Annotated in this window: 46 protein-coding genes and 4 tRNA genes (1 of these 50 only partly in view); 19 read left to right on the top strand and 31 right to left on the bottom strand. The window is 45.7% G+C overall.

The features are described from left to right. On the top strand, window positions 1–170 hold the end of the coding sequence (locus L2717_RS10025) for a bifunctional diguanylate cyclase/phosphodiesterase (protein WP_220772191.1). 1,750 nt of this gene lie to the left of the window's left edge; 170 of the gene's 1,920 nt are visible here — the last part of the coding sequence; its start codon lies off the left edge, out of view; the stop codon is at window positions 168–170. A gap of 321 nt (window positions 171–491) precedes the next feature. Here L2717_RS10025 and L2717_RS10020 read toward each other — a convergent pair. The 4 genes from L2717_RS10020 to L2717_RS10005 all read right to left on the bottom strand — a co-directional run bounded on the left by L2717_RS10020 (window position 492) and on the right by L2717_RS10005 (window position 934). Then, window positions 492–568 (bottom strand) — tRNA-Pro (locus L2717_RS10020). Window positions 569–625: 57 nt separating this feature from the next. Further along, window positions 626–702 (bottom strand) — tRNA-Pro (locus tag L2717_RS10015). Window positions 703–727: 25 nt separating this feature from the next. Further along, a tRNA-His gene (locus L2717_RS10010) sits at window positions 728–803 on the bottom strand. A 54-nt stretch (window positions 804–857) separates the two neighbouring features. Beyond that, window positions 858–934 (bottom strand) — tRNA-Arg (locus L2717_RS10005). Window positions 935–1,140: 206 nt separating this feature from the next. Between L2717_RS10005 and L2717_RS10000 the strand changes: the two genes are divergently transcribed. Next, window positions 1,141–3,789 carry a sensor domain-containing phosphodiesterase gene (locus L2717_RS10000; RefSeq protein ID WP_220772190.1) on the top strand — a complete coding sequence of 883 codons (2,649 nt, stop codon included), beginning with the start codon at window positions 1,141–1,143 and terminating at the stop codon, window positions 3,787–3,789. Window positions 3,790–3,832: 43 nt separating this feature from the next. Here the strand turns inward: L2717_RS10000 and rep are convergent, their stop codons facing one another. Beyond that, a complete protein-coding gene (gene rep / locus L2717_RS09995; RefSeq protein ID WP_220772189.1) occupies window positions 3,833–5,845 on the bottom strand; it encodes a DNA helicase Rep in 2,013 nt (670 codons plus the stop codon). Between the two features lie 233 nt (window positions 5,846–6,078). On the opposite strand from rep, the gene ubiK reads away from it, so the two are divergent. From ubiK to L2717_RS09975, 4 genes are all read left to right on the top strand, one after another. Continuing rightward, window positions 6,079–6,333 (top strand): ubiquinone biosynthesis accessory factor UbiK, encoded by a 255-nt coding sequence (gene ubiK / locus L2717_RS09990; RefSeq protein WP_220772188.1) that lies wholly within the window; start codon window positions 6,079–6,081, stop codon window positions 6,331–6,333. A 305-nt stretch (window positions 6,334–6,638) separates the two neighbouring features. Next, window positions 6,639–7,421, top strand: coding sequence for a phosphatase PAP2 family protein (locus tag L2717_RS09985; RefSeq protein WP_220772187.1), 783 nt, complete (start codon window positions 6,639–6,641; stop codon window positions 7,419–7,421). A gap of 191 nt (window positions 7,422–7,612) precedes the next feature. Beyond that, window positions 7,613–8,113, top strand: coding sequence for an Lrp/AsnC family transcriptional regulator (locus L2717_RS09980; RefSeq protein ID WP_220772186.1), 501 nt, complete (start codon window positions 7,613–7,615; stop codon window positions 8,111–8,113). A gap of 300 nt (window positions 8,114–8,413) precedes the next feature. Next, complete coding sequence (locus tag L2717_RS09975) at window positions 8,414–9,778, top strand: sodium-dependent transporter (RefSeq protein ID WP_220772185.1); 1,365 nt, start codon at window positions 8,414–8,416, stop codon at window positions 9,776–9,778. A gap of 112 nt (window positions 9,779–9,890) precedes the next feature. Here the strand turns inward: L2717_RS09975 and L2717_RS09970 are convergent, their stop codons facing one another. From L2717_RS09970 to L2717_RS09940, 7 genes are all read right to left on the bottom strand, one after another. Beyond that, window positions 9,891–10,895: a substrate-binding domain-containing protein gene (locus L2717_RS09970; protein WP_220772184.1), complete on the bottom strand. Its 1,005-nt coding sequence runs from the start codon at window positions 10,893–10,895 to the stop codon at window positions 9,891–9,893. A 101-nt stretch (window positions 10,896–10,996) separates the two neighbouring features. Then, on the bottom strand, window positions 10,997–11,920 hold the full coding sequence (gene rbsK, locus L2717_RS09965) for a ribokinase (RefSeq protein ID WP_220772182.1): 924 nt from the start codon (window positions 11,918–11,920) through the stop codon (window positions 10,997–10,999). A 14-nt stretch (window positions 11,921–11,934) separates the two neighbouring features. After that, on the bottom strand, window positions 11,935–12,819 hold the full coding sequence (gene rbsB / locus L2717_RS09960) for a ribose ABC transporter substrate-binding protein RbsB (protein WP_220772180.1): 885 nt from the start codon (window positions 12,817–12,819) through the stop codon (window positions 11,935–11,937). Window positions 12,820–12,832: 13 nt separating this feature from the next. Then, window positions 12,833–13,816: a ribose ABC transporter permease gene (rbsC, locus tag L2717_RS09955; protein WP_220772179.1), complete on the bottom strand. Its 984-nt coding sequence runs from the start codon at window positions 13,814–13,816 to the stop codon at window positions 12,833–12,835. After that, the gene (rbsA, locus tag L2717_RS09950; protein WP_220772178.1) at window positions 13,813–15,318 is read right to left on the bottom strand and encodes a ribose ABC transporter ATP-binding protein RbsA; all 1,506 of its coding nucleotides are present in this window, start codon (window positions 15,316–15,318) and stop codon (window positions 13,813–13,815) included. Before rbsA ends, rbsC begins: the two co-directional genes overlap by 4 nt. Window positions 15,319–15,345: 27 nt before the next feature. Then, window positions 15,346–15,765 carry a D-ribose pyranase gene (gene rbsD / locus L2717_RS09945; RefSeq protein WP_220772176.1) on the bottom strand — a complete coding sequence of 140 codons (420 nt, stop codon included), beginning with the start codon at window positions 15,763–15,765 and terminating at the stop codon, window positions 15,346–15,348. Window positions 15,766–16,330: 565 nt separating this feature from the next. After that, window positions 16,331–17,185: a Tim44 domain-containing protein gene (locus L2717_RS09940; RefSeq protein WP_220772175.1), complete on the bottom strand. Its 855-nt coding sequence runs from the start codon at window positions 17,183–17,185 to the stop codon at window positions 16,331–16,333. A 577-nt stretch (window positions 17,186–17,762) separates the two neighbouring features. On the opposite strand from L2717_RS09940, the gene L2717_RS09935 reads away from it, so the two are divergent. Both L2717_RS09935 and L2717_RS09930 read left to right on the top strand, forming a co-directional pair. Continuing rightward, window positions 17,763–18,002, top strand: a complete 240-nt coding sequence (locus L2717_RS09935; protein ID WP_076500700.1) for a CopG family ribbon-helix-helix protein — start codon at window positions 17,763–17,765, stop codon at window positions 18,000–18,002. After that, window positions 17,992–18,276, top strand: a complete 285-nt coding sequence (locus L2717_RS09930; RefSeq protein WP_220772173.1) for a type II toxin-antitoxin system RelE/ParE family toxin — start codon at window positions 17,992–17,994, stop codon at window positions 18,274–18,276. The genes L2717_RS09935 and L2717_RS09930 overlap by 11 nt, the downstream gene beginning before the upstream one ends. Window positions 18,277–18,479: 203 nt before the next feature. On the opposite strand, the gene L2717_RS09925 is transcribed toward L2717_RS09930, so the two are convergent. From L2717_RS09925 to ilvC, 7 genes are all read right to left on the bottom strand, one after another. After that, window positions 18,480–19,124, bottom strand: coding sequence for a hypothetical protein (locus L2717_RS09925; protein ID WP_248938039.1), 645 nt, complete (start codon window positions 19,122–19,124; stop codon window positions 18,480–18,482). A gap of 417 nt (window positions 19,125–19,541) precedes the next feature. Next, window positions 19,542–20,675: a pyridoxal-phosphate-dependent aminotransferase family protein gene (locus L2717_RS09920; protein ID WP_220772214.1), complete on the bottom strand. Its 1,134-nt coding sequence runs from the start codon at window positions 20,673–20,675 to the stop codon at window positions 19,542–19,544. A gap of 223 nt (window positions 20,676–20,898) precedes the next feature. After that, complete coding sequence (gene ilvA / locus L2717_RS09915) at window positions 20,899–22,494, bottom strand: threonine ammonia-lyase, biosynthetic (RefSeq protein ID WP_220772212.1); 1,596 nt, start codon at window positions 22,492–22,494, stop codon at window positions 20,899–20,901. 16 nt (window positions 22,495–22,510) lie between these two features. Then, the gene (gene ilvD / locus L2717_RS09910; protein ID WP_220772169.1) at window positions 22,511–24,400 is read right to left on the bottom strand and encodes a dihydroxy-acid dehydratase; all 1,890 of its coding nucleotides are present in this window, start codon (window positions 24,398–24,400) and stop codon (window positions 22,511–22,513) included. Window positions 24,401–24,538: 138 nt separating this feature from the next. Continuing rightward, window positions 24,539–24,796 (bottom strand): acetolactate synthase 2 small subunit, encoded by a 258-nt coding sequence (gene ilvM, locus L2717_RS09905; RefSeq protein WP_115406777.1) that lies wholly within the window; start codon window positions 24,794–24,796, stop codon window positions 24,539–24,541. Continuing rightward, window positions 24,793–26,466, bottom strand: a complete 1,674-nt coding sequence (gene ilvG / locus L2717_RS09900; RefSeq protein WP_220772168.1) for an acetolactate synthase 2 catalytic subunit — start codon at window positions 26,464–26,466, stop codon at window positions 24,793–24,795. The genes ilvM and ilvG overlap by 4 nt, the downstream gene beginning before the upstream one ends. A gap of 640 nt (window positions 26,467–27,106) precedes the next feature. After that, entirely contained in the window at window positions 27,107–28,585 is a 1,479-nt protein-coding gene (ilvC, locus tag L2717_RS09895) for a ketol-acid reductoisomerase (RefSeq protein WP_220772167.1), read from the bottom strand. A 254-nt stretch (window positions 28,586–28,839) separates the two neighbouring features. Between ilvC and ilvY the strand changes: the two genes are divergently transcribed. Beyond that, complete coding sequence (gene ilvY / locus L2717_RS09890) at window positions 28,840–29,727, top strand: HTH-type transcriptional activator IlvY (RefSeq protein WP_220772166.1); 888 nt, start codon at window positions 28,840–28,842, stop codon at window positions 29,725–29,727. Between the two features lie 81 nt (window positions 29,728–29,808). Here ilvY and paeA read toward each other — a convergent pair whose 3' ends face one another. Next, window positions 29,809–31,131, bottom strand: coding sequence for a polyamine export protein PaeA (gene paeA / locus L2717_RS09885; RefSeq protein ID WP_220772165.1), 1,323 nt, complete (start codon window positions 31,129–31,131; stop codon window positions 29,809–29,811). A gap of 851 nt (window positions 31,132–31,982) precedes the next feature. Here paeA and L2717_RS09880 point away from each other — a divergent pair. From L2717_RS09880 to yihG (L2717_RS09870), 3 genes are all read left to right on the top strand, one after another. Beyond that, window positions 31,983–33,509, top strand: a complete 1,527-nt coding sequence (locus L2717_RS09880; RefSeq protein ID WP_220772164.1) for a YifB family Mg chelatase-like AAA ATPase — start codon at window positions 31,983–31,985, stop codon at window positions 33,507–33,509. 109 nt (window positions 33,510–33,618) lie between these two features. Then, complete coding sequence (gene yihG, locus L2717_RS09875; protein ID WP_220772163.1) at window positions 33,619–34,521, top strand: 1-acylglycerol-3-phosphate O-acyltransferase, YihG family; 903 nt, start codon at window positions 33,619–33,621, stop codon at window positions 34,519–34,521. Between the two features lie 7 nt (window positions 34,522–34,528). Further along, entirely contained in the window at window positions 34,529–35,464 is a 936-nt protein-coding gene (gene yihG / locus L2717_RS09870) for a 1-acylglycerol-3-phosphate O-acyltransferase, YihG family (RefSeq protein ID WP_076500724.1), read from the top strand. A 26-nt stretch (window positions 35,465–35,490) separates the two neighbouring features. Here yihG (L2717_RS09870) and L2717_RS09865 read toward each other — a convergent pair whose 3' ends face one another. Next, window positions 35,491–35,961, bottom strand: a complete 471-nt coding sequence (locus L2717_RS09865) for a 2-thiouracil desulfurase family protein (protein ID WP_220772161.1) — start codon at window positions 35,959–35,961, stop codon at window positions 35,491–35,493. Window positions 35,962–36,290: 329 nt separating this feature from the next. Between L2717_RS09865 and L2717_RS09860 the strand changes: the two genes are divergently transcribed. The 6 genes from L2717_RS09860 (at window position 36,291) to L2717_RS09835 (ending at window position 48,159) form a co-directional block, all read left to right on the top strand. After that, on the top strand, window positions 36,291–37,058 hold the full coding sequence (locus L2717_RS09860; RefSeq protein ID WP_107884236.1) for a GntR family transcriptional regulator: 768 nt from the start codon (window positions 36,291–36,293) through the stop codon (window positions 37,056–37,058). A 49-nt stretch (window positions 37,059–37,107) separates the two neighbouring features. Continuing rightward, window positions 37,108–37,986 carry a methylisocitrate lyase gene (prpB, locus tag L2717_RS09855; RefSeq protein ID WP_076500728.1) on the top strand — a complete coding sequence of 293 codons (879 nt, stop codon included), beginning with the start codon at window positions 37,108–37,110 and terminating at the stop codon, window positions 37,984–37,986. 134 nt (window positions 37,987–38,120) lie between these two features. Beyond that, the gene (gene prpC / locus L2717_RS09850; protein ID WP_220772159.1) at window positions 38,121–39,248 is read left to right on the top strand and encodes a bifunctional 2-methylcitrate synthase/citrate synthase; all 1,128 of its coding nucleotides are present in this window, start codon (window positions 38,121–38,123) and stop codon (window positions 39,246–39,248) included. A 96-nt stretch (window positions 39,249–39,344) separates the two neighbouring features. Further along, window positions 39,345–41,948 (top strand): Fe/S-dependent 2-methylisocitrate dehydratase AcnD, encoded by a 2,604-nt coding sequence (acnD, locus tag L2717_RS09845; RefSeq protein ID WP_220772157.1) that lies wholly within the window; start codon window positions 39,345–39,347, stop codon window positions 41,946–41,948. A gap of 92 nt (window positions 41,949–42,040) precedes the next feature. Beyond that, a complete protein-coding gene (gene prpF, locus L2717_RS09840) occupies window positions 42,041–43,249 on the top strand; it encodes a 2-methylaconitate cis-trans isomerase PrpF (RefSeq protein WP_248938038.1) in 1,209 nt (402 codons plus the stop codon). Between the two features lie 377 nt (window positions 43,250–43,626). Beyond that, the gene (locus L2717_RS09835; protein ID WP_220772155.1) at window positions 43,627–48,159 is read left to right on the top strand and encodes an EAL domain-containing protein; all 4,533 of its coding nucleotides are present in this window, start codon (window positions 43,627–43,629) and stop codon (window positions 48,157–48,159) included. Window positions 48,160–48,239: 80 nt separating this feature from the next. On the opposite strand, the gene L2717_RS09830 is transcribed toward L2717_RS09835, so the two are convergent. The 3 genes from L2717_RS09830 to L2717_RS09820 all read right to left on the bottom strand — a co-directional run bounded on the left by L2717_RS09830 (window position 48,240) and on the right by L2717_RS09820 (window position 51,462). Beyond that, a complete protein-coding gene (locus L2717_RS09830) occupies window positions 48,240–49,331 on the bottom strand; it encodes a branched-chain amino acid aminotransferase (RefSeq protein ID WP_220772154.1) in 1,092 nt (363 codons plus the stop codon). Between the two features lie 203 nt (window positions 49,332–49,534). Continuing rightward, window positions 49,535–49,888, bottom strand: coding sequence for a RidA family protein (locus L2717_RS09825; RefSeq protein ID WP_220772152.1), 354 nt, complete (start codon window positions 49,886–49,888; stop codon window positions 49,535–49,537). Between the two features lie 80 nt (window positions 49,889–49,968). Further along, on the bottom strand, window positions 49,969–51,462 hold the full coding sequence (locus tag L2717_RS09820; protein WP_220772150.1) for a Na+/H+ antiporter NhaC family protein: 1,494 nt from the start codon (window positions 51,460–51,462) through the stop codon (window positions 49,969–49,971). A gap of 179 nt (window positions 51,463–51,641) precedes the next feature. Between L2717_RS09820 and L2717_RS09815 the strand changes: the two genes are divergently transcribed. After that, entirely contained in the window at window positions 51,642–51,863 is a 222-nt protein-coding gene (locus tag L2717_RS09815; protein ID WP_220772148.1) for a cell division protein ZapB, read from the top strand. A gap of 69 nt (window positions 51,864–51,932) precedes the next feature. On the opposite strand, the gene L2717_RS09810 is transcribed toward L2717_RS09815, so the two are convergent. The 7 genes from L2717_RS09810 to L2717_RS09780 form a co-directional block, all read right to left on the bottom strand. Continuing rightward, window positions 51,933–52,145 (bottom strand): DUF1107 domain-containing protein, encoded by a 213-nt coding sequence (locus L2717_RS09810; protein ID WP_220772211.1) that lies wholly within the window; start codon window positions 52,143–52,145, stop codon window positions 51,933–51,935. A gap of 485 nt (window positions 52,146–52,630) precedes the next feature. Then, complete coding sequence (locus tag L2717_RS09805) at window positions 52,631–53,239, bottom strand: thiol:disulfide interchange protein DsbA/DsbL (protein ID WP_220772146.1); 609 nt, start codon at window positions 53,237–53,239, stop codon at window positions 52,631–52,633. 136 nt (window positions 53,240–53,375) lie between these two features. After that, window positions 53,376–54,401 carry a serine/threonine protein kinase gene (locus tag L2717_RS09800; protein ID WP_220772144.1) on the bottom strand — a complete coding sequence of 342 codons (1,026 nt, stop codon included), beginning with the start codon at window positions 54,399–54,401 and terminating at the stop codon, window positions 53,376–53,378. Window position 54,402: 1 nt separating this feature from the next. Then, entirely contained in the window at window positions 54,403–54,720 is a 318-nt protein-coding gene (locus tag L2717_RS09795) for a DUF3630 family protein (RefSeq protein ID WP_220772142.1), read from the bottom strand. Between the two features lie 13 nt (window positions 54,721–54,733). Next, window positions 54,734–56,188 carry a protein adenylyltransferase SelO gene (locus L2717_RS09790; RefSeq protein ID WP_220772210.1) on the bottom strand — a complete coding sequence of 485 codons (1,455 nt, stop codon included), beginning with the start codon at window positions 56,186–56,188 and terminating at the stop codon, window positions 54,734–54,736. Window positions 56,189–56,198: 10 nt separating this feature from the next. Further along, entirely contained in the window at window positions 56,199–56,510 is a 312-nt protein-coding gene (locus L2717_RS09785) for a hypothetical protein (RefSeq protein WP_220772141.1), read from the bottom strand. Window positions 56,511–56,657: 147 nt separating this feature from the next. Then, window positions 56,658–57,506, bottom strand: a complete 849-nt coding sequence (locus L2717_RS09780) for a hypothetical protein (protein ID WP_220772139.1) — start codon at window positions 57,504–57,506, stop codon at window positions 56,658–56,660. Window positions 57,507–57,671 lie beyond the last annotated feature (165 nt).

The following is a 57,671-nucleotide window of genomic DNA, read 5'->3' as shown; positions in this document are numbered from 1 at the left end:
AGACGCATCATAATAGTGAACTGTGCCGCGCGTTAATTAACGTAGCGAAAGGATTAGACATTCAAGTGATTGTGACGGGGATCCAAGAGAAAGCTCAACTAGAGCGCTTTAACGAGCTTAGAACAGATGCTTATCAAGGCTTTATCGCTCCTCCCGTAAACCTTGATTAACTGATATGAATCAATAAACATAAATAGTAAAAAGCTCCTTCGGGAGCTTTTCTTTTTTGTAGTATGAGAACACTACAGCATCAATCTTGGCCTGATTCAATGACCTAAACGTTAAAATGCGTAACCTATAATTGCTCCAATAGAAGGCTATAGGCCTAATAAATTAAATTTAAGCATATGAAATGCTATATTTTTGACTAGAGACGCTATCCTAGGTAATAGCTATCGACAACGACCGCTGCAACACCAAGATATTGTTCAAATATAGGATATAAAAAAGCCCCAGAGTTTCATTAAGAACTCTGAGGCTTTTCTATTTATTGGTCGGTGATAGAGGATTCGAACCTCTGACCCTCTGGTCCCAAACCAGATGCGCTACCGGGCTGCGCTAATCACCGTAAATTACTAACTATTTACTTAACCCTAGGTTAAATTCGCTAGCTATGCGAAAAATTTGGTCGGTGATAGAGGATTCGAACCTCTGACCCTCTGGTCCCAAACCAGATGCGCTACCGGGCTGCGCTAATCACCGAAATTTTTATAACACGTAAATGAAATGGGGTGACTGATGGGGCTCGAACCCACGACAACCGGAATCACAATCCGGGACTCTACCAACTGAGCTACAATCACCATTGAATTTCACTTACTACGCTAACCTTAAAAGCTCACAACCATTAACGGAAGTGGTGCGCCCAAAAGGATTCGAACCTTCGGCCTCACCCTCCGGAGGGGTGCGCTCTATCCAGCTGAGCTATGGGCGCTCGCCTTGGTTAGCGCCGCATATACTAGGGTCAAATCCACCTTGAGTCTATAGCTGTTTTGCAATTATTTTACTGACTGCTCAAGTTTTATCATATTGGCTGACATTTCAAGCAAAATGCAGCCTAAATATGGCTTGGATGTTACAGTATTTCATGTTAATTATAGAGTAAGGCAAAATAACCCATATATTTTAACAGTGAGTATCATGTTTAAGGATGAAGATGAAACTAGCCAACTTCGCAAAAATGAAGTTGATTGCTTACGTAAAAGAGTTATTCGCTTAAAAAAATTAGCGCATAAATATAAGCATGCTGAGATCATTCAAAACGCACTACTCGAAATCTCCAATATTGCGACCCACGCAGCTTCACTCGAAGAATTCTATATCGGGGTACATCGTCACCTAAAGCAACTCATTCCAGCTGATAATTTTTTTATTTCAACTCTTGATATCAGCACTGGCGAACTCGCGATTCCATTTTTTGCCGATGAGAAAGATGCTCATCCTGCCGAGCTTTACCCTGAACAGTCACTGTCAACGCTACTGCAGCAAGGATTAACTGGTTACGTTGCTAGGACTGGGGAAGCGTTGCTATGTAACAATGATAAAGTCAATGCGCTGGTTGCTGCGGGGGAAATCCTTAATTTAGGTTCCCCCTGCCATCTCTGGCTAGGTGTCCCGATCAAACATGATGATAGTGTCACTGGCGTGTTAGTCGTACAAACCTACGACACCAATATTAGCTATGGCGAAATTGAACTCGAGTTAATGACGTTCATTTGCCATCATATCGCGGGGGTAATGGAGCGACTAAAACACCAAGAACAACTAGAGCAAGCCATTAAGCTAAGGACCAAAGAATTAAGCCAAGCTTACGATAAATTAAAACTTGAAGTATATGAAAGACGTAGAGCTGAACGCTTACAAAAATCACTATTCGAGATTGCTGAACTCGCTAGCTCCAGTGCCGATAATCCCGATTTTTATGCCCAATTACATAATATTATTCGTCACCTTATCCCTGCAAACAACTGCTATATCGCGCTATTAAACGAGGCAGGGACTCATCTCAGATTTCCTTTTTATGTATCGCAATTGAACAATAAGCACCCTAAAACTCGTCCAATGCAAGATGGTCTGACTGAATATGTGCTCAAACATAAGCGGCCATTGTTATTAGACCAAAATGATATTAATGCATTGATTGTATCTGGAGAGATCTACGCCCAAGCACCAACGCTCAATCACACGCAAACTATGCATCAGTGGATAGGTATTCCGCTTTTTATCCATGGCAATATAAGTGGTGCACTAACGATTTATAGCTTTAGCATGACGCAAAATTATCAAGTTAAAGATTTAGAATTGCTGACATTTGTATCGCAACACATTGGTTCTGCCATCGAAAAGAAACTGTCAAGCGAATCTCTGAAGCGCAGTTACGAAGAACTCGAAGAGAAGGTAAGCGAGCGCACCAAAGCTTTAGCTAAACTCAATAAAGACCTACAAAAGGAAATTCAACAACGCCGCAGTATGGAAGATAAGTTAGTTCACGATGCTAAACATGATGGACTGACAGGTCTTCCTAATCGCGCGCTATTAATGGAACGCTTATCACAGGCGATTAAACACGTTCGTCGCCATCGGTTAGAGCAATTCGCCCTACTCTTTATTGACCTCGACCACTTCAAACAGATTAACGACACTATGGGGCATTTAGAAGGCGATAAATTTTTAATTGAAACCGCGAGTCGCCTTAAGTCCTGTATTCGTGATAACGATACTTTAGCGCGCCTAGGTGGCGATGAGTTTGTGATTTTACTTGATAGCATCAACAATATAAACGACGCAAAAGAAGTGTCCGAACGTGTTATTCAAACCATAACGCAACCCTATAGACTGGGTAGTTTAGAGCTTAATTCTGGCGCCAGTATCGGTATCAGTATTAGCGGTAATCATAGAGCCGACACCAGTGAATCCTTATTACGCAACGCAGATACCGCCATGTATAAGGCAAAAGCGAATGGTAAAGGTTGTTACGTTATTTTTGATGATAATTCAAGGTATCAGCAAATGCTGGACGCCGCACTAGAGACTGATTTTAGGCATGCATTGCAAAATGCTGACATTAACCTAAGTTACTTACCTGTGGTCGATTTAAAAACCGGTCACATATGTGCATTAGAAAGCCGTCTTTTCTGGCAGCACCCGCGTAGAGGCTTATTGCAACAAGAACAGCTTAACGCGCTTGCCGAACAAGCGCATCTTACCGTTGAATTAGATAAATATACGATTAACATCATAAACAGCAGTTATTCAGAACTACTCACACAATATACTGAGTCGATTGAGTTACACGTTATGCTTTCAAGCCAACATCTCAAGCATCGACACGTATTGCGTAACCTAAAAAATACCCTTAAGCAGACACAATTAAATCTGAATAACTTGTGGTTATTCTTCAACGAAAAAGCTTTAGTACAAGAAACAGAAAACCACATTAATGGCTTTGAATTATTACAAAAGATCGGGGTGAAGCTGGGCATAAGCCATTACGGTAGCGGCCATAGCGCATTAAATAGTTTATTATTTTTACCGATTAAAGGTTTGAAACTTGATGCGAATATCACTAAAAAAATACAAACTGAACAACAGCTTAAGTTAATGGCCGTTTATCAAAAAACAGCAGCGACATTAGAACTGCAAATATTTGTTGATGGTATTCATAGCGCAGAGCAAATACGTATTTTCAGTGAATTAGGCTATCAGTTCGGTCAAGGAATGGCATTGGCTAACACTTTTACCTTAAAAGAAGAGCAACTGCCTGAGTTTATTCAGCTTGAATATGCTTAGCCAACAAACAGCTAAGCGATTAAAATACTCATAGTCTGATTCGCTATTTTTTAAACATATCTCTTAAGCTGGAGATATTTGCCCGCCCCGTTTGCATTCGCTCCTGCTCCGTTTGTTGCTGTTTACGGTTTTCCCACACCACATCATCTTGCGGTAACTCCAGTAAAAATCGACTCGGTTCACAACGCATGGTTTCACCAAATTGCCGCCGTTCACGGCACAGAGTAAACCAGAGTTCTCGCTGGGCTCGAGTGATCCCCACATAAGCTAAACGGCGCTCTTCATCGACATTATCTTCATCTATGCTGGATTGATGCGGCAAAATACGCTCCTCAACGCCAACCATAAACACAAACGGGAACTCTAAACCTTTAGATGCATGTAAGGTCATCAACTGTACCTGATCGCCGCCCTCATCCTCGCTATTGCGCTCCATCATGTCCCTGAGCGTCAGTCGAGTAACCACCTCAGGCAATGTCATAGGTTCATCTAGCTCATCACCTGCGAGCATCTCTGTGACCCAACGGTAAAGCTCAGAGATATTCTTCATGCGCATTTCAGCCGCTTTGGCACTGGTGCTGGTTTCGTACAAATAGTCTTCGTAATTTATCTTGCGGATCAAATGCTTCACTGCTTCCACTGGCTCACCGCGCTGCGCATGATCGCCCGTTTCTACGATAAAACGACCAAATTGATACAGCGACGACATAGCAGCCGGCGGCAAATGATGATTGAGATCTGGCTCAAAAATTGCCGCAAACATCGAAATGTGTTTCTCGTTAGCAAAATTACCTAAACGCTCTAAAGTCGATGGACCTATGCCACGTTTCGGTAAGTTAACAATACGCAAAAAGGCATTATCGTCGTCAGGATTCACCACGAGTTTTAGATAACCCATGATGTCTTTAATTTCAGCACGGGCAAAAAATGAAGTGCCGCCACTCAGTTTATAGGGAATACGGTTGGTCATCAGCGCGCGCTCAAGCAACCGCGATTGATGATTACCGCGATACAAAATCGCATAATTGCCAAACTGGGTACGGCCGACAAACTTATGCCGCACAATTTCTGCCACCACACGTTCAGCTTCTTGTTCCTCATTGGCGGCAAATAACACCCGCAGTGGCTCGCCGTAGGCCAACTCACTAAAGAGCGCTTTATCATAAACATGGGGATTATTAGCAATAAGAATGTTGGCAGCCCGCAGGATCCGCTGGCTAGAGCGGTAGTTCTGCTCGAGCTTAATCAACTTAAGCTGAGGAAAATCTTTACCCAATAGCACCAGATTTTGTGGCTTAGCGCCGCGCCATGAATAGATAGATTGGTCATCGTCACCCACCACAGTAAAACGCGCCCTTTCGCCGACTAACAGCTTTACCATTTCATATTGGCTGGTATTAGTGTCTTGATACTCGTCCACCAGCAAATATTGGATTTTGGTTTGCCAGCGAGTACGTACTTCTTCGTAATGCCTTAGCAATAGGGTCGGCATCAAAATTAAATCATCAAAATCTAAGGCGTTATAAGCTTTCATGTGCTGAGCATAACGCTGATATAACATAGCAAATAATTGCTGCTGTTCATCTTTAGCGATTTTGCGCGCCTGCTCTGGAATGATGAGCCCCCCCTTCCAGTTAGAAATCGTACTAGCAAGCGACTTAAGTAAATCTTTGTCTTCGTCTAATTCATCTTGAGTCAGCTCTTTGAGTAATGCCAAGGTATCTTGGTCATCAAACAACGAAAATCCCGGCTTTAAACCGAGGACTTTGTGCTCACGCTTAATGATCTCTAGCCCCAAGGTATGGAAGGTTGAAATCCACAGACCTCTGGCCTCTTTGCGTCCCATCGACTGTGCAACCCGCTCTTTCATCTCGCGGGCTGCCTTATTGGTGAAAGTCACCGCCGCAATATTGCGCGCCTTATAGCCACACTTGTCGACCAAGTAACCAATTTTATTGATAATTACGCGAGTTTTACCACTGCCCGCACCCGCCAATACTAGGCAAGGGCCTGAAACATAATGAACAGCATCGTTTTGGGCGGGATTGAGTTTCATCTTTGCGCAATATCCAAACAAGTCGATAGAAAGGGGTGGGATCATAGCAGAATTGGCGGTTTTAAGGTTAACAAATCCCCCCTTTCGCGATGCAAAACCACAAGCGTTTATTGGCGTAGGCGTGATGCAAAGCGCAAGATCAACACGGCATGACTATCAGACATCGGCTTTACTTTTGAAACCTAACGCACTGAGTTACAATCAAGTCATTCAGTCAAGAGGCGGACAAGATTATGATCAATTCCAAGAAAATCGAAGAGATGGCGAAACAACTGAGTGACAGTTTACCCAGTGGTCTGAAGCAATTTGCCGGTGAGTTTGAAGAGCGCAGCAAACAAGTGCTGCAAAATCAATTACTCAAGTTGGACATGGTTTCCCGCGAAGAATTTGATGTACAGCAACATGTGTTACTGAAAACTCGTGAAAAACTAGAAACCTTACAAGCTCAAGTCAATGAGTTAGAGAAAAAGATCAACGCTGCAGACTAATTTTATTTGTATGCTGGCATAAAGCACAGTTAGCTAAAACGCGACTGTGCTTTTTTGTTAGTTAACACTTAGCGCATAGCCCTACAGGGAAATCATGCAGCTTACCCGTCATATTCACTCACTGCACTGTTTAACGCTGTACTGTAAACCTCATCCAATTGATTAACTCTCACTGCATTTTCTAAGTCCGTTACGCTAAGCAAGGTTAAGGTTAGCCCTTAACTCCCCCCTTTTTTTTCAAGATTTTTTATTGGCAATACCATTATCACGTTGTAGCCTATAACGTTTATGAAGAGGCTAATATTTTGACCCAACATACTGATATTTTTCGTCGTTTAGGCTTAGCTTGGCTACTGCTACTGATTACTCCTGGATTACTGTTACTAACACGGTATCAGTTGTTTCCGTTAATCGACCTACAATCCAACTTAGCAACTATTTTATATTGGATTACGTCAACGGGTACCGCACCCTATGGCGTTGCCACCGTCGTATTTGTACTGGTAATCGCTCATCGCATGATGCCTAAAGCACTCTTTATTAGCTTATTTTTAGCCATTAGTCTCAGTCAATTATCGAGCTTAGCCTTAAGTCACACACTCAAACCTTACTTTAAAGAACCTAGGCCGAATTTGGTTTTCCTCACTCAACAAGATTTGCCTACAGATGCGCAGCTTTCACTCGATACATTTTATCAGTTAGATAAACAAACCCGTTCAAAGGCAATTGCCACTGCACTCGAAGGGCTAAAGGTCGTTAAACCTGACCTGCAATTTACTCCTCGCATTCACCAACATTGGCAAGATGAAGTGAGCTATTCGTTCCCATCTGGGCATACCATATTTGCAGTGACACTCGTGCTCACCGCTGGCTACTACCTACTACTAGCTGGATTGCCCAGCTTTAGCCTAGCGTTAGTCGCTTGGGCATTATTAATGGGGCTAAGCCGCATGTTATTAGGTATGCATTGGCCACAAGATGTGCTGTTTTCAACTGTACTCGCGGTCTTTACCAGTGGGTTTGGTATTTTTATCGTCAATAAGCTCCGCCCGCTAAAATGCTACCTACCTGAAAAATCTATAGATTAGCTCTGTAATCACTTGCGATTCAAAGCGACGACTCTCACATGCCTTGGGCTAAGTGGACTCAAGGCAACATGTAACTAATACGGGGAATCGCCTTTATTACCTCCGTATGTTGCACTAGTTAAACGAGACTTTTGGAAAAGTGGGTTAAAACTGGCACACTAGGGGCTAACTCCGCCAAACCGCATTTTTTGATGACTGAAACTCAACAATATAAACTCGACCAACTCGACTTAACAATTTTGCGCTTACTGCAAACTCACGGGCGGCTATCTAACCTCGAACTGGCTAATAAAGTTGGCCTATCACCGTCCCCTTGTTCGCGCCGCGTAAAAGCCTTAGAGGAAGCTGGTTATATTGCCGATTACGCAACTCGCCTGTCGGCGGAGAAGTTCAACCTGCATTTGACCGCCTATATCCATGTGCGGATGGAAAAACACACGCCAGATATTTTGAATCAGTTTGAGGCTAATATTCTCGCCTACGAAGAAGTCCAAGAATGCGCGCTCATCACAGGTTCAGAGGCTGATTATCAACTCACAGTGCTAGTGCAAGATATGGCGCACTTTCGCACTTTCCTGCTAGATAAACTCACTACCAATGTGCATATCGCCGGCGTACATTCCAGCTTTGTGCTGAAAAAAGTCAAAGATCATACGGCGATCCCCTTAAGTCATATCAATATTCAGCCATAAATTACGCGAAAGCTTCCGTGGCGTTTAAACATCAGTAGAATATCTGCCGCTGCCAGTTTTTTGAGCATGTAATCACCATTCATTGAATTTTTATCATAGCAATTATTCTCTAACGCTGAGCCCTTATTCACAGCTACTAGCAATTTAGTTTCACAAAAAAACTAAAAAGCGAAATATAACGTCAAGAAAATAATAATTATTGAGATAAAACAGCTTAATAACATCAAAATAACGCACTAAAATTGCGTTGAGTTTCTAATTTATCCGCCTAAGATACGCCTTCATTTTACGGGAGGCACAATGCAAGCGGCCAATACAAGTTCAACTAATCACTTCAGTTCACGCCTAGGATTTATCATGGCAGCAGCCGGTAGCGCCGTTGGCATAGGCAATATTTGGGGCTTCCCCACCCAAGCAGCTACCCATGGCGGTGGGGCCTTTTTACTGGTTTACCTCCTGCTGATTTTTATCCTAGGTATTCCCATGCTGATGGCCGAACTCATGATTGGTCGCCACGGGCAAACCAACCCCGCCGATGCGATGGGCAAGCTCGGCTTTAACGCGCTAACCCGTAACTTAGGCAAGACCATAGGTTTGGTTTCTATCGTAACTGCAGGATTAATTTATACCTTCTACAGCATTCTTTCAGGCTGGTTCATTAGCTACGCCATAGCCCCCATTGCCACGGCTTTAGGCTCGAACGATACTGCGGCCTGGCTAGTGGATTTCTCGCTGTCACGTAATCTGCTGTTTACGCTAATTTTTAGCACACTGGTGTTTTTGGTACTGCTGCAAGGCGTGCAAGAAGGCATCGAAAAATGGTCGAAACGCCTAATGCCGTTACTACTGATCATGCTTATTGCAGGCGTGACGTATATCTTCACCCTTAATGGCGCCAGCGAAGGGATTAATGCCCTATTAACACCCAACTTTGCCAAGGCTTTAGCACCAGACACCTTGATCAGCGCACTCGGACAAACCTTCTTCTCCCTCACCATAGGCACTGGTGCCATGATGGTTTATGGCAGTTATTTGAATCAAAAAGAAAATATCGCCAAGCTAACCGTCTGGGTCGCTTTTACCGACAGTGGCATCGCCTTTCTCGCGGCTTTTTTAATTATTCCGGCCATGTATGTCGCCCAACAAAATGGCGTAGAAATTTTTAATGCCGAAGGTCAATTACTCGATTCAGATGCGCTGGTTTTTACCGTTTTACCCGCCTTATTCTCAACCTTAGGCGACACGGCGAACCTCATCATCAGCGTGGTGTTCTTTATTCTGCTAATCATCGCAGGCTTAACTTCTGCTATTTCAATCGCCGAAGTGCCGACGAGTTATGTGGTGCAAAAGTTTACACTCAGCCGCCAACGCGCGACCTTGATCATCGGCTTATTGCTGACGTCATTATCCCTATTACTGGCGGTATTTTTTGAGGCGCTATTTAGCTTCATGGTCACGCTCACCACCCAAATAGCCCAGCCATTAGTTGCGCTCGGCATTGCAATTTATTTAGGTTGGATTTGGCGCCAAACACAGTTAATTAGGGCCATACGTGAGCAAGAACATGTCGATAGCTCGGGGCTTTTCTGGCGCATCTGGCCAAGGTATGTGAAGTATGTTTGTCCAGTGCTTATTCTGGCAATCGCCATCAGGCAGTTTGTGTAATAGTTTTGCTCAGCTAAAAAATCCCCGCGATGTGCTGGGATTTTTCATGTAAAACTAAGTTATCGATTTATCAAACACCGAGCTCAAGACTCTTAACTCAACGGCTATAAAATTAGAGTCGAGATTTGACCGTGTCGCGGATTACTAGGCTTGGCTCTAGTTGAATAGTTTTACTTGATGAGCCTGGATTATTAAGGCGTTCGAGTAACACCTCTACGGCAGTACGCCCGAGTTGTTGTTTCGGCTGATGAATCGTCGTTAATGCTGGCGTTAAGTAACGCGCTAATTCAATATCATCGTAACCTATCACTGACAGCTGCTCAGGGATGTTAATTCCCGCATAGTAGGCCGCATGGATAAAACCCATTGCCATCACATCGTTACTCACAAACATAGCTGTAGGGCGCGTGGGTGCTTGCATTAAACTCTCGAAAGCAGCGGCGCCACCATCACATTCAAAATTACCACTTATTTGCCATTGAGGCTGGAGCGGTAAGTTAGCTTCTGTCATTGCATCGACAAAACCAGCCAAACGTTGTTGAGATGGGAGTTTATCTAATGGCCCACTGACACAGCCTATATCTTTATGGCCTTGCTCAATTAAATAGCGAGTCGCTAAATAACCGCCTTGACGAGAGTTATCTTGAATTTTATCGCATTGAAAATCTGTCGGTCCCCAATCCATTACCACAGTGGGTAAATTAGGCTGGCTGCTAAGTTGGGAAAATGCTGGGGCCTCAGCCTCACTGCACATTAGTAATAAACCATCGACTTGCTTTTGCAGTAAGGTCGACAAGCTAAAACGGATGCGATCAGCATCGCCCTCGGTATTACATAAAATTAAGCTATAGCCATTGAGATAGCAGTGAGCTTCAACTCCTTTAACCACTTCGGCAAAAAATGGATTAGTCGACGTCGTGACCAGCATGCCAAAGGTACGAGTATTCTTAGTTTTAAGGCTACGAGCTAACGCTGATGGCGCATAATTGAGCTCTTTAACTGCACTTAATACTCGATCTTTCACTGAGTCACTCACAAACCGAGTGCTATTCAGCACATGGCTGACTGTAGAGGTTGATACTTGTGCGAGCCTAGCGATGTCTTTAATGGTGGCCATGATCGTGCTTCAGGTTCCTAAATATCATTAGCCATTAGAGGCTTAAATATCACTTTGCAACAGTATAAGTTACAAAGTGATCAGCATTACAAAGTTATAAATTATCGAGCTTGCTCAGCTAAAAAAGCATCCACTTCTGCACGTAACGGGATAGAGGTTTGTGCACCAAAGCGACTAACACTAATCGCTGCTGCGCCATGGGCAAAGATGATAGCCTCATTTAGCGTTTTGCCTTGCTGTAATCCCGTTAACACGCCTGCGTTAAAAGTATCACCAGCGGCCGTTGTATCTTTTACTGTTACATTGAAACCTGCAATTTGCTGGCCTTGACCACGATCGCTAAGATACACGCCTTTACTGCCTAAGGTGATCATCACAGTTGCTATACCTTTAGTATGCAGATGTGCGGCGGCAAGTGCCGCACTGTCAATGCTATCGACTTTTATACCCGTCAGCAATTCAGCTTCGGTTTCATTGGGAGTAATAATATCCACTTTTGCCAACAGTTCATCGGCCAATACTATGGCAGGAGCAGGATTCAACACGACTAAAGTCCCCGCTTCTTTTGCCATAGTCGCCGCGCTAAGAATGGTTTCTAGCGGGGTTTCTAATTGCATCAGCAAGATATCTGCCTGAGTGATTAAATGTTGGTGTGGAGCCAACATTGCGGGCGTTAAAGCTGCATTCGCGCCCGGGGCGATACAAATGCTGTTTTCACCACTATCAGCCACTTGGATCATCGCCACCCCAGTGGTCATGTTACTCGCGATCATCAGCCCCGAAACATTAATGCCTAAAGCTTGATATTCTTTATATATCCGCAAACCAAAATCATCATCACCCACACAGGCAATAAACGCGACATTAGCACCAAGACGCGAAGCAGCAACGGCCTGATTAGCCCCTTTACCGCCCGCAATAACCTGATATGCAGATGCCATCAAGGTTTCACCTGGACGAGGAAAACTCGGTACTTGTACTACATGGTCAGCATTAACACTGCCTAATACAACTAGTTGGCTCATGATGCTTTCCTTAATTATTGGCTGATCACTTTTAATGGTACTGGGATAAATGCCTCAACTGTCTGGCCTTTTAACAGCTTATCCGCTGACTCAACCCCTAAAGCACCGATTAATTCTGGTTGTTGGGCAATCGTTGCGGCTAAGCGTTTACGTTTAACCATGGCAATACCTTCTTCAGTGCCATCAAAACCAACAATCAGCAGGGATTTACCCGCAGCTTGCGCAGCGCGTACTGCACCGAGTGCCATTTCATCATTCTGGGCAAATACTGCATTCGCATCACGATTAGAAATTAATAGATTTTCAAGCACGTTCAACCCTTTAGTGCGGTCAAAATCTGCGGGTTGGCTCGCTAAGATTGTCAATTTATGCTCAATCGCACCCAACTTAAAGCCTTCACCACGCTCACGCGCCGCAGACGTCCCTGCGATACCTTCTAATTGAATCACCTTGGCATCGGCACCTAAGCGCTGGAAAATAAACTCGGCAGCCAGTTTGCCACCAGCCATATTATCTGACGCTATATGGCTAACCGTTTTACCATTATTTGCGCCACGGTCTAATGTCATGACGGGGATATTACTGCTGTTGGCGAGTCGAATGGCATTCGCTACCGCATCAGAGTCGGTTGGGTTAATCAAAATAGCCTTAACACCGCGCACGACTAGATCTTCCACATTGGCTAATTCCTTGCTGGGATCGTTTTGTGAATCGAGCACAATCAAACGGTAACCCAATTCTTGTGCTTTCGCCTCTGCACCTTCTTTCATGGTTACAAAGAAAGGATTATTAAGGGTTGATACCACCATAGCTAAAGTATCTTGTGCAAAAGCACTGTTCACCAAAGTCAGAGAAAGAGACAGCACGCTCGCCTTCATAGCCATATTTAAAAATTTCATATCATTAACCTTATTATTTATGTTTGTTATCGACCATTACTGCCAGCAAGATCACGCTGGCCTTAACGATCATTTGATAATAGGAGGATACATCGAGCAAATTCAAAGCGTTATTTAAAAAACCAATAATCAAAGCGCCCACTAAGGTGCCCATAATCCGACCTTTACCACCCGCTAAACTCGTGCCACCTAGCACTACAGCAGCAATAGCATCGAGTTCATAACCCACACCTGCGGTCGGCTGCGCCGATGATAAACGCGACGTCACGATAATGGCCGCTAACGCTGCCAAGGTACCGCACAGGGCATAAACGCCAATCTTAACGCGATCAACATTGATACCAGACAACTTAGCCGCGGATTCATTACCGCCCACCGCATAAATGTAACGCCCAAAGCGTGTGTGATTAAGCAGATACCAAACAGCGGCAAACACAATCACCATTAACCATACCGGAACAGGAATACCCAAGGCGTTACCCGTACCAAACCATGCGAATTGATCGGAAACATCGGTAAAACCCGTGGTCACTGGGCGGCCATCGGTATACACCATAGTTACGCCACGCAGTAACGTCATGGTTACTAAGGTCGCAATAAACGCTTGCACTTTACCCTTAGCGATAATGATGCCGCTAATGGCACCTAAACTCGCACCAGCAACCAACGCTGTAGGTACAGCAATAAATACTGGGATTTCCATACCAATCAAGGTCGCAGCAAGGGCGCCACATAGCGCTAAAACAGAACCGACACTTAAATCGATACCCGCGGTTAAAATCACTAAGGTCATGCCCACTGCAATAATGGCATTAACCGAAGTTTGTCTAAAAATGTTTAGCAGGTTATCAAGGCTGAAAAAATGTGGGTTGAGCATCGACACTAATGCGATTAAAAACAGTAGCGCTAACAGTGATTTTTGCTCAATCAACCAAGCTTTAACGCGGACGCTTGATAGCGATGGCGCTGCCGTAAGGTGAGTACTTGCAGGCTTCATAGGATTTCCTCTATTTGGTATTTGCCAACGGCTGCGGCCAGTATCTGTTCTTGTCCTGCTTGATCGCGTTCAAATTCAGCGCTAATTTGACCTTGGTGCATCACTAAGATGCGATCGCTTAACCCCAGTAGCTCGGGCATATCGGATGACACCATGATCACCGCGAGTCCTTGAGCTTTAAATTGATTAATAAGTTGGTAGATTTCTTTACGAGCGCCGACATCAACACCGCGGGTCGGCTCGTCTAAGATCAATACCTTAGGTTGAGTCATTAAACCCTTAGCAATGGCGACTTTTTGTTGATTACCACCCGATAACAAACCAATCGATTGCTCTTGTGATGGCGTTTTTATATTGAAGGCTTGAATAAACTCGGCCACTTTTGCTTGTTCACGCTGATGTTGAATTTGTCCAAACTGCGACAATTCCCCCAAGCTGCACAGTGACATATTTTCTTTGACTGAGAGGCCGAGTAACAAACCCTCGCCTTTTCTATCTTCAGAAATATAAGCAATGCCATTGGCAAGCGCATCTTGGCTCGACTCGATAGTCAGCGACTGGCCGTTAAGTAAAATGTTGCCCGACTGGATTGGAATCGCACCAAAAATCAGCTTCATCAACTCAGTTCGACCCGCGCCCATCAGCCCTGCAATGCCCAGTAACTCGCCTTGCCTCAGCTTAAAGCTCACAGCGGATGAGTCTGCGGCGCGTAAATCTTTTAATTCAAGACAGATAGCGTCTTGGCGGTGATCTTGATAGGGATATTGCTCATCAAGCTGGCGGCCAACCATAAGCTCAATCATGGCATCTTCACTTAAATCATCTATGCAACGTTCGGCAATAAATTGGCCATCTCTAAGCACAGTGACATGGTCGCAAATGGTGAAGATTTCTTTAAGGCGATGGGAAATATAAACAATGCCGCAACCTTGCTGCTTAAGCTCGTTAATCACCCGAAATAAGCTCAAGGTTTCCACATCGGTGAGCGCATCGGTCGGTTCATCCATGATGATGACCTTAGACTCAAAAGAAATGGCCTTTGCAATCTCAACTAATTGCTGCTCACCTAAACTGAGCTGCCCCAGTAAAGTGCGGCTGCTGTGTTTAACATCTAAGCGCGCAAGCAGGGTATCGGCTTGTTGATACATGGCTGGCCAATTAATTGCACCAAAACGATGGCAAGGCTCACGACCTAAAAATATGTTCTCAGCAATCGACAGTTCAGGAATTAAATTAAGCTCCTGATGAATAATGCTGATCCCTGCTAATTGTGATTGGCGCGGACCATTAAATTTAACGGCTTGACCTTGGTATTCAATGCTGCCGCTGTCACTCTGATAAATGCCGGTCAGTACTTTCATTAAGGTTGATTTACCAGCACCATTTTCCCCCATTAAGGCCATGACCTTACCGGGATAAACCTGCAAGCTGGCACCATCTAACGCCTTAACTCCAGGAAATGTTTTAACTATTTTGTCTAATTTGAGAATGGCTGATTGCATATCTATCAGACCCTTATCCATAATCCGTTAAAAGGGTACGCCACAACTGAAAATAACATTGGCGTAAGGGCTGCACTCACCACTGCGCACTATGGCGCGACTGTTATGGCTTTGGAGTTTAAAGGCATCGTGGCTGATATAAATGATATTGATGTGACGACCGCAAAGCTTCTGCTCTTGCGCAATTCGCTCTAAAATTTGTTGATGTACTTGCGGATTAATATCAATGATTTCTTGCGCTAAGGTCACTGATTGCAACTGCAGCTCGCTCAAAATGGCATCAATACAAGACAGCAAATCGGGCACACCAGGTGATAATGCCATATCGATACGCTCGGCATTGGCTGGGATCGGTAAGCCAGCATCACAAATAGTTATCTCGTCAAAATGACCGCATCGGGCCACTAGAGCGGATAAAGCAGGGTTCAGTAGGGTCGTTTTTTTCATTTATTTTCCCACAACGTTAAGTCAACACCCAACGGTATAGTCGGTTATTCACAGGATTATTTGTAGATAATCACCGCGAAAAACACAAGAAAACCGTTTGCGCAATCGTTTCGATGAGAAGAACTGTAAGAAGTTATTGAATCTTTTGCAGCAGTTCAATACTAAAAATGTGATGTAAATCACGATCGCGCAGTAAAATGAATAGACTTAAAATTGAATTAATAAAAAACAATATTGATAAACAACAGCTATCAGCCGCAACAATCTGACCGGGGTGGTAACAATATGTCTTTAATATTCAGATGGGTATGACTGGCGACAGTAAGGCGCAGAATAGAACGATGGAGAGATATCCCTAACTTGCCCAAATGCACCCGAAGAGAAGAGTTCCACAGTCCCTAAGGTTTTTTAATACTAGGCGCATTAATGGTTATTTTTTGAATGGATACAATCGAAACTGAAGCTATAAAAGCTCTGCACCATTAGCTGTGAACGCAGTGCTGACAACTCGCGAGGAATAAAGACAGCAGCCTTAGAGATTAAGGCTGCTTTGAGTACGTACTGATTACTGCTCAATACCCACGATTAACCAAGGTGAGTTGGCTTGCGTGACGTTACGCTCTAAATGCCATACTTCCTTAATTTCCTCTTCTACGCCTTCAACGGTATCGCGATAGCGGCCGCTAAATTTAACACTCACTTCCGCAAGATTTGCATTGTGTGTGGCGCGTACCAGTTCAGCATCCAAAAACATTACTTCAGTGTGCTGGTCACCGGTTAATTCGCGGCGTTGATTATTGAGCTCATTGTAAAGATCAATTGAAACATATTCTTGGATCTTACTTAAATCGTTTTCATTCCACGCCAGTTGTAGCGTTTTGTAGTGGCTGCGCGCGCCTTCTAAAAAGCCTGGTAAATCAAAACCTGCTGGCAAATCAAACGGAACATCGCTTGCCGCTTGGCCAAAACTATTACTACCGCTGTTAGCAGTCCCTGTTTGCTCTGCTGCTTCACGCTGCATATTAGGGCTTGGTTGGCTCGCACCCGCATAGGCCGGCCTTTGCTGCGCACCTGCCTTTGAGGCCATCACAGTACGGACGATTTTAAATAGCACAAATGCCACCAACGCCATGATCAAAATATCCATAATTTGAATATTTTCAAAGCCACCGCCCATAAACAGCGCAGCTAATAGACCGCCAGCTAATAAACCGCCTAACATACCGCCCATCATCCCTTTTTTACCCGGCGCGCCCGCTGGTGCCGTAGTAGGAGTGTTAGTCGCTGTAGGCTGAGCCGGAGCTGTTTTATGGCTTTTGCCAATAGATTTACTACCGCCGAATTTTTTTGCTTCTACAACTGGGCTAGTAACCAAACTAACCGCAAAAATCATCGCCAGCATAATAAATAACTTTTTCATTTATAGGATCTTTATATAACCAGAGGTGCTGGCATCATAGCGGTGTGACATTATATGTCAACTATGAAAAAGCAAAGGCTAATTATCTTGTGCATATTTAGGGAGTTTCGATTAAGCACTGACATTCCCGTGACTCACTGGCTTTAGTTATAAAAAAGATTCGACGAAGAGTACCTCAAAAGATGTGTATGTTCTGACTCTGTGACGTGAGAAATGATTAAGCACTGTCATTCCAGTGACGCGCTGCAAGCACATCCCTGTGTGCTCGACCGTGACATACCTGTCACGAACGGTCACCTACATGCCAGTGCTTAATCCCGTTAACTATTGTGCATCCTACGAGATAGGCTACCCGAAGTCCAATGCCCAGACAGAGGTAACCATCTCAGCGGCCATATCTTTTGAATCAAGATTTAGAATAATCGCCAAGAGGAAAGATATGCCTGTACTATCTTTTTGCCAAACACTTGATTCTGAAAATAAATCAAATGTCCCTTGGCTTATAGGCACAACATAGCAATTTTACCCCAATCAGTGTAATGTAGTTTAATGTATACATTATATGTTGAGGTTTACTATGAGTGTCATGTCAGTACGCTTATCCGATGAAAGCGAGCAAAAGCTGGTACAACTAGCCCAGTCAACCGGTAGAACAAAATCTTGGTTGGCCAATCAAGCAATTCAGGATTATTTAGATAGAGAAGCATGGCAGATTGCCGAAATTCAAACGGCATTGCGTGAAGCTGATGACGGGGATTTTGTGCCTGAGAACGAGATGAATGCGAAGTTCAAGCACTGGGGGAACAATGCAGGTTAGATGGCTGCGTAAAGCCGCGCAAAATCTTGAAGATGCCCATGATTACTTTGCCAAAGACAACCCTATGATCGCCCAAGCATTCGTGCAAGACGTTTATCGCTTGGTGAACTTATTGACGATTCAACCCGCTATGGGCCGCGCAGGGCGCGTGACAGGCACAAGGGAACTGGTGGTGCAGGATTATCCGTTCATCATTCCGTACAGGGTACATCAAGATGAGATCCACATCTTGCGGGTATTCCACACCCGATTACGCTTACCAAGTCAGTGGTAAAAACCAAATTTTTCACTCCTGCGTATTACCACGCGATTGCAGCAATGATAGAAAGGTCTGATGTTAAATAAGAAGTTTGACACTGTTCTGAATTCTACGAGGGCACAGCACAAAAACCTCCTTGTTAAATGCTTAAGCAAAGCATAGTCGGGGGTTAACTACCTCGCAATTAACATTGGGTGTCCATTTTTCTTCTTCCGATGTTAATCGGTAAATTTAATTGACCCCAAATTGATGGAAAACTCTTCGCCATACATAGATTCATATATAGCATCAATGTCCACCCCTAATAATGCAACCTCCCAATAAGATCGTTGTAAAGGTGTTGGAGAATCATGCCAGATAAGCCAGATAGATTTACCAACCTCTAAAGTTGTACCTGTACCGATACACGAGAAACTGAATCCAACTTCCACATTTGTTGAAACCAATTCTACTTTTTGATTTCTGGTTTGTTGAACAGGTAAAAATTTAATAAATTTTTCTGTATTGCATTCATATGACAATCCCGCCCGCTTAATCACAATTTTGTTTATGATGGCAGGCCCTAACCCTGTATTCGTCAGTGACAAACCTATTTTGGGCGCGCCATCGAGCTTTGCATATTCCAATGTTAGCTTAGGTCTTACACTCAATTTGTTGTGTCTAATTGATGACCTAGACTGTTGAATTGATACACCTAGTGCACATAAGGCAATCATTGCCGCCGCAATAGCAACCCAAACGTCACTACTTAGGTTTGATATAACGAAACCTTCTTGAACTAATATCTGTCTCACAATCAAAAGACCTATAACTCCAAAATAAATCAGTTCGGCAACATTCATTCGATTGGGGGAATTTTTCATAGGTTTTAAATTATTGATAGTAGTTTAGCTACTAGGATAATTTAAATTTATAAAATCATCTACTTGCCGCCGGAAAATCCAGCCACCAATATAAATTTAACGGAGTTTAACGAACCACCCATTGTTAAATTCTCCTAATAACAAAATTAAGATACCCAAAGCTGGATTCCCGCTCAAAGCATTGCGGGAATGACGGCTAAAAATATCTGAGAATTAAGCAGACTATCAGACATACCAAGGGCTTAACTGGGTTAAGCACTGTCATGGAAGTGACCGTTGGCGGCATGGATGCCGCCGTCGAGCCCTCAGGGATGAGTTCATGGCGTGTCACTGAAATGATAGTGCTTAAGTACACTTCAGTTACCAAAAGAGCTGGATCCCCGCTCAAATGCAGTGCGGGGATGACGGTGCCGTCGCTTAGCTCAAGACCTCTTCTAATGCCCTGAGGCATAAAGAGACATTCTCGCGGCGGGCGCCAAAGCCCATTAGGCCGATGCGCCATGCTTTACCTGCTAAGGCGCCAAGACCTGCGCCGATTTCGAGGTTGTAATCCTTCAGTAAACGAGTGCGCACTACGCCGTCATCAACTCCTGCGGGGATATAAACCGTATTAAGCTGTGGCAAGCGATAATCTTCGGCGACCACAAAATTAAGCCCTAACTTTTCAAGCCCAGCACGCAGCACTAAATGCATCTCGTGATGGCGTTGCCATGCATTTTCTAAACCTTCGGCCGCCAAAATACGCAGGGATTCATGCAGGGCATAAAGCGCGTTAACTGGCGCCGTGTGATGGTAACTGCGCTTGCCACCCGCGCTGGTCCAATAGGCCATGACTAGGCTTTGATCGAGGAACCAACTTTGTACTGGGGTTTTGCGGTTTTTAAGTTTTTCGACCGCTGCTGGTGAGAATGACACGGGTGATAAACCCGGTACGCAGGAAAGACACTTCTGGCTACCTGAATAAATCGCATCGATTCCCCATTCGTCGACTCTTAACTCGACGCCGCCAAGGGACGTGACCGCATCGACTATGGATAAACAGCCGTATTGCTTGGCTAATGCACACAAAGTTTTGGCATCGGATAAAGCCCCTGTAGACGTTTCAGCATGTACAAAAGCTAAAAATCTTGCATCAGGATGGGCTTTCAGCGCCGCTTCAACCGCAGCAGGGTCAACAGGTGTGCCCCATTCGTTGTCCACCAGCACAGCAATGGCGCCCATGCGTTCGACGTTTTGGCGCATTCGGTCACCAAACACCCCATTACGACAAACAATCACCTTCTCGCCCGGCTCAACTAAGTTAACAAAACAGGTTTCCATGCCCGCACTGCCCGGCGCAGAGACCGCCATGGTCATTTCATTTTTAGTTTGAAAAGCGTATTGAATTAGGCTCTTGAGTTCATCCATCATGCCCACAAACAGCGGATCTAGATGGCCGACTGTTGGTCTGGCTTGCGCGGCAAGCACTTCAGGGTAAACATCCGACGGGCCTGGACCCATCAAAATACGGCGAGGAGGATTAAAAGCGATAAAATGCGGTGCTGGTAACATCATGACTCCTTAATGCGTGCAGGTTGAGGTCTTACTCTTATTATGTGTATTGGGGTGTTGGCGAATAGTTAACATAGATACTGTTAGAGTATTCACTCTTAACTTTATCCAAGCTACCACAAAAAGGCACGCATGTGCGCTCCTCCTTTAGCCTAAGTGGTCACCATAGTGACTGTAATAAATTGATAAATAACGTTATAACATGTTCTATTACTTTAGTTTGTTATTTGTATTTGTTATTTGCATTTAAGAACAGTTGATAAGCTGGGCTGTCGGTTTCCTCTTGATACACAAAACCCAGTTCAGTTAAAAACTGCTGGAATGGCAAGGCATCACTCGCAGGCACTTCAAAACCCGCCAGCACTCGACCAAAGGCCGCACCGTGATTACGATAATGGAACAAACTGATATTCCATTTGCTTTGCAATGTTGTTAAAAATTTCAGCAGTGCACCGGGATGCTCGGGGAACTCGAAGCTAAATAAACGCTCTTCTAACGGCTCAGGTGGATGTCCACCCACCATATAGCGCACATGCAATTTAGCGGTTTCGTCACCCGACAAATCCTGCACTTCAAAACCATTAGCCTCTAAGGTGGCAATAATGTGTTCTAGCTCGCCTTGGCCGCGGCTTAAGCGAATGCCTGCAAACACCACAGCCATATCGCGACTACTGAAACGATAGTTAAACTCTGTCATTACCCGCCTATCGAGTAACTCACAGAATTTTAAGAAGCTTCCCGGACGTTCTGGGACTTTCACCGCTAATACTGCTTCTTTTTGCTCGCCGAGTTCGCAGCGCTCCGACACATAACGCAAACTGTGAAAGTTCACGTTTGCGCCGCTTAAAATCGCCGCCAGTTTTTCACCATTACCAAAGCCACTTTCACCACTGGTATTAGTGCTGACATATTTTTTAAGCCCCGCCAGCGACAAAGCCCCCGCTGGTTCAGCTATAGCGCGGGTGTCCTCAAAAATATCTTTCACCGCCGCGCAAATTTCATCCGAGGTGACCGTCACCACTTCATCAACATAGAGTTTAGCGACTCGAAACGGCTCAGTGCCAATGCGTTTTACCGCCACGCCGTCAGCAAATAAACCAACCTGCGCCAGCGTCACTGGCTCGCCCGCCGCCATCGCCGCCTTTAAACAAGCGGCATCTTCTGGCTCTACGCCGATAATTTTCACCTGCGGCATCACAGCCTTGTAATACGCAGCGATACCCGCGATTAAACCGCCGCCGCCCACGGGCACAAATATCACTTCAAGATCGCGCTGCTGCTGCAACATCTCTTGGGCGATAGTGCCTTGGCCGGCTATCACGGCTTCATCATCAAAGGGGGCGATATAAACTCGGCCTTCTTCTTTCGCCAACGCCATCGCAAAGCCATTGGCTTGATCGAAAGCTTGGCCATGTAATACCACGTTGCCACCTAAACGGCGCACCGCATCGACTTTGATATCGGGCGTGGTTTCTGGCATCACAATCACCGCATCCACACCGCGACTCGCCGCCGACATCGCCACACCTTGGGCATGATTACCGGCTGATGCGCACACTACGCCGCGCTGGCATTCCTCTTTGGTTAGCTGCGCAATGCGGTTATAGGCACCGCGTAACTTAAAGGAGTGCACTGGCTGCATATCTTCACGCTTCAAAAAGACCTGACAGCCTAAACGCGCCGATAACTTGTTCATGCTTGAAAGTGGCGTCACTTTCGCGATGTCATATACAGATGACAACAGGATTTTTTGCAGATAGCTCTGTGCCAACTGAAAATGGGCTAAATCCGTCTGAGCTTGCGCTGCAAGTGGCAACATAGATGCAGTAAACATATTAGTCCTCCAGTTTACTGCGATCGCGCACCGCGCCCTTATCGGCACTGGTGGCGAGCATGGCGTAGGCTTTAAGCGCGAGTGACACGAAACGCTCTCGACCGATAGGTTTCCACGCCAATGGGCCAAGACTGTGCATTTTTTCGCGCCGAGCAGCGAGTTCAGCATCGCTTAACGCCAGCTTAATGCTGCGCGCTGGAATATCAATTTCGATGCGATCGCCGTTTTCAATCAAGGCGATAGTGCCGCCTGCCGCCGCTTCTGGCGATACGTGACCTATAGATAAACCTGAGGTACCACCCGAAAAACGACCATCGGTAATCAGCGCGCAAACTTTACCTAAACCGCGCGACTTTAAATACGTGGTCGGGTACAACATTTCTTGCATTCCTGGGCCACCTTTGGGGCCTTCATAACGGATAACCACGACATCACCCGCGACCACTTCGCCGCCTAAAATGCCGGCAACCGCATCATCTTGGCTTTCATAAACGCGAGCCGAGCCAACAAATGTCAGATTAGATTCATCCACCCCCGCGGTTTTAACAATACAGCCATTTTCAGCCACGTTGCCCGATAACACGGCGAGCCCGCCCTCTTGGCTAAAAGCAAATTCGCGGGTGCGGATACAACCTTCTTGTCTGTCGTTATCCAGTGTTGGCCAGCGGCAATCTTGGCTAAAGGCTTTAGTGGTTGGAATGCCCGCAGGCCCCGCCATAAAGAAGTGTTTTACCGCGTCATCTCGGGTTTGCATGATGTCGTACTGCGCTAATACCGACTTTAATGTGCCGTCACTGACTGTGCCGCCCGCAAAAGTGTCACCCTTGTTGGCCGCCACATGGAACACATCGGTATGCAGTAATCCAGCTCTATCTAGCTCGCCTAAAATCCCCATTACGCCACCTGCGCGGTGTACATCTTCCATATGATATTTAGGCGTTGAGGGAGCAACTTTACAAAGGTGCGGCACAAGGCGCGACATACGGTCGATATCCGCCATGGTAAAATCAACATCGGCTTCCTGCGCTGCCGCCAATAAATGCAATACTGTGTTAGATGAACCGCCCATGGCGATATCTAAAGTCATGGCATTTTCAAAGGCTTTAAAGTTGGCAATGTTGCGCGGTAAGGTCGATTCATCATCTTCATGGTAATAACGTTTTGCCAGCGCCATCACGCGCCGACCTGCCTCTAAAAACAGCTCACGGCGATCGGCGTGAGTCGCCAACATAGAGCCGTTACCCGGCAAAGATAGACCTAGGGCTTCGGTTAAACAGTTCATCGAGTTAGCGGTAAACATACCAGAACAAGAGCCGCAGGTTGGGCACGCACTACGTTCAATTTTGGCACTGTCTTCATCGCTAACATTGGTGTCGGCGCCTGCAATCATCGCGTCGACTAAATCAAGCTTGATAAGTTTATCCGACAACTTGGTTTTACCCGCCTCCATCGGCCCGCCAGAAACAAACACCACCGGAATATTAAGCCGTAGCGCCGCCATTAGCATGCCGGGAGTAATTTTATCGCAGTTGGAGATACACACTAAGGCATCAGCGCAGTGGGCGTTGACCATGTATTCCACACTGTCGGCAATTAACTCGCGCGATGGCAGGCTGTAAAGCATGCCGCCGTGACCCATTGCGATACCGTCATCAACGGCGATGGTGTTGAACTCTTTTGCAATACCGCCCGCTTCTTCAATGGCGCTCGCAACGAGTGAGCCCATGTCTTTTAAGTGCACATGGCCTGGTACAAACTGGGTAAAGGAGTTAGAAATCGCAATAATTGGCTTACCAAAATCACCGTCTTTGACCCCTGTAGCGCGCCATAGCGCACGGGCACCCGCCATATTGCGGCCTTCGGTACTGGTAGCTGATCGTAACTTTGGCATTGACTGTATCCTTTATCTTAAATCGAAAATGGTGTGCTTAATTCACATGGCGAATGCAGCGTTGGCTGCACTGCCCTTATTTATGGCGCCCGTGTCAGCCCTAAAATCGGCGGCTGAAATTGAGCTTAACGCAACGACTTATGCACTGGCCGTTTGTTGCAAACTCATCGGCAACAACACCTTACATAAGGTGACATCAATTAGCTTATTCAGTTGATTACTTAGGAGCTCAATGGCGCGCTCGCTATCAACCTCCATATCCAGCGACAGGCTAGCATCGTCGTTCATGCGCATCTGCATTTGAGTGATGGTAAAACCACGGTGACGCGTCACACGCAAAACACGCTCAAGCACTTCGGGGCGTTGTTGAACTGTTAACTCCAGAGAGTAGATCATGTTTGTTTCTCCATTTCGTCCATCATATCGCTGTTTGATGCGCCGGGGGGCACCAGTGGCCAAACGTTAAAAGCATCGTCAATTGCAACGTGTAACAAATACGGGCCCTTTGCCGCTAACATCTCGGTTAAGGCTTCTTCCACTTCGTCGGAAGAAAAAATCGTGCGGCCGGGAATATCAAAGGCCGAGGCCAGCAAGACAAAATCTGGGTTATCGGATAAATCCGTTTCACTGTAACGTTCTTCAAAAAACAGTTGCTGCCACTGTTTCACCATGCCGAGCTTTTGGTTATCAACCAGCACGATTTTTACCGGCAGCTTGCGGCGTTTGATGGTGGTCAGCTCCTGCACATTCATCATAAAAGAACCATCGCCAGAGACTGTGACCACTGTGGCATCAGGGCGCGCCACTTGAGCGCCAATCGCCGCAGGCAAGCCAAAGCCCATAGTGCCTAAACCTGCGCTGGATAGATGATCCTCAGGGCGGCGAAACCACATATGCTGGGCGACCCACATTTGGTGCTGGCCTACATCGCAGCACACAACACTGTCCTCGGGTAACTTATTGGCTAAACGGCGCAGCAGCGCAGGGGCGTAGATCAAACTGCCGGGGTGTTGATAATCCCATTGATGCTTACGGGATAAATGCTCAACCTCAGCCTGCCAAGGGGTGATGTTCATCGGCATGGCTAAGGCAGGTAAGATTTGGCGTAAGTCGCCGGCGATTGCCACCTCTGGCATACGCAATTTGCCTAGTTCAGCGGCGTCGATATCGAGATGGATCACTTTGGCCTTATCGGCAAAGCTCGCTAAGCGGCCGGTAACTCGGTCGTCAAAACGGGCACCAACCACAATCAGCAAGTCGCAATCCTGCACCGCTAAGTTAGCGGCCTTGCCACCATGCATGCCTAACATGCCTAAATAACCAGATGTGCCATGGGCGATACTGCCCAGCCCTTTCAGCGTCGCCACCGAAGGTATGCCAGTCACTTTGATAAACTCACGCAGTTGATCCACAGCGCCCGCCATACCTACGCCGCCACCGACATACAACATAGGCTGTTTAGCTTCTGCCAACAGTGCACGGGCGGCATCGATGTCGCTCATCTGGGCTTGGGGTTCGTTCATGACAGCAAGCAAAGGTGTGCGGTATTCTAATTGGGCGATTTGGATATCTTTGGGAATATCCACCAGCACAGGGCCTGGGCGACCCGATGCGGCGATTTCGAAGGCTTGATACAAGGTTGGTATTAGGTCGTTAACGTCTGTCACCATAAAGCTGTGCTTAGTGCAGCTCAATGACATGCCTAGTACGTCGATTTCTTGAAATGCATCGGTGCCGATAACCGCGGTGGAGACTTGGCCTGTGATAGCCACAAGAGGCACTGAATCTAATAATGCATCGGCTAAAGAAGTGATGAGGTTAGTCGCGCCTGGGCCTGAGGTCGCAAAGCACACGCCGGTTTTACCGCTGGCTCTGGCATATCCTACGGCGGCAAAGGCGGCGCCTTGTTCGTGACGGCTGAGTAAGTGTTCGACAGGGCTTCCATAGAGGGCATCGTATATTGGCATAATGGCACCACCGGGATAACCAAACACTGTGGTTACGCCATGTGCTGCTAACACTTTTATTACCGCGTCTGCGCCTCTGATCATCTGCCCTGGTTCCATATTCTCTCTCGCTACGTTAGTCCTGAATTGCCGAAATCGACGCTGATGTTTACTCTTTTAAAATTTTAATTTTGAAACTTAAGGCCTGAAACGAAGAACCCCCCAGTCCTTTCGGAGCGGGGGGTTCTTTTGAAACTTCTAACCTTTTAGGTCTATCAGTTCGCCATGCGCCGCCCCCGCTGTGATTTAATAATCACGACGGTAATAATCACGAGAATGAGCTTGGCAGCTTGATTAAACATCAATATGGATCCCTAATCGGTGTTTTTAAAATGGTTCTCTAACATCGAGAATGACTTGAAAGTTAGCTTCGCTTTGGGCCTTGCCCTACCGCGAGCTATTAGCTTTACCATAAAGCGACAGCCAAACACAATAAAAATATCTTTTGTCAAAAAAATTCAGCTTCCCTGCCGAGACAATGCAAAACAACAAAGTAAAACGTTAACTATTGATGCTCAGTCGGCATCATTCACCTACTGAGCATTTACTGACTTAACTGTGTCGTTTTTGCCCGCTCGACCACTGACTGAACAGGAAAAATGTGTACGTAAACGATTGTAAAATCTGATCTTCAATCTATTGAGGCCAGTTGAGTCGCAAGCGGTATTTCAGCCTTATACTCAAGCGCGGCCTCAATCAACTAGGCTTCAACAATGCTTTTCATATCAGTCATATAACCACGAAGTTCAGCGCCAACATATTCCACCGCGGTTTCACGAATCGCTTCGTTAACGGCGATGAGCGTTAAGTTGTCGACACCGGTTGCGCTGTCCTTTAGACCAGCACCTAAATACTCAGATGACATGTTATTAACGTAGTCGCGCAGCATAGGTACTGCCGCGTGGTTAAACAGGTAGCAACCGTATTCAGCAGTGTCTGAAATCACTACATTCATTTCATACAAACGCTTACGGGCAATGGTGTTAGCAATAAGCGGGGTTTCGTGCAGTGACTCGTAATAAGCCGACTCTTCCACTATACCCGCAGACACCATAGTATCGAACGCCAGCTCCACACCGGCTTTGATCATAGCGACAAGGAAAATACCTTTGTCGAAGTAGGTTTGTTCGTCGATATGTTCGCTCGATACGGGTGCATTTTCGAAACCTGTTTCGCCAGTTTCGGCTCTCCAACGCAGTAAGTTCGCATCATCGTTTGCCCAGTCTTGCATCATAGTGCGAGAAAACTCACCGCTGATGATGTCGTCCATGTGCTTTTCAAATAATGGCTGTAAAATTTCTTTTAAATCTTCTGCGATTTCAAAGGCTTTAATTTTAGCTGGATTAGACAAACGGTCCATCATGTTCGTGATGCCACCGTGTTTCAGCGCTTCGGTGACCGTTTCCCAACCTTGCTGAATAAGCTTGCCTGCATAACCTGGCTCAACGCCATCGGCGATCATTTTCTCATAACCTAAGATAGCGCCCGTTTGCAACATACCGCACAGAATGGTCTGTTCGCCCATCAGATCCGACTTCACTTCGGCGATGAAAGATGACAGTAAAACCCCTGCTCTGTCGCCACCGGTAGCGCTAGCGTAGGCTTTAGCAATCTCTAAGCCGTCACCATTTGGATCGTTTTCTGGATGAACTGCGATAAGGGTTGGCACACCAAAACCACGTTTGTATTCTTCACGGACTTCAGTACCTGGGCACTTAGGAGCCACCATCACGACAGTAATATCTGAGCGAACTTGCATGCCCTCTTCAACGATGTTGAAACCGTGTGAGTAAGACAAGGTAGAACCTTGCTTCATCAGTGGCATAACCGCGTTAACCACATTTGAATGTTGTTTATCTGGCGTTAGGTTAAGAACTAGATCTGCCGCTGGGATTAATTCTTCAAACGTGCCGACACGAAAACCGTTGTCGGTGGCTTTTTGCCAAGAGGCGCGTTTTTGCTCAATCGCTTCTGGACGCAAGGCAAAAGAGATATTCAATCCAGAATCACGCATGTTCAAGCCTTGGTTAAGACCTTGAGCACCACAACCTAAAATAACAATATTCCAATCTTTAATGTAGTTACAGCCATCGCTAAACTCTGAACGATCCATAAAACGACATTGCCCAAGCTGTGCTAATTGTTGACGCAAATTCAGAGAGTTAAAATAGTTAGCCATCTGATATACCACCTATAAAGTCAGAAATATTGGACGCAACCAAACTAACATAATGTTAAATAATGGTTGTGATTAAGGTCACTATAACCTATGCGTATCATTGCTTAAAATGATATATTCGAAACTTAATATTGCATTATGTGCAACGTCAACAACAATGACAGCCCACGTAATATCGGCTTAATAAACCTAACGGCGATAGACAAACACTCAAATGTGGCGTCATTCAAGCACAGGCTAAACAGGATAAGATCATGGATATTCGTACTCTCAAATTGTACCTGCACTTATGTGACAGTTTGCACTTTGCCAAAACGGCGGAGCAGATGCATGTGAGCCCATCGACCTTAAGCCGCGCACTGCAAAGATTAGAAGAGGAAGTTAACGCTAAGCTATTAGAGCGGGACAATCGCAGTGTGACCTTAACCCATGCGGGGCGTGAGTTTAAGCTGTTTGCCGAACAGACTTTGAATCATTGGGGGACACTTAAACACAGTATTAGCCTCAAGCAGGATGTGTTGCGCGGTCGATTAAACCTGTATTGTTCGGTCACTGCCGCCTACAGCCATTTACCCGCTTTGTTAGATTTATTTCGCCAAGAGCACCCATTTGTCGAAATTGCATTAACCACAGGAGACGCGGCTAACGCCTTGGTTGAAGTACAGCAAAATCGCGCCGATATCGCCATTGCCGCCCTACCAGACCCGTTCCCCAGTAGTTTACACTTTGCTAAAATTGACGATGTGCCGTTGTCTATTATCGCTCCAACTATTCGCTGCGCGGTACAACAACAGATTTCTCAACATCCCATTGATTGGTCGAACGTCCCCTTTATCATTGCTGATCATGGCCCTGGACGACGCCGCGCCGATAATTGGTTCAAACAAATGGGTATTAGCCCCAATATTTATGCCCAAGTGTCGGGCCAAGAAGCGATTGCCTCTATGGTGGCGTTAGGCTGCGGTATCAGCATGAGCCCTGTGGTGGTGATCAATAACAGCCCTGTGCGGGATCGTATTCAGCTATTATCATCGCCCGTTACGATAGAGCCATTCGAGTTAGGTTGCTGCTGTAGGGTAAAACGTTTGGCAGAACCCATCATCAATGCATTTTTAGAGGTGATTCAAACGCCTGCAATGTAAAATCGAATTATTAATTACGCCTAAGCTGACGCGACCCTTTGCAGCTAAAATGTTAGCCAAAATGAGTCGCATCACCGCAGGTTAAATATCGGGGGAATTAAGCTTGTCAGTAGAAATCGGATCAATTCGAGTCACTAATAGCTGGTCGACTTTATAAGAGTCGATATCAACCACTTCAAACTTATAGCCTGCATAGTTAACAAAATCAGTACGCTTAGGGATTTTACGCAGCATATACATCATAAAACCGGCAATCGTTTCATAGTTTTGATTATGCGGAAATTCTTCAATGCCAAAAGCGCGCATCACATCAGTAATCGGCGTGACCCCGTCCACCAGCCAAGAGTTGCTATCGCGGGCAATAATTTGCTCTTCACTCTCATGTAATGACCAAGCCCCCATCACCGCACGCTGTAAATCGTTCGTAGTAACAATACCAACCACGAGGGCATATTCGTTAATCACTACCGCAAAATCGGCACGACTATTTTTAAAGTATTCCATCGCCTCAGATAGGCTTAAAGTATCAGGAATAATCAAGGTGGTGTGGACTAGGCTGGTATCCTTTAAGGTAATGTTTTCACCATTAATCACTCGAATTAATAGCTCTTTAGCATCGACAATCCCTTTGATCATATCGAGCTGACCATCACACACTAAAAATTTAGTGTGTGGATCTTCAGAAATCTTACGCTTAATGTCTTCTTCGCTATCCTGCAGTAAAAAATACACTAAACTTTCGCGGGCTGTCATCGCTGAAGTAACAGAAACGGTTTGCATTTCAAACACATTCTCCATCATCTGCTGATCGCCGCGATCGAGCACCCCAGCCTCTGCACCCGCATTCATTACCGCATAAATATCATCTGAAGTGATAGCATCGTTACGAACGGTAGGAATTTGCAATAGTTTAAAAATACCACTGGCCATGCCGTTAAAAAACCATACCAATGGGCGTAATAGCACAATACAGAAAGACATTGGCCCTACGACAGCTAACGCTACAGGCTCTGGCATTGCCATCGCAATGCGCTTCGGCATAAGGTCGGCCACCAAGATAAAGGCACTGGTTACCAACACAAACGAGAACAAAAAGCTCACTTGGCTAAGCCAAGGATCCGTTAACCAAGGCGCCAGCAGACTATGGAAATACGGCCGAAATGCCGACTCACCCACGATACCGCCCATAATTGCTACCGCATTAAGACCAATTTGCACCACAGTAAAAAAACTACCAGGAACGGCTTGTAACTTCAGCACTTTTTCAGCTCGAGCATCACCTTCATCGGCTAACTGACGTAAACGGATTTTGCGGGAAGCAGCAAGCGAAATTTCTGACATAGAGAAGAAACAACTTGCGCCAATCAGGCACAATATAATCATCACGTTATCAAAGAGACTCATGTAACACCTTTCATTTAACACTGGACTAGCTAGGACCGACTCGCGCTTTATTACTCGCGTGTCAGCTGAATTCATTGTATTGAAGTAACATTTATTGGGTTAGGCATCGCTCAAAAATCACATAAGCCGCACTCTAGCGCAGATAAATAATCACTGAGGTAGCAAGATGTAGCGTGCTATGGATATATCTGCACTTGCTCAAGTTGTGCGTGATTCAGCTCCGCAGTACACAAATCATACTGTGAGAGCCACACCGTCAAAAGTCGACGACTCCCAGTGATATTTTCGCCTAATGTACTGAATATTATATTTTTAATTTTTGTTAGACTCAGCGACACTAATATATTTTAGCTTAGTGGCTTAGTTATTGAGCTGCTAGAACGCACATAAAAACCAATAGCATTGACTACACTGATATGGTTTTAGCTATTATTTTAGCTTAGTCACATTACTTGAAAGACGTTCAGAATTGCAGCATAGGCGCCACGACGAGTACACCACCATCTCGACAATCGGCGACGTATTATATCCGATTTATGGGCTAATATTCCTCAGCTTGAATAATTTTTTATCTGAAAGACAAACTAGCAGCGCGACCTCATATAAATGTTATCAATTATTTGGCTGTTATTCGGTGCTGCTTATGGCGTTTAAAAAATCAACTTAGTGAACACTTAAGTACGCCTATATCATCAGGCTAAAAGTATGTATTAATGGTATGTAAGTGTGCAGATCCACTAGCCCATAACGAATCCACACTTCGCTTGAATTCAGAGTCGATGGTAAAGCCATCATTCCATTAACTGCTACACTCAAATTCTGCGTGAAATGAACCACAAAAGGATTTGTTTATGGCAATTGCCTGCGTCACTACCCGAGCAAGTTGCGGGGTAGAAGCCCCGGAAGTCACTGTTGAAGTGCATCTCAGCAATGGCTTACCCGCATTTAATCTAGTGGGTTTACCTGAAGCCTCAGTGAAAGAAGCACGTGAGCGAGTACGTAGTGCATTGATTAATGCGGGATTTGAATTCCCGATGCGGCGGATAACCGTTAACCTCGCACCAGCAGATTTACCTAAACAAGGTGGCCGCTACGATTTGCCCATAGCCGTAGGCATACTGGCAGCTTCGGAGCAAATTCCGCTGAATAGCCTTAAAAATCTCGAGTTTGTCGGTGAGTTGGCGCTTTCTGGGCACATACGTTATTGCCAAGGATTATTACCGGCAATAATCGCCGCTAAGCGCCAAGAGCATACCTTAATATTACCGCTGGATAACCGTCACGATGCCGAGCTCGTCGGCTATCCCAAGGTATTATTTGGCTCACACTTGCAAAGCCTCGCCGCTTATTTACAAGGGCAAACCCAACTGCCCACGTTAGCGCCGCAATTAGAATGGATAAACCAAGAAACGCCCGAATCAAATACTTGCCTAAGCGATGTGATTGGCCAATATCAGGCCAAACAAGCACTCGAAATTGCCGCTGCGGGAAACCACAACCTCTTGATGCTTGGCCCGCCGGGTACGGGCAAGACTATGCTCGCTAGCCGCATGATGGCGTTATTACCCGCGCTCAATTATGAAGAAGCATTGGAAGTGGCAGCACTGCATTCGGTTGCCGGACTCGACATTAAACCACAGTATTTTTTACAGCGGCCGTTTCGGGCGCCGCACCACACTAGTTCAGCTATTTCACTCGTGGGTGGCGGCAGTATTCCCAAACCCGGTGAAATCTCTCTGGCTCACCGTGGCGTATTGTTTTTGGATGAGGTCGCCGAATTTCCTCGAAAAGTCTTAGATTGTCTGCGTGAACCGATGGAAACTGGCGAAGTAGTGATTTCTCGCGCCGCCGCTAAACTAACATTTTTAAGTCGATTTCAATTAATTGCCGCGATGAACCCGAGCCCGAGCGGCGATCTCGATAGTCAACACAGGTCGAGTCCTGAACAAATCCAGCGATATCTTTCACGACTTTCAGGTCCATTTCTCGACCGTTTTGACTTAACCATAGAAGTGCCAAAACTTCCCGCTGGCACATTAACACAAGCAGCGCCGCAAACAGAAACCAGCCAAGATATCGCCAAACGCGTCAAACTAGCACGCGAGCGGCAACTTGCCCGCGCTGGAGTGCTTAATAGTGAACTCACAGGGAAACAACTCAAAATCTTTAGCGGCATTAGCGACGCCGATTTAATCTTTTTAGAACAAAGCGTGGTAAAACTTGGCCTATCAGTTCGCAGTTTCCATCGCATACAAAAGGTGGCGCGCACGATTGCCGATCTTGAACAAGTACCTAACACTGAACGTCGCCATCTTGCTCAAGCCTTAGGCTACCGCGCAATGGATAGATTACTCGCCCGCTTATCCCAACAATATTGAACTCGCATTGAAATAAATGTTAAACAAATGCACCCATAGCAGCGCCTAAGATTGAGCCAAACGCCGACACCGAGTAACATAGGCCTCCAATTTTTGTCAGGGGGCTCGGATGGGAACGCTGTTTTCACAATTCAAAGGCTGTATCGCATTTTTAGGCTACGTTGTTAATACTATCTTTTGGACTATCCCAATTGTATTAATCAGTTTTATAAAACTGATACCTATCAGCTCATTAAGGACTGCAACTAGCTATGTACTCGACTTTTGCGCCAGCGCGTGGATTAGTGTTAATGGTGTAATTGAGCGTTGCTTGCACCCCGTTAACATAGAACTGAGCGGCGATACCGATTTTTCGACTAAAGAATGGTATATGGTCATTGCCAATCACCAGTCTTGGGTCGATATCTTGATCCTACAGCGAGTTTTTAACCGAAAAATCCCTTTTTTAAAGTTTTTTCTCAAGCAAGAATTAATTTTTGTGCCGATTTTAGGCTTAGCCTGGTGGGCACTTGATTTCCCCTTTATGCGTCGTTATAGCACAGCACAGCTGCGTAAAAATCCTAAGTTAAAGGGTAAGGATATTGAAATCACACGTAAAGCCTGCGCTAAATTCAAGGCTAAGCCAGTGAGTGTGATGAACTTTGTCGAAGGCACGCGCTTCAGTAAAACTAAACATCAAAAGCAAAACTCACCGTTCCAACACCTATTAAAACCTAAAGCAGGCGGCATGGCTTTTGCGTTATCGGCCATGGGTGAACAGATCCACAAGTTAGTCGATGTCTCCATTTACTACCCAGACACAGTGCCCACCTATTGGGACTACCTAACAGGCAAAATGCCCCGCGTTAAAGTACACATTAGGGTATCAGACATTGATCCCGCCATGCGCGGCGATTATATGAATGATCGTGATTTTAAAATTAGCTTTCAAGAACAGTTGAATCAAATATGGTTAGCTAAAGATCAAGTGTTAAGCCAACTGGCTAGCCAAACGAATAAAGAACAAAGGTAACACCATTATGTTGAATTTCTTGCCTGGGCCAGTGTTGTTTATAATTAGCTTTAGTCTACTGATTATAAACACCTTTATATGGAGTTCGCTTATCAGCCTTGGCGGGTTAGTGAAAATCGTGATGCCTACGCAAGGTGCGCGTAATGCAGTATCCAGCGTCATGAATCGTTTCATGTGGGCGTGGGCCAGTTGCAATGGCGGTATTCTGTTTTTGATCGCTAAAATTGAGTGGGATATACAAGGGCTCGAAGGGCTGGATAAAAACAGTTGGTATTTACTGATCAGCAACCATCTCAGTGGGTTTGATATCGCCGCGCAAACTTATGTATTACGTAACCATATTCCAATGCTGAAGTTCTTCCTCAAAAATGAGCTGATGTATGTGCCGATTATGGGCCTCGGCTGTTGGGCGCTCGATATGCCATTTATGAATCGAACCAGTCCAGCAAAACTGAAAAAAAATCCAAAGCTTAAGGGTAAAGATTTAGAGACGACGCGCCGCGCCTGCGAAAAATTCAAAAAAATGCCCACATCGATTATTAACTATGTCGAGGGCAGCCGTTTTACCAAACAGAAGCATCAGCGCCAAAACTCGCCCTATCGACACTTATTGCGCCCTAAAGCCGGCGGGATTGCTTTTACCCTATCTGCTATGGGTGAGCAATTTACCAATCTACTCGACATGACTATTGTGTATCCCGATGCGCCTGAGGATATTCTGTTTGGGGTGATGAACGGCAAAGTGAGTAAGATCATTGTGCGCATTAATGCTCTGCCCGTACCTCAGGTTGACCCAGCACGTTATTTTTCTGAGTCTGAGTACCGCGTCGAATTCCAGCGCTGGTTAAATCAAGTATGGGCTGAGAAAGATCAACAAATTGATGACTTACTGCGCGACTATCAAAATGCCGCCACCAGCACTAATAACACTCACATTCAATAACGAACTAAATCATAAATAGAACAGGCTCAAACAGCGCCCGCTTCCAGCTTTGCTATATATGCCGCAACCGCGACTAACTCAAATTCATTAAAGACGGTTATCCCTGTCGCGCAGAGTTTTTCTGCCGTTAATCCTTGCCCCGCGATTAATTGTTTCGCAAAACGGCCATCATAAATCTGCTGATTACCACAGGATGGACTGCGGGCTTTTAAAACTGCCACGTTAATCCCTTCTTGCTGCGCTAACTTAAGGGCAATATTTGCTCCCAGACTAAAAGCGTGCGTCACATCTTCCCCTTGCGCGGTTAAGATGCGCTGCCCAACTCGCTCAGCTAGCGGTCTAGGTGTCTGCAACCCGCCCGCACATTCGGGACAAATCGCCACAATCCGCCCTTGCTCAAGCCATGTACATACAACATCGCTTTCCATGAAATTATGGCCACCGTCGTAACGCACCGCTTGACCAAGTAAACAACTGCTCACTAACACTTTCTCCACTGTCGCCTCCAAGTGTGTTATTCAGCCAATAGGATAACGCGAAGGACACACATGCAAAATGCATCTGGAAGATTTACCCCAAAGCCATAAACACCTGCAACAAGATAGTACGGCTAAAACCGCATCATTGTTGACAATTTAATATTTTAAATATTTATAAAATAAAATACTAAACACACAAGTAAAAATTAAAAAATATAAAAATCAACAAATAAAGTAAAAAACCCTCAAAATGTAGACTTACGTCCAAGTAAACACATTGTTGACAATCCATTGAGAGAGGGCTATTTTTATCCATTGTAGACAATCCCATTAAATAGTGACGCGCTATGTTGAAGCAAGACACGACGTTGATTTCTGATGACACACAAGTTTCCCACCTGCATAAGGTCAAATCGACCTCAGCAGATAAAACGTCGACCACATTAGCCGATCAAATTTTGGTGCAAATCCAAACCAGCATCATTAAGGGCGAACTACCTGCGGGCAGCAAAATTAATGAGCAAGCGCTAGCCGAAAAATACGGCATCAGTCGCGGCCCAACTCGCGAAGCCCTGCACACCTTAGAAAGACAGCGTTTAGTGGTGCGCTCACCCCATGTTGGTGCCCGCGTAGCACAGCTTACCGTTAGCGAACTTAACGATTTATATCAACTGCGTAGCGTGCTTGAAGGTATGGCCTGCGAACTCGCCGCCAGTCGCATCACCCCTGAGCAGTTAGCCAAGTTAGAAGATTTACTCGCCTGCCAAGATGCCGCGCTCGCAAAGGGTGATACCTACTTCCAAGAAGAAGGCGACGTCGATTTTCACTACCAAATCATTCAAGCCAGTGGCAACAAACACTTACAGGAAACCCTAGTCGGTGGTCTGTATCACTTGCTACGTATGTATCGTTACCAATGCACCAATAAAAATCGCCCCGTAAAAGCGATTGCCGAGCACAGACGCATAGTCGAGGCCATTGCCCAGCGCGATGGTGAACTGGCAAGCTTGTTAATGCGCCGCCATATCGAACAGGGACGTAAAAATACCGAATTACGCTTAATTGAATTGCAAGCCAATGCCGCCGCAAAAGAAACCTTAGCGAACATCAGCTAAATTCTTACGGCTCACATGCCAAAAAATGGATAAATAGAAGGACAAGACCATGACCCAAAGCGCAGGATTACGTTTTCGCCAAGCTCTTGCTAAGGCCAAACCGTTACAAATCGTTGGCACCACCAATGCCTATTTTGCCTTGATGGCAGAGCAAACTGGCTTCCAAGCCTTGTATCTTTCGGGCGCTGGCGTTGCCAATGCGTCATACGGTTTGCCGGACTTAGGCATGACCTCAATGAGCGACGTGCTGATTGATGCGGGTCGTATCACCTCTGCCACACAAGTGCCTTTATTGGTCGATATCGATACTGGCTGGGGCGGCGCATTCAATATTGCTCGCACCATCAAAGAATTTGAAAAAATCGGTGTTGCTGCCGTGCACATGGAAGACCAAGTGTCGCAAAAGCGTTGCGGCCACAGACCTAACAAAGCGGTGGTGAGCATAGAGGAAATGGTCGATCGCATTAAAGCGGCCGTCGATGCCCGTATCGATCCTAACTTTGTCATCATGGCACGTACCGATGCGGTTGCCGTTGAAGGGGTAGAAGCAGGTATTGAACGCGCTCAAGCTTATATCGCCGCCGGTGCCGACATGATTTTTGCCGAAGCCTTAACTGAGCTAGACCAATATCGCCACTTTAAAGCGCAAGTCAAAGCACCGATTTTAGCTAACATGACCGAATTTGGCCAAACCCAGCTATTTAATAAAGAAGAACTGGCGCAGGCGGGCGCCGACATGGTGCTTTATCCACTCGGTACTTTCCGTGCAGCCAACCAAGCGGCACTGAACGTGATGCAAGCGCTGATGAATGATGGTCATCAACGCAACGTGTTAGATACCATGCAGACTCGTAACGATTTGTATAAATACTTGGGCTACCACGCTTTTGAAGACAAGTTAGATCAACTGTTTAGCCAAGATAAATAACTGGCTAACTGCACCCTACAATGCAGCGTAAACAGGAAGTACAACCTTAACCAATAAATGTTGGTGTATTAGCACCTTACATAAACTGCAATGCATCAACGATAACCAAACAGAGTTAACGGAAGGGAAACATTATGTCAGAAGCTAAAAAACTAAGTGGTGCAGGATTACGCGGCCAAAGCGCAGGCGAAACGGCATTGAGCACAGTGGGCGTATCGGGCAGCGGCCTAACATACCGCGGTTATGATGTGAAAGATCTCGGTGAAAATGCCACCTTCGAAGAAGTCGCCTATCTGATTCTTTACGGTGAGCTACCCACTCAAGCTCAGCTTGATGCCTATAAAACCAAACTCAAAGGCATGCGCGGCTTACCGCAAGCCTTAAAAGAAGTATTAGAGCGCATTCCTGCCGATGCTCACCCTATGGATGTGATGCGTACTGGTTGCTCTATGCTAGGTAACTTAGAAGCCGAGCACAGCTTTAGCCAGCAAAGTGAAATATCTGACCGCTTACTGGCTGCATTCCCATCGATTATTTGTTACTGGTATCGCTTTAGCCACGATGGCGTGCGTATTGAAACCGAAACCGATGACGCTCAAATTGGCGCGCACTTTTTACATTTATTACACGGTAAAGCACCCTCGGCACTGCACGCTAAAGTGATGGACGTATCGTTAATTCTTTATGCGGAACATGAATTTAACGCATCGACCTTTACCGCTCGCGTATGTGCTTCAACCCTGTCTGACATGCATTCGTGCGTAACAGGCGCCATTGGTTCACTGCGTGGTCCGCTACATGGCGGCGCGAACGAAGCGGCGATGGAACTGATTCAAGACATGAAAGATGAAGCCGATGCGCGCGACATCTTAATGGGTAAACTAGAACGCAAAGATAAGATTATGGGCTTTGGTCACGCGATTTACCGCGACAGTGACCCACGCAATGCCATCATTAAAGAGTGGTCAGAAAAACTGGCTGCCGCCAACGGTGACGACCGCCTATACCGTGTATCGGTTGCCTGTGAAGCACTAATGTGGGAACAGAAAAAGCTTTTCTGTAACGCGGACTTTTTCCACGCCAGCGCATACCACTACATGGATATTCCGACTAAATTGTTTACGCCAATCTTTGTCTGTTCGCGCCTCACTGGCTGGGCGGCGCACGTAATGGAGCAACGTTCTAACAACCGCATCATCCGCCCAAGTGCCGATTATGTAGGCGTAGCGCCACGCAAAGTGGTTCCAATTGCCAAGCGTTAAACCAAGCTAACCACTCTTGGCGCGAGACTTCTGTTAAAGAAATGTCTGTTAATAGACTGTCTCGCGCCAACTTCATTTTCCGCAATGGATGATGTTATGAATACTGCTATGAATACCCAATATCGCAAGCCTTTACCCGGCACTAAACTTGATTACTTCGATACCCGCGAAGCGATTGAAACCATTACACCCGGCGCGTATGCCAAGCTACCTTATACCTGCCGCGTTTTAGCGGAAAACTTAGTCCGTCGCTGCCCGCCTGCCGATTTAACCGCCTCACTTAAGCAGCTTATTGAATCAAAACAAGAACTGGATTTCCCTTGGTTTCCTGCCCGCGTGGTCTGCCACGACATTTTAGGGCAAACCGCCTTAGTTGACCTTGCGGGTCTGCGTGATGCGATTGCCGCTAAAGGTGGCGATCCTGCCAAAGTGAACCCTGTAGTGCCAACACAACTCATTGTGGATCACTCGCTGGCAGTTGAGTTTGGTGGTTTTGACAAAGACGCTTTTGCCAAAAACCGCGCCATCGAAGACAGACGCAACGAAGACAGATTCCATTTTATTAATTGGACGCAAAAAGCGTTTAAAAACATTGATGTTATCCCTCAGGGTAACGGCATTATGCACCAAATTAACTTAGAGCGTATGTCACCAGTGATCCACGCCCGCGAAGGTGTCGCATTCCCTGATACCTTAGTTGGCACCGACAGCCACACGCCACATGTTGACGCGCTAGGCGTTATCGCCATTGGTGTCGGCGGCTTAGAAGCCGAAAGTGTGATGTTAGGGCGCGCATCGTACATGCGCCTGCCTGACATTATCGGCGTTGAGCTAACCGGCAGACCGCAAGCTGGCATTACCGCCACCGATATCGTATTGGCCTTAACCGAGTTTTTACGCGCACAAAAAGTCGTCTCCTCTTACTTAGAGTTCTTCGGTGAAGGCGCAGCAGCACTGACACTGGGCGATCGCGCCACGATTTCAAACATGACGCCTGAATTTGGTGCCACTGCGGCAATGTTCTACATTGACCAACAAACCTTAGATTATTTAACCTTAACGGGCCGCGAGGCTGAGCAAGTGAAACTGGTTGAAACCTATGCCAAAACCGCAGGTTTGTGGGCCGATAGCCTGACTGAAGTGCACTATCCACGCGTATTGCGTTTTGATTTATCCTCAGTGGTACGCACGATTGCCGGGCCATCAAACCCACACGCAAGAGTGCCAACATCAGAACTTGCTGAGCGCGGTATTAGTGGCATAATCGAAAACGAACCCGGTTTAATGCCAGATGGCGCGGTGATTATCGCAGCAATTACTAGCTGCACTAACACCAGTAACCCGCGCAACGTGATTGCCGCAGGCCTCATTGCCCGCAACGCCAATGCCAAAGGCTTAACCCGCAAACCTTGGGTCAAAACCTCACTCGCTCCTGGCTCTAAAGCAGTGCAATTATATTTAGAAGAAGCCAAGTTGCTGACTGAACTTGAACAGCTAGGCTTTGGAATTGTCGGCTTTGCCTGCACCACGTGTAACGGTATGAGCGGCGCGCTCGATCCCATCATCCAAAAAGAAGTGATCGATCGCGACTTGTACGCCACCGCGGTGTTATCGGGTAACCGTAACTTTGATGGCCGTATTCACCCGTACGCCAAACAAGCTTTCTTAGCATCGCCGCCATTAGTGGTGGCTTATGCCATTGCCGGCACCATACGTTTTGATATCGAAAAAGATGTATTGGGATTAGATCAACACGGTAAGCCAGTCAGACTTATCGATATTTGGCCATCGGATGAAGAAATCGATGCCGTGATTGCTAAAAGCGTTAAGCCTGAGCAGTTCCGTAAAGTGTACGAGCCTATGTTTGATATCGCAGTGGATTACGGCGAGCAAATTAGCCCACTGTATGATTGGCGTGCACAATCAACCTATATTCGCCGCCCACCTTATTGGGAAGGCGCGTTGGCGGGCGAGCGTACACTCAAAGGCATGCGTCCATTAGCTGTGCTAGGTGACAACATCACCACTGACCATTTATCGCCATCCAACGCCATTATGATGGACAGCGCTGCAGGCGAATACCTGCACAAAATGGGCTTACCAGAAGAGGACTTTAACTCCTATGCGACCCATCGCGGCGACCACTTAACAGCCCAGCGCGCCACGTTTGCTAACCCTAAGCTTAAAAACGAAATGGCGATTGTTGATGGCAAAGTGCAGCAAGGCTCCCTAACGCGTATCGAGCCTGAAGGCCAAGTGACGCGCATGTGGGAAGCGATTGAAACCTATATGCAGCGCAAGCAGCCGCTAATCATCATAGCGGGCGCTGACTACGGCCAAGGGTCGTCCCGCGACTGGGCCGCCAAGGGCGTGCGTTTAGCTGGCGTTGAAGCCATTGTCGCCGAAGGCTTTGAGCGTATTCATCGTACTAACCTAGTCGGCATGGGCGTGTTGCCACTGGAATTTAAAGCAGGTGAGAACCGCGCCACCTACGCCATTGATGGTACCGAAGTGTTCGATGTACTCGGCACGCCAGCGCCAAGAGCAGATTTAACGGTTGTTATCACTCGTAAAAATGGTGAACGCATCGAAGTGCCAGTAACGTGTCGCCTCGATACCGCCGAAGAAGTGTCAATTTACGAAGCTGGCGGCGTGTTGCAACGCTTCGCGCAGGATTTTTTAGAATCTAACCTTGCCTGAGCTGACGCTTAATATTCGTTAGCTAAACCGAGTGCCAGCGACTTCACCATTAAGTCGTTGGCGCTCATTTTGAATCCTTTTGGAGTCAATATATGACTACTGCAACAATCCACGCGCCGCAAATCAAAATCGCGGCGACTTATATGCGTGGCGGCACCAGCAAGGGCGTGTTTTTCCGCCTGCAAGATTTGCCTAAGGCAGCGCAAGTGCCAGGCCCTGCACGCGACGCCTTATTGCTGCGGGTGATTGGTAGCCCAGACCCTTACGCTAAACAAATCGATGGCATGGGCGGCGCGACCTCAAGCACTAGCAAAACCGTAATTTTATCAAAAAGCACTCAAGCCAATCACGATGTAGATTATCTTTTTGGCCAAGTAGCAATTGATAAACCCTTTGTCGATTGGAGTGGTAACTGCGGCAACTTAACTGCCGCAGTTGGCGCCTTTGCTATCAGCAACGGTTTAATTGATAGCACGCGTATTCCGCTAAATGGCATCTGCACTGTACGCATTTGGCAAGCCAACATAAGCAAAACCATTATCGCCCATGTGCCCATCACTAATGGTGAAGTGCAAGAAACCGGTGATTTTGAGTTAGACGGCGTGACCTTTCCAGCCGCCGAAGTGCAAATCGAATTTATCAATCCAGCCGATGACGATGGCGAAGGTGGCAGTAGCATGTTCCCCACGGGTAATGTGGTCGATGTGTTAGAAGTGCCCGGCATTGGCAGCTTTAACGCCACTATGATCAACGCGGGTATCCCGACTATTTTTATTAATGCAGAGGACTTAGGTTATACAGGCACTGAGCTGCAGGATGATATCAATAGCGATAACGCCGCGCTGGCTAAGTTTGAAACAATTCGTGCCTATGGCGCGCTGCGTATGGGCTTAATTAACCACATAGATGAAGCAGCTGCTCGCCAACACACGCCCAAAGTGGCTTTTGTTGCTAAACCCCAAACTTATGTGTCATCGAGTGGCAAAACCGTCAATGTAAGCGACATCGACTTATTAGTGCGCGCCCTGTCCATGGGCAAACTGCACCACGCTATGATGGGCACGGCTGCCGTTGCGATTGGTACAGCAGCGGCGATTCCGGGCACGTTAGTCAATTTAGCAGCTGGTATCGGACGCACTAACGAAAAGACCGATGCGGTCCGCTTCGGCCACCCCTCAGGCACGCTGCGTGTTGGGGCAGAGGCATCAATGGTTGACGGCGAATGGACAGTCGTTAAAGCCATTATGAGCCGCAGTGCCCGCGTATTAATGGAAGGCTCTGTACGAGTGCCTACGGTGTAAACCCAGAGTAATAACAAATGTTCAATCAAAGACCTTGCTTCTCCCCCCTTCCTGCGAGGTCTTTTTCTTTATTATCTGAATTCTGCCCCAACCATCTTGGTTAACAATAACGAACAATCGGCATATAAATCTATTCGAGATGATGTGTTGCCATCGATAAATAATGCTAAGCTTCTCAGCTTTACTCAGCATCATTAATTTGCAGTATTGGGTAACAACGTGCGCGAACATTATCTTAAAAAATATTCAGAGTGATATTTGGTTGATGTAATTTTTTAAACGACTCCATTGTTTTAGAGTAAAAACTATAAAAATCCTTAGTATCGTGATTGAACACTAAACTGACTAAATACTCATTGAATTAGGTGGAATTGTTTTTGATAGGGATGAATTTGAGCCAATTATTCCATAGACTAATTCTATGTTTTCTCGGTGTACTGAGTGTACTTGGGAGCCCTTCGAATGGATTGGCACAATCATTGGATTCGATTAATAGCCAACTCAAATTTGAACACATTCGTAGCGTAGATGGCTTAAACCAGAATTCTATTACCAGCTTGTTTATGGACAAGGCTGGCATGCTTTGGATTGGTACTCAAGATGGTTTACACGCTTATAATGGCTATGATTTTAGCATTTTTACGCACTCTCCCAATGATCCAACCAGTATCTCAGAGAGTTATGTCTCCGATATTATTCAAGATCAAGAGGGTTATATTTGGGTTTCAACCTTTGGTCAGGGGATAAATCGGCTCGATCTTAATACTGGAACTTTTCAGCATTTTGGCCAAGAACAAGGCCTCACAGAGCCCCGCACCACTAAACTCAACCTAGTGGGCAATACGCTCTGGATAGGTACCAAAGCAGGTTTATTCTCCCTATCGATTAAAAGTCAGCATATTACTCGAGTCAATCTCAGTAATGAGAATAACGTCGCACCCTACATAACCAGCCTTGCTAATGTCGATAACACTTACTTACTTGCAGGCACTCAAAGTAGCGGCGTTTTTGCCGTTAGCGCGAGTACGATAACCCGCTTAAATGTGCCAAACAATGCTACTGCCAATCAAATTAAGGCAAGCTCTGCCAATGAGGTTATCTTGGCTCTAGGTAATCAATTATGGCATTACAACCTCGCCACACAACAAGGTAATGTGCTTTGGCAAACCGATGATTCCGTACCTTATATCAAAGATTTTATCCAGACCGAACAAGGTGATTTTTGGGCCGTAGGGCCAGAAGCAGGGCTTATACAATTAACTCAAAGACAATCCGTATTTGAAGCAAGTTATCACAAATTTGACTCAAAGCGGACCGACAGTATTAGCGCAAATAATATATTGAGTTTACTGCAAGATCCCTTTGGTAATTTATGGCTGGGGACCAATTATTTAGGTTTAGATCAGCTCAATAAACGGCATCAATATTTTCAGCATATTTTTGACTATAACGCTGAATGGCCACAGCAGAGCAATAACATCCGTAGCTTATTTCGCAGTAAAGATAACGCACTATGGGTGGGTACTGAAGGCGCGGGGCTTAAACGCCTCCTACCCAATGGGCGCTATGAGCACTACACGTCGTTATTTGCACAGGCATTAGGACGCGGCCCACGCAACTTAAATCTAATTATACGAGACATTACTCAAGATAAAGAAGGCGTACTCTGGCTTGCCAGTAATTATGGACTAGGGCGGCTTTCCCCTAATGGACAATTCACTTTACTTAACATGGTTGAAGACACCACTAAAGATGTCGAAGCTAATTACATCCGCAGTTTAGCCATTGATGATCAAGGCGACTTCTGGGTCGCAACCACCCAAGCACTGTATCGCAAAGTCGCAGGCTCGGATAAATTCACCTCTATACCGTTAGCAAATATTGCGCATTTCCATCCGGATCAAAATCGAATTTTAATCCTACGAGCACAGAACAACACACTCTGGCTGGGTACACTTAATGGACTGCTTAAACTGGATATGCAAACGGGTATTGGCCAAGCTTATTATCACCTACCCTTAGATAAAAAAAGCCTCATCAATAACCGTATACGCGATATTTTAGTGACGACATCGGGCGATGTATGGTTCGCCACCCATGGTGGGATCAGTAAACTATCAGCTCAAAATCCCAGTGCGGGCTTTAGTCATTACACTCGAGAACAAGGTTTACCAAGCGATACTATCTACGCCTTACTCGAAGATGAACAACATAATATTTGGTTTAGTAGTAATGCCGGGATAGGCAAACTTAATCCTGCAACAAATCACATCATTATTTTCAATGAACAAGAGGGACTGCAGGCGCTGGAGTTTAATGGCGGAGTAAAATTAAAAGATAACAATGGCGGTCTCTGGTTTGGGGGCATTCGCGGCATTAATCACTTCGATCCAACATTGATTCCCGATAAAAGACCCGATGTTAAAGTCGCGCTGACTGGCTATAGCATTGCAGGAAAAGGCCACACGATTCTTAACTTAAGTAGCCCACCCGATATAGTGATGGACTATAACGAGCAACTCATTAGCTTTGAAGTCACATCATTAGATTTCAGCTACTCAGGTAAAAACCATTTTAGTTATTTCCTCAAAGGATTCGATAACCAATGGCACAATTTGCCCAGCGGTAATGAAATTACCTTCACCAACATTAATCCCGGTCATTATCAACTACACGTCAAACATGCGCTGCAATACAACACGGCTGGTGATGATACATTAGTCGTTAATCTTACGGTGCGGCCGCCATTTTATCTGACTCAAACTGCGTATTGGTTATACGCCATTGCCAGCATCGGGCTGCTTGCTTGGATAATCCTCTGGCGTAAGAAAAAACGCCAACAACAAAAAGAATTTGAAACAAGCATCCGCGCCTCAGAAGAACGGCTTAAGCTCGCGCTCTGGGCCTCTGGCGATGGGATGTGGGACTGGAATATTAAAGAGAATAAAGTCTATAGAACCAATATAGACTCATCCATTCCACAGGCAGATGGTGATGACTTAGCCCATGAAAATATGCACCCAGAGGACAGAGAAAGGTTCGCACTTGAACTCAATGAGCATCTCCAAGGCTATACACCATTTTTTGAAATAGAGTACCGTGTCAAGTGTTCAACGGGTCATTGGATATGGATTTTAGATCGCGGCAAAGTGGTTGAGAAAGATAACCTCGACCATCCTATTCGTATGGCGGGGACCAACCGTAACATTACCTCTCGAAAACTAATAGAGAATGAATTAATTCTCTCATCTCAAGTACTTAACAGTATGAACGAGGCTGTTGTTGTCGCAGATTTAGACTATCGGATTCGCTCGGTGAATCCAGCTTTTTGTACGATCACTGGCTATACCGAACACCAAATCAACAATAAGCACTTCATTCGTTTAGCCTATAATCGTCAGCAGCGAGAGTTGTTTACGATCATTGAACAACAATTACTGCACCACAAACATTGGGTCGGTGAAATTTGGATCCGCAACAAACAACGCCGCGCTATTTTAGTCTGGCTCGAGATTAATCAAGTCATCGATATAAAAGGTGAAACCCGCCATTTCGTTGCGGTATTTACCGATATTACAGAGCGGAAAAAAGCCGAAGAAGATCTACGTTTTCTTGCCAGTTTCGATACATTAACTGATTTACCTAATCGAACTTTATTCCACGACAGGCTCAATCATGCGATTTCTCACGCCCACAGAACCCAGAATATTGTCGCCTTATTATTTTTAGATCTCGATCGTTTCAAGCATATTAACGATTCTATGGGACACCATGTAGGGGATATGCTGCTCAAGGCCGTCGCACGACGTTTACAAAATGCGGTGCGGGATGGTGATACCGTTGCACGTTTAGGTGGTGATGAATTTACCATCATTTTAGAAGGCGTGGCGACCATAAAAGCCGTCACTGTCATCGCAGAAAAAGTGCTCAAAGCCTTCCAAGCACCCTTTTTATTAGATGATAAATCACTAACTATTTCGACCTCTATCGGTATAAGCCTTTACCCTAGCGACGCCAAGGATGCTGACTCACTGATCAAATTTGCTGACACTGCGATGTACCACGCTAAATCGTCCGGTCGTAATAATTTCCAATTTTATACTCATAAATTAAATGAGGTGGCCACTCGCCATGTGCAGCTCGAAGCAGGCTTGAAGCAAGCGATTCAACGCAATGAACTCAGCCTCGTTTATCAACCTAAGTTCTGTGTACGAGATGGGACACTCACAGGACTAGAAGCGCTATTACGTTGGCATCACACCGAATTGGGGCCTATTTCACCCGTAGAATTTATTCCACTGGCGGAAGAAACCGGCATCATTAATCAGATTGGCCACTGGGTTATTAATCACGCTTGCCAACAGTTAGCACAATGGAATGATCTGGGATTCGATGGTATCACCATTGCGGTTAACCTCTCCGCACGCCAGCTCAAAGCCGATATCATTTCTACCATTGAAGTGGCTTTAGCGGTATCGGGCTTACCCGCACAGTCGCTTGAACTCGAACTGACTGAGTCGATGATTATGGGTAATCCACAGGAATCGGTCAGCATTTTATCTCAGCTCAAGGCCCTTGGATTGACCATCGCCGTAGATGATTTTGGCACTGGCTATTCGAGCCTAAGCTATTTAAAACGCTTCCCGATCGATACTTTAAAAATCGACCGTGAATTTGTACGAGATATTACCCATGATCCCGACGATGCCGCCATTACCAGCGCCATTATTGCCTTGGCCCATAGCTTAGAGTTAAACGTGGTTGCTGAAGGCGTAGAAACCCAAGATCAACTTAATTTCTTGGCGCTACAAGGATGCGATCAAGTGCAAGGTTTCTTACTCAGCAAACCATTAATTGCAGAAGACTTTTTAACATTGTTAAAAAATCAACCTAAGAAAAAATCACTTTAATATGCGATAGTATTTAAACGCTAGCGATGTGTTATCTCAAATTCAAGCTAATAAAAAAGGCTCCTAGGAGCCTTTAATCATCAATATAACTGCCGTTCAACACGCTTAACCCAGCCAGCAGGGCCTTGAGTGTGGCCCTTTTGGATGTCGGTATACAATTTATAAATACGTTGTACGTGCTCGCCCACTTCGCCATTGCCCACAGTGACAATATGTCCATCTTCAAAAATATAGGATCCAACAGCCGAAACCACGGCCGCTGTACCAAAACCTCCCGCTTCGATAATCTCGCCTGATTCAATATCAGCGATAAATTTATCGAGCATGACCGTCTCTTGGCGCACTTCACAACCTAACAACTCTCCCAATTCCATGATGGACTGTGAAGTAATAGATTTCAAAATCGTGTCGGTGAAGGTAGGGATGATGACTGTGCCATCTTTCAGAATATGAAAATGGTTCATCGCGCCAGCTTCTTCAAGCTGTTGATTAGTTGAATCTAAATACAATACTTGTGAAGCACCAAACTGCGCTGCCGCTTTACCCGCACGCAACGAAGCCGCGTAGTTACCCGCTGCTTTTGAAGCGCCAGTGCCACCCGATACGGCCCGATGGAATGTTTTACTGATAAGCAAACGTATGCCTTTGTTCACGCCTGCTGCGTAATAAGCACCACTGGGGCTTAACACCACACAGAAGGTATAACGCGAGCTTGGGCTAACGGATAGACGGTCTTCAGTTGCAAAAATAAAGGGCCGAATATACAGACACGCACCTTCTTGCATTGGGAACCACAGACGGTCAACATCGATCAACGCATTGATCGCATCCATTTGCATTTGTTCGTTAATATTAGGAATACAGACGATATCAGCGGAGCAATTCATTCGCTCTGCATTTTTATTAATCCGGAAAGTGTAAATCTCACCATCTTCGTGCATAAAGGCCTTTGCGCCTTCGAAGATTGACTGGCCATAATGCAACGCCATTGCACCCGGTGCCATTTCAAATGGACCATAGGGAACAATACGCGGGTCGCGCCATTCACCATCACTATAATCCACCAAAAACATATGATCGGTTCTGAGGCTACCGAAGCCCACATTTCCCTCGGGCTCAAATTGCTCAGTACGGCGCTCGGACGCAGATTTTAAATTGTAAGTTATTTCCATCACATACCACCTTAATTACTGAACAAGCAGACTAGGGAGCGACTGGAATAAAGTCAAGGAAAGCACATGCGCTTCATGGCCTAACCGCTAAAAAAATATTATTCCATTGGATCAACATCATTTTCAACCACAAATAACCCGTCGTAATAACCCAGTATTACGCATATCAGCGTCACTATACTCTGCTCTTTCGCGCACATTCCTTATTCCGCAACCGCCGCAACAACCGAGATTTCAACTAAATATTCAGGCTCTGCAATCGCCGCTTGTACGCAAGCTCGGGCAGGCGCATGCCCTGTTGGCACCCAAGCATCCCATACAGCATTCATCGCATCGTAATCTGCCATATCTTTCAAATAAATAGTCGCTGACAGTAAATGCTCGCGCGAACTGCCCGCCTGCGCGAGCAAGGTATCCACTTCCTCGAGCATAGTGACGGTTTGTTCAGTAATATTTTGATACTTATCTTTCGCCACTTGGCCACATAAATACACAGCACCTTGGTAGATCACTACGCTACTCATGCGAACACCAACATCTAAACGGGTAATACTCATATTGTTTATCTCTTAAATCACAACATTTGAATAAAGGCTTCGGCTTAAACCGAATCGGCCATTTTAGCGATAAATAGGCGTTATGTCTGCGATTCTAACTTAGGCCAAGGCGTGTAAAAACGCGCCATCAAAGCAAATAAGCCAATACCGCAACTCACTATGCCCAACCACACCAATGGTGTTGGCACAGCTAAATTCACTAATTGGAATCCAACCAAGGCCGAGCATGCTGCGATTAACGCAAAGGGCAACTGAGTCACGACATGGTCATGGGGAGCGCAACCTGAACTGGTGGCACTGAGCACGCTAGTATCTGATATTGGCGAGCAGTGATCGCCAAAAACTGACCCTGCCATCACAGCACTCAATACCGGTAATAATAAATTAGCATCTAAGTTATGGGCAATCTCGGCGCCAATAGGGATCATAATGGCAAATGTGCCCCAACTCGATCCCGTCGCAAAAGCCATCATCGCGCAGAGTAAAAACATCCCCGCCACCAGCAAGTTTGGCGACAGGTAAGCTTTAGCCCAAGTGGCCAACAATTTCGCCACGCCAAGATCTTGGATCACCGCGCCAATCATCCAAGTGCAGAGTAAAATGGCGATAGCAAAGGCAATCATGCGTACCCCATAACTCAAATCACCCACTAACGCCGTAAAACGTCGACCAGATAAGCCCAACATAATCAGAGTGACCAAGGTCGCCAACAAACAAGCATCGCGCATAGAGGCGCCAATATCGGCCTTAGCCAACCAGAGTGATATGTCCCAAGTAGAGACTTGCTCGGCACCAGACCACAAAGTTAGGCCCACAGATGCCAATAACAGAGTCAGCATCGGGATAGCGAGTAGCCAAGGATTACCTTTGGCCTCGACTGTACTAGAAGATTCCACCGCAGTCGCTGCAACAAAAGAGCGAAAACCCACGCCATACCAAGCGACGAGTACAGACAAACCTAAGGTCACGATGGCGTAAAAGTTAAATAAGGCCACTTCAATAAACGCTTCCAGCGGCGACATAGGCAAAAAACTGATCCCAGCGATAAGCGCCATCACATAAGGGCCCCAACTGGAAAAAGGCAGTAACGAACACAGGGGCGAAGCATTTGAGTCGACCAAGTAAGCAAGCTGCTCATGGCGAATACCATAACGCTGGCTCAGAGGCTGGCAAACATGACCCACTGCTAAACAACTAAAAATCCCGTCGATAAACACTAACCAACCCAGAAAAACTACGCCAAGACGTGCCTGGCGCTCAGTGCGAATACGGCTATACAACCAATCACCAAACTGACCAACAGCACCACCACGCGCTAACAATTGCGTCATGCTACCGAGCAGCAACATGGCTAACAGCACATTGAGATGCCATGTTTGCCAAGCACCTTGGGCATAAAATTGTTTAACACCGATATCAAACAAATACAGCCCCGTTTGTAGCAGATCAAACTGAGCAATCAATAACGCGCCAGAAACAATACCGACGCCTAAGGCCACCAGTGTTCGACGCAGAACTAAGGCTAAAATTAAGGTCAACAGTAACGGGAGTATGACGAGCAGACTAGACGACATGGACCATTCCGATAAAAAATAAAACCAAGAATACTAACGAGTTAATAACAAATGCAAAAAAATTTAATTTAGAACGCTGTAATAGGCTATTTTTTAACCAAACGGCAAGAATCGCTATTCCTTAAGTTCAAGGCACTGCTAGAATCACAGTCCCATCCAGAAACCATAGGACTCTCCAGATGAGCCTTGAATTACTGTCCAAACTGGAAACCAAAATCCAGGCTGCTCTCGAAACTATCGAGCTTCTAAAAATGGAGCTTGAAGAAGAGAAGCAAAAAGCGTCGACCTTAAATGAACGCAATCACCAGTTGAATGAGCAAAACCAACAATTACAGGAAGAACTCACTTCTTGGAACGAAAAAGTGACCGGTCTTGTTGGTTTACTAAACAGCGAAATCTAAGCTGCGCGGCGTGAAATCTATACTAACTAAATGAGATTTAAATTGAGCCGGTTCTAAATCGAACCCGCTCTAAATTGAATTGGTTTGATAATTCTGCGCTTCAATGAGTTCGTTCAGCTCTAAAATAGCCTGCTTCACTTTTGGCAGGCTTTTTCTTGGTAGTAAAAACCGTCCCCGCTCAAATTCTAGTCGTCCTAAATCTTTAACCCAAATAACACCAGTAAGAAAAATACGCGCATGCTTAACGATAAGTTTAGGGGCGTAAACGGGGAAAACTCTCATATGACCACCTATAAACATTCTTGTTGTTATTGATTCCCCTCTTTGACATAAGGTTTACTGTTTGAGTTGCATGGTTGACAGACTATTTTTCATATTTGAGCACCCAAAAACTTCAATCATCTGATTTAGTTAAACTATCAATATTAAACTCAATCACAAAAAAACCAAAAGCCATAAAAATGACGCTTGCCAATTTTTTGACGCCCTGTTAAATTAACCATGTTACTCAGGGTGAAAAAGAGCCCCTTGGCTCAAGTCCGTACTTTCTGTTATAAGAAGTACGGTTTTTTTTGCCTGTTTTTTATCAATATATTCAATAAACTATAATCTCAAGCGCTTAACCCGACGTCGCTAACTCACGCCAACACTTAATACTGCCGTCACAAGCAATAAAAAAGGAGCCGTTAGGCTCCTTTAAACAAACAACTGTATGGGTACGGATTATCACCCGCTCGTATAACGGCGACATGATAACGTCATCAGCATTATTTCTTCGCTAGAAAGAAAGCGATATCTAATAGCTCATCGTAGGATTTGATTGAACCGGTTTCAACGCGATATTTACCATTAACAACCAAAGCCGGTACGCCGGTTAACTTAGCATTTTCAGTATCACGCTTCATCTTAGCCATTTGCGCTTTCACCATAAAAGATTCCGCGGCCGCGTCGAAGGTTTTACCATCCACACCGTTAGCGATAAAAAGAGCACGGATATCATCACGATTAGTAAAATTTTGTTTTTTATCATGGATAGCTGAAAAAAGTGCATTATCGATTTTATCATCGACATTTAATTGATGTGCTACTGCAAATGCACGTGACATTTCTACGCCCATTTCTTTACCGATAAAATCAACGTGCGCTTGGTTAAAAGCCACACCATCAGGTTTGTCTGCAATAATTTTTGGCACTACCGTTTTAGCAAAATTAAAACAGTGTGGGCAGTAGAAGGAAAAAAACTCAGTAATTTCTGGTTTTGCCGTCGCTGGGCCATCATTAATCACAGTGTAATGCACACCTTCTTGATAATCTGCAGCGAATACGGCCATTGGCGCCAGTAACAAGGCCGCAGCCATAAGTAATGCTTTTTTCATGAAAATTCCTTAAATCAATCTTATAAATAGGTTCACTAGGCAGGAGACTAACACATTCTCTTTTTTGAGTGTAACTCACGCCTAAGAGTTCAATTTAATATCGCTGCGACCATTGTACACGGCTAAATACTGAACATTAATAAGGCACTAAACTCAAAGGAGATTCGCCAAGTGCATATAACTGTTCTTTAAATGATAAAATTTGCTGTTCCCAATATTTCTCATCCCCAAACCAAGGGAAGTTCATCGGGAAAGCCGGATCATCCCAGCGGCGGCCAATCCACGCGTTATAATGCACCATACGCAACGCCCGCAGTGGCTCAATCAAGGCAAGTTGCCTAGTATCAAACTCACAGAACTCTTCATAGGCCTCGAGTAAGATTTCAAGCTGCATTAATTGCTGCGCTCTATCACCAGTTAGCATCATCCATAAATCTTGAATGGCCGGCCCCATACGCGCATCGTCTAAATCGACAAATCCAGGGCCGTCGGGCGTCCACAGGATATTGCCTGGGTGTAAATCCCCATGCAAACGAATTGCCGCAAAATCCTGTCGATCCCAAATCGCATTCGCCTTAGCTAGCACTTGTTCTACCACGGTAAAAAAAGGTAAACGTAAGCTGTTAGGCACGAGATCAGATTGTTTTAACCACGCCAGCGGCTCGGCCCCTAAAATCTGTGGATTTAAGGGTTCACGCTCTGCAAACGAGGTTTGCGCAGCGTACTGGTGTATACGGCCGATAAATCGACCGACTGACTCTAGTTGTTCTAAATTATCGACCTCAAAAGCTCGGCCGCCCAAAGACGGAAACAGCGTAAATCGAAAACCTTGGTACTTATGCAGCGTGCGGCCTTCGATAATCACAGGCACCGCCATTGGAATATCCTCAGCAGCGAGCGCTAACGCATAGTCATGTTCTTCTTGGATCTGTGCGTCGCTCCAACGATCGGGGCGATAAAACTTCACCACATAACGTAACCCTTCATCACTACGAAACTGATATACACGGTTCTCATAGCTATTAAGCGCGAGCAAGCCCGTTTCAGGATACACACCTAAGCTTTCAATGGCATCTAAGATCAAATCTGGCGTTAACGCTTGGAAATGGAATGCTGCACCGCTGGTATTGGTTATCGTCGGCGGCGTCATATTCTGATTCATATTAGTTCACTCTTAGATGAGGTTTAAGCACAGTGGCGAAGTATTCTAACACCTCAAAATCGGCTTCATTTTCAGTTGAAAGCCAGCAAATATTGCCGTAAAACTCATAATTGAGCCATAACAGGCTCCCTTCAAATGCTAATGCCCATTGATGTCTGTCGGCGCCCCATTGACGCTCACCTACAGTGCAATCGAGTATAGCGGCGAGTGGTTCGGCAAAATCGACAAAACGATCAAAATCAATATCGGCGCTAATTGATAAACTCAACGCCTCTTTATCTAAGCGAATGGCTTGTATCTGAGTGCTGGCTAATTTCATGTTTTTTATCCAATCAACTACTACATGACATAATCAAACCTTGGCCCCAGTCCGGTGGACGTTTAGCTAAGTCTTCATGTTCTGTGTGTTCGGCAAAAGGCTGGCTTAAGATTTTCTGCAACCGATGTAACGGCGCAAGGTTACCCTCTTCCACAGCAATTATCGCCTCTTGGGCTAAATAGTTACGCAAAATATATTTTGGATTCACTGCATTACGCTCAGTTTGCCATTCACCCACATCAGCCACTGTACCTAATCGCTGTTGATAGGCTTGATACCAAGTATCAAATTGCGCCACATCGATAAAATTATCCCGTAAGCCGCTGTGTTGACTGGTCGGGTCGACCTTACCGAATTGACGCCATGTTTGAGTGTAATCGAGCTGGTTTTTCTCCATTAGCACAGTCAAACGACCAATAAGCTCAAGGTCTTGCTTATCCTGCTCTGGCGTTGGTTTAACTAATGTTGGCAGACCTAATTTTGCGCGCATCAAATGTAAATAAGGCTGAACTAGCGCCTCTTGGTATTGATTAAGGATGGCAATTAAATCGTCGGACGGGATAACGGGTGTCAATGCTTGCGCTAAGCGTTGTAGGTTCCACAATCCAACACCCGGCTGCTGACCAAAAGCATAACGCCCCTCTGAATCAGAGTGATTACAGATAAAATCTTCTTGGAATGTATCGAGGAACGCAAAGGGACCGAAGTCAAAACTGTCACCCAGAATCGACATATTGTCAGTGTTCATCACCCCATGGGCAAAACCTACCGCTTGCCAATGGGCAATCATTTTGGCCGTATCTTGCACCACCTGTAAAAACCACGCTTTATAACCTGCGGCATCACAACTCAAATGAGGATAATGCTGAGTGAGCGTAAAATTGAGTAATTGAATCAGTTTATCAGCGCGGCCACGTTCGCTATGGCAACAAAACTCAAAATGACCAAAGCGAATGTGACTACGAGCTAGACGTACAGTAATCGCTGCGGTTTCTTGGCTCTCACGCCAAACTGGTAAGTCAGAACCAATCACGGCCAAAGCACGCGTAGTGGGAACTTGTAAAGCATATAGCGCTTCTGAGACTAAAAACTCGCGCACCGCTGAGCGCATCACCGCACGGCCATCACCACGGCGAGAGTATGGCGTTGGGCCGCCGCCCTTAAGCGCGACATCCCACACACCATGTGGGCCTACCGCTTCGCCTAAGATAATTGAGCGCCCATCGCCTAAGCGCGGCGTATAACCGCCAAACTGGTGGCCGCTATACACTTGGGCGTAATAAGTCGCGCCATCGATTGCGGCATTAGCAGATAAACCGAGTAATAGCTCATCGGTTGGCTGGGTTAGGCCAATTAATTGCGCAGCGTCATCACTCCACGCTAGCCACTGAGGATTGGTGATCCCCTGAGGATAAACCTGCGAGTAAAATTCGGGCAGCTGGGTAAAAAAATCCTGTTTAAACTTCATCATCACCCACCTATTGGCTCAAGGTCTTGCAAACCAGCACCGACTTATCGTCAAGTTCACATAAATGTCCACACTGATAGACGCCAAGGCCAAAACCACTCACACCAGAGCGACTTAAACGCTGCATGCCGTGTGCCTTACTTTGGCATTGCTCTAATGTTTCATAGTAGCCATTAATCGCTTCGGTCTGTAAAGGCATCGCCGGAATGGCACTCGCATCGGGATAATAAAACAGTGTCCATTCTGCCGTTTTAGTACAGCCACTGAGTAACAGTATTCCAAACATAAATAAGGCGTTCGGTAAGACATAGCGTAGTTTCATTGTTCCCCTACTTAAGCCCATAAAATAGGCCCATAAAAAAAAGCGAACTAAGGTTCGCCTTTTGCGCATCAGTTAAGGAGGATTCTACACTGCCTAGACGAGGTAAATAACCGCTTTTCGCCTAAGGGTTTAATCCCTACATTCATGTTAAGTCATAGCAGCTTTGGTCTGGGCTTTTTCTATTCGACTAATACGGCCTTCAAAGCCCGTTACTGTGCCATCGCTCAACCCAAACTCTAATGCTTTACGACATAAGACAATAGCAGCATCGAACGCTTGAGTATCATTAAGCAGCGTCGCCAAGTGGAGGAAACCTGCAGATTTAAGCTCAGCAGTTTTACCTTGCTCAGCAGTCACCGCTTGGAATAATGCAATATACTCCTGTGCCAACTGAGCACCATAATTGAGATAATCAGCAGATTTACGCTGCTTGTAGCACTCACCCACCATATTTTGTAATGCACTGTAACGATCGCTTACTGAGGTTGCCGCTTGATACTCCTCAAAAGCTCGTTTCAAGGTCACATTCGCCCAATCGCCGGGCGATTGAGCACCAATCACTGGCACAGTAGCCTGAACTTCAGCCTTAAGTACATCAACACCAGCGACTTCAGATGGGTCATCTACAAATGTTGAACCTAAGATGATCACCGCCTCTTCGTTATGTGCCGCAGGAATATCGACCTCGATAATATCAGTGTCGATATCGACCGAAATATGCGTAGTATTCACTGTCTGTTTTGGGTCGCGCGGCATCAATTCGGCTTCAACTTCAATAACCGCTTCCACTACAGGAGTCCCTACGGCTAGCTCCACAGACTCAACTTGCTCGGGCTCTGCTGTAGATGAAATCGGTGCTTCTTCGCGAGGAACAACCGGCGTAATCGGCGCCGATTTAGGCTTCAACGCTTCTTGCTCCTTCTTCGCCAATCGTTGTGTGCGACGAAATAAAAACACACCGATTGCGATCAGTACGAATACGATTAAAATTTTCATTCTTGTTCACCTTTGATGCTGGCTTCTCGACATAAGCGATGCCAATGGGTATGCCAAAGTCCGTTAAAATCGTATCAATGACAACCGTGCTCACCTAGAATTGAGCAGAGATTAACCGCTATTAAAGTCCATTGTGTCGGTGCAAATCAAGTGTTTATACCTTTT

The sequence above is a fragment of the Shewanella glacialipiscicola genome, from assembly GCF_023283485.1.
In the GTDB taxonomy this organism is placed as follows: domain Bacteria; phylum Pseudomonadota; class Gammaproteobacteria; order Enterobacterales; family Shewanellaceae; genus Shewanella; species Shewanella glacialipiscicola.
The sequence above is the reverse complement of the archived record's forward strand: the minus strand, read 5'-3'. Positions and strand labels throughout refer to the sequence as shown.

What these genes read in the sequence shown, in the direction of transcription:
- L2717_RS10000 (WP_220772190.1), top strand. Translation starts at nt 1,141, where the DNA reads ATGTTTAAGGATGAAGATGAAACTAGCCAACTTCGCAAAAATGAAGTT.
- rep (WP_220772189.1), bottom strand. Translation starts at nt 5,845, where the DNA reads ATGAAACTCAATCCCGCCCAAAACGATGCTGTTCATTATGTTTCAGGC.
- ubiK (WP_220772188.1), top strand. Translation starts at nt 6,079, where the DNA reads ATGATCAATTCCAAGAAAATCGAAGAGATGGCGAAACAACTGAGTGAC.
- L2717_RS09980 (WP_220772186.1), top strand. Translation starts at nt 7,613, where the DNA reads ATGACTGAAACTCAACAATATAAACTCGACCAACTCGACTTAACAATT.
- L2717_RS09975 (WP_220772185.1), top strand. Translation starts at nt 8,414, where the DNA reads ATGCAAGCGGCCAATACAAGTTCAACTAATCACTTCAGTTCACGCCTA.
- L2717_RS09970 (WP_220772184.1), bottom strand. Translation starts at nt 10,895, where the DNA reads ATGGCCACCATTAAAGACATCGCTAGGCTCGCACAAGTATCAACCTCT.
- rbsK (WP_220772182.1), bottom strand. Translation starts at nt 11,920, where the DNA reads ATGAGCCAACTAGTTGTATTAGGCAGTGTTAATGCTGACCATGTAGTA.
- rbsB (WP_220772180.1), bottom strand. Translation starts at nt 12,819, where the DNA reads ATGAAATTTTTAAATATGGCTATGAAGGCGAGCGTGCTGTCTCTTTCT.
- rbsC (WP_220772179.1), bottom strand. Translation starts at nt 13,816, where the DNA reads ATGAAGCCTGCAAGTACTCACCTTACGGCAGCGCCATCGCTATCAAGC.
- rbsA (WP_220772178.1), bottom strand. Translation starts at nt 15,318, where the DNA reads ATGCAATCAGCCATTCTCAAATTAGACAAAATAGTTAAAACATTTCCT.
- rbsD (WP_220772176.1), bottom strand. Translation starts at nt 15,765, where the DNA reads ATGAAAAAAACGACCCTACTGAACCCTGCTTTATCCGCTCTAGTGGCC.
- L2717_RS09940 (WP_220772175.1), bottom strand. Translation starts at nt 17,185, where the DNA reads ATGAAAAAGTTATTTATTATGCTGGCGATGATTTTTGCGGTTAGTTTG.
- L2717_RS09935 (WP_076500700.1), top strand. Translation starts at nt 17,763, where the DNA reads ATGAGTGTCATGTCAGTACGCTTATCCGATGAAAGCGAGCAAAAGCTG.
- L2717_RS09930 (WP_220772173.1), top strand. Translation starts at nt 17,992, where the DNA reads ATGCAGGTTAGATGGCTGCGTAAAGCCGCGCAAAATCTTGAAGATGCC.
- L2717_RS09925 (WP_248938039.1), bottom strand. Translation starts at nt 19,124, where the DNA reads ATGAAAAATTCCCCCAATCGAATGAATGTTGCCGAACTGATTTATTTT.
- L2717_RS09920 (WP_220772214.1), bottom strand. Translation starts at nt 20,675, where the DNA reads ATGTTACCAGCACCGCATTTTATCGCTTTTAATCCTCCTCGCCGTATT.
- ilvA (WP_220772212.1), bottom strand. Translation starts at nt 22,494, where the DNA reads ATGTTGCCACTTGCAGCGCAAGCTCAGACGGATTTAGCCCATTTTCAG.
- ilvD (WP_220772169.1), bottom strand. Translation starts at nt 24,400, where the DNA reads ATGCCAAAGTTACGATCAGCTACCAGTACCGAAGGCCGCAATATGGCG.
- ilvM (WP_115406777.1), bottom strand. Translation starts at nt 24,796, where the DNA reads ATGATCTACTCTCTGGAGTTAACAGTTCAACAACGCCCCGAAGTGCTT.
- ilvG (WP_220772168.1), bottom strand. Translation starts at nt 26,466, where the DNA reads ATGGAACCAGGGCAGATGATCAGAGGCGCAGACGCGGTAATAAAAGTG.
- ilvC (WP_220772167.1), bottom strand. Translation starts at nt 28,585, where the DNA reads ATGGCTAACTATTTTAACTCTCTGAATTTGCGTCAACAATTAGCACAG.
- ilvY (WP_220772166.1), top strand. Translation starts at nt 28,840, where the DNA reads ATGGATATTCGTACTCTCAAATTGTACCTGCACTTATGTGACAGTTTG.
- paeA (WP_220772165.1), bottom strand. Translation starts at nt 31,131, where the DNA reads ATGAGTCTCTTTGATAACGTGATGATTATATTGTGCCTGATTGGCGCA.
- L2717_RS09880 (WP_220772164.1), top strand. Translation starts at nt 31,983, where the DNA reads ATGGCAATTGCCTGCGTCACTACCCGAGCAAGTTGCGGGGTAGAAGCC.
- yihG (WP_220772163.1), top strand. Translation starts at nt 33,619, where the DNA reads ATGGGAACGCTGTTTTCACAATTCAAAGGCTGTATCGCATTTTTAGGC.
- yihG (WP_076500724.1), top strand. Translation starts at nt 34,529, where the DNA reads ATGTTGAATTTCTTGCCTGGGCCAGTGTTGTTTATAATTAGCTTTAGT.
- L2717_RS09860 (WP_107884236.1), top strand. Translation starts at nt 36,291, where the DNA reads ATGTTGAAGCAAGACACGACGTTGATTTCTGATGACACACAAGTTTCC.
- prpB (WP_076500728.1), top strand. Translation starts at nt 37,108, where the DNA reads ATGACCCAAAGCGCAGGATTACGTTTTCGCCAAGCTCTTGCTAAGGCC.
- prpC (WP_220772159.1), top strand. Translation starts at nt 38,121, where the DNA reads ATGTCAGAAGCTAAAAAACTAAGTGGTGCAGGATTACGCGGCCAAAGC.
- acnD (WP_220772157.1), top strand. Translation starts at nt 39,345, where the DNA reads ATGAATACTGCTATGAATACCCAATATCGCAAGCCTTTACCCGGCACT.
- prpF (WP_248938038.1), top strand. Translation starts at nt 42,041, where the DNA reads ATGACTACTGCAACAATCCACGCGCCGCAAATCAAAATCGCGGCGACT.
- L2717_RS09830 (WP_220772154.1), bottom strand. Translation starts at nt 49,331, where the DNA reads ATGGAAATAACTTACAATTTAAAATCTGCGTCCGAGCGCCGTACTGAG.
- L2717_RS09825 (WP_220772152.1), bottom strand. Translation starts at nt 49,888, where the DNA reads ATGAGTATTACCCGTTTAGATGTTGGTGTTCGCATGAGTAGCGTAGTG.
- L2717_RS09820 (WP_220772150.1), bottom strand. Translation starts at nt 51,462, where the DNA reads ATGTCGTCTAGTCTGCTCGTCATACTCCCGTTACTGTTGACCTTAATT.
- L2717_RS09815 (WP_220772148.1), top strand. Translation starts at nt 51,642, where the DNA reads ATGAGCCTTGAATTACTGTCCAAACTGGAAACCAAAATCCAGGCTGCT.
- L2717_RS09810 (WP_220772211.1), bottom strand. Translation starts at nt 52,145, where the DNA reads ATGAGAGTTTTCCCCGTTTACGCCCCTAAACTTATCGTTAAGCATGCG.
- L2717_RS09805 (WP_220772146.1), bottom strand. Translation starts at nt 53,239, where the DNA reads ATGAAAAAAGCATTACTTATGGCTGCGGCCTTGTTACTGGCGCCAATG.
- L2717_RS09800 (WP_220772144.1), bottom strand. Translation starts at nt 54,401, where the DNA reads ATGAATCAGAATATGACGCCGCCGACGATAACCAATACCAGCGGTGCA.
- L2717_RS09795 (WP_220772142.1), bottom strand. Translation starts at nt 54,720, where the DNA reads ATGAAATTAGCCAGCACTCAGATACAAGCCATTCGCTTAGATAAAGAG.
- L2717_RS09790 (WP_220772210.1), bottom strand. Translation starts at nt 56,188, where the DNA reads ATGAAGTTTAAACAGGATTTTTTTACCCAGCTGCCCGAATTTTACTCG.
- L2717_RS09785 (WP_220772141.1), bottom strand. Translation starts at nt 56,510, where the DNA reads ATGAAACTACGCTATGTCTTACCGAACGCCTTATTTATGTTTGGAATA.
- L2717_RS09780 (WP_220772139.1), bottom strand. Translation starts at nt 57,506, where the DNA reads ATGAAAATTTTAATCGTATTCGTACTGATCGCAATCGGTGTGTTTTTA.